General features: G+C 36.9%; 49 protein-coding genes, 1 tRNA gene and 1 other RNA gene (2 of these 51 cut by a window edge). 22 read left to right on the top strand and 29 right to left on the bottom strand.

What is annotated here, in order from left to right:
* The 5 genes from GWK10_RS09655 to GWK10_RS09675 all read right to left on the bottom strand — a co-directional run.
* On the bottom strand, positions 1 to 1,846 hold the start of the coding sequence (locus GWK10_RS09655; RefSeq protein ID WP_164032036.1) for a PKD domain-containing protein. 8,225 nt of this gene lie to the left of the window's left edge; 1,846 of the gene's 10,071 nt are visible here — the first part of the coding sequence; it begins with the start codon at positions 1,844 to 1,846; the stop codon falls past the left edge of the window.
* A gap of 683 nt (positions 1,847 to 2,529) precedes the next feature.
* Positions 2,530 to 3,417 carry a PorP/SprF family type IX secretion system membrane protein gene (locus GWK10_RS09660; RefSeq protein WP_164032038.1) on the bottom strand — a complete coding sequence of 296 codons (888 nt, stop codon included), beginning with the start codon at positions 3,415 to 3,417 and terminating at the stop codon, positions 2,530 to 2,532.
* 37 nt (positions 3,418 to 3,454) lie between these two features.
* A complete protein-coding gene (locus GWK10_RS09665) occupies positions 3,455 to 5,497 on the bottom strand; it encodes a T9SS type B sorting domain-containing protein (protein WP_164032041.1) in 2,043 nt (680 codons plus the stop codon).
* A complete protein-coding gene (locus tag GWK10_RS09670; protein WP_164032043.1) occupies positions 5,463 to 7,487 on the bottom strand; it encodes a hypothetical protein in 2,025 nt (674 codons plus the stop codon). The genes GWK10_RS09665 and GWK10_RS09670 overlap by 35 nt, the downstream gene beginning before the upstream one ends.
* A gap of 480 nt (positions 7,488 to 7,967) precedes the next feature.
* A tRNA-Met gene (locus GWK10_RS09675) sits at positions 7,968 to 8,041 on the bottom strand.
* 241 nt (positions 8,042 to 8,282) lie between these two features.
* Between GWK10_RS09675 and GWK10_RS09680 the strand changes: the two genes are divergently transcribed.
* The 3 genes from GWK10_RS09680 (at position 8,283) to GWK10_RS09685 (ending at position 9,064) form a co-directional block, all read left to right on the top strand.
* Positions 8,283 to 8,450 carry a DUF6747 family protein gene (locus GWK10_RS09680; RefSeq protein ID WP_164032045.1) on the top strand — a complete coding sequence of 56 codons (168 nt, stop codon included), beginning with the start codon at positions 8,283 to 8,285 and terminating at the stop codon, positions 8,448 to 8,450.
* Between the two features lie 103 nt (positions 8,451 to 8,553).
* Positions 8,554 to 8,721: a DUF6747 family protein gene (locus GWK10_RS18685; RefSeq protein WP_394351660.1), complete on the top strand. Its 168-nt coding sequence runs from the start codon at positions 8,554 to 8,556 to the stop codon at positions 8,719 to 8,721.
* Between the two features lie 181 nt (positions 8,722 to 8,902).
* Positions 8,903 to 9,064 (top strand): DUF6747 family protein, encoded by a 162-nt coding sequence (locus tag GWK10_RS09685; protein WP_164032047.1) that lies wholly within the window; start codon positions 8,903 to 8,905, stop codon positions 9,062 to 9,064.
* A 4-nt stretch (positions 9,065 to 9,068) separates the two neighbouring features.
* Here GWK10_RS09685 and hisS read toward each other — a convergent pair whose 3' ends face one another.
* From hisS to rpsF, 6 genes are all read right to left on the bottom strand, one after another.
* Positions 9,069 to 10,442, bottom strand: coding sequence for a histidine--tRNA ligase (gene hisS, locus GWK10_RS09690; protein WP_164032049.1), 1,374 nt, complete (start codon positions 10,440 to 10,442; stop codon positions 9,069 to 9,071).
* Between the two features lie 162 nt (positions 10,443 to 10,604).
* Positions 10,605 to 11,081 (bottom strand): DUF6495 family protein, encoded by a 477-nt coding sequence (locus tag GWK10_RS09695; RefSeq protein ID WP_164032050.1) that lies wholly within the window; start codon positions 11,079 to 11,081, stop codon positions 10,605 to 10,607.
* Positions 11,082 to 11,223: 142 nt separating this feature from the next.
* Positions 11,224 to 14,388: a TonB-dependent receptor gene (locus GWK10_RS09700; protein WP_164032052.1), complete on the bottom strand. Its 3,165-nt coding sequence runs from the start codon at positions 14,386 to 14,388 to the stop codon at positions 11,224 to 11,226.
* Between the two features lie 95 nt (positions 14,389 to 14,483).
* Positions 14,484 to 14,936 carry a 50S ribosomal protein L9 gene (gene rplI, locus GWK10_RS09705; protein ID WP_164032055.1) on the bottom strand — a complete coding sequence of 151 codons (453 nt, stop codon included), beginning with the start codon at positions 14,934 to 14,936 and terminating at the stop codon, positions 14,484 to 14,486.
* Between the two features lie 14 nt (positions 14,937 to 14,950).
* A complete protein-coding gene (rpsR, locus tag GWK10_RS09710; RefSeq protein ID WP_164032057.1) occupies positions 14,951 to 15,247 on the bottom strand; it encodes a 30S ribosomal protein S18 in 297 nt (98 codons plus the stop codon).
* A 5-nt stretch (positions 15,248 to 15,252) separates the two neighbouring features.
* Entirely contained in the window at positions 15,253 to 15,597 is a 345-nt protein-coding gene (gene rpsF, locus GWK10_RS09715; protein WP_164032060.1) for a 30S ribosomal protein S6, read from the bottom strand.
* A 319-nt stretch (positions 15,598 to 15,916) separates the two neighbouring features.
* Here rpsF and GWK10_RS09720 point away from each other — a divergent pair, with 319 nt between their 5' ends.
* Positions 15,917 to 16,612, top strand: a complete 696-nt coding sequence (locus GWK10_RS09720; protein WP_164032063.1) for a LytR/AlgR family response regulator transcription factor — start codon at positions 15,917 to 15,919, stop codon at positions 16,610 to 16,612.
* On the opposite strand, the gene priA is transcribed toward GWK10_RS09720, so the two are convergent.
* The 6 genes from priA to GWK10_RS09750 form a co-directional block, all read right to left on the bottom strand.
* Positions 16,609 to 19,059, bottom strand: coding sequence for a replication restart helicase PriA (priA, locus tag GWK10_RS09725; protein ID WP_164032616.1), 2,451 nt, complete (start codon positions 19,057 to 19,059; stop codon positions 16,609 to 16,611). The two genes, GWK10_RS09720 and priA, sit on opposite strands and share 4 nt — an antisense overlap.
* Before the next feature lie 101 nt (positions 19,060 to 19,160).
* Positions 19,161 to 19,661, bottom strand: coding sequence for a hypothetical protein (locus GWK10_RS09730; RefSeq protein WP_164032065.1), 501 nt, complete (start codon positions 19,659 to 19,661; stop codon positions 19,161 to 19,163).
* A gap of 82 nt (positions 19,662 to 19,743) precedes the next feature.
* Complete coding sequence (locus tag GWK10_RS09735; RefSeq protein ID WP_164032067.1) at positions 19,744 to 20,295, bottom strand: hypothetical protein; 552 nt, start codon at positions 20,293 to 20,295, stop codon at positions 19,744 to 19,746.
* 29 nt (positions 20,296 to 20,324) lie between these two features.
* On the bottom strand, positions 20,325 to 22,232 hold the full coding sequence (acs, locus tag GWK10_RS09740) for an acetate--CoA ligase (RefSeq protein ID WP_164032069.1): 1,908 nt from the start codon (positions 22,230 to 22,232) through the stop codon (positions 20,325 to 20,327).
* Positions 22,233 to 22,240: 8 nt separating this feature from the next.
* Entirely contained in the window at positions 22,241 to 23,932 is a 1,692-nt protein-coding gene (locus GWK10_RS09745; RefSeq protein ID WP_164032071.1) for a sodium:solute symporter family protein, read from the bottom strand.
* A gap of 29 nt (positions 23,933 to 23,961) precedes the next feature.
* Positions 23,962 to 24,219: a DUF4212 domain-containing protein gene (locus GWK10_RS09750; RefSeq protein ID WP_164032073.1), complete on the bottom strand. Its 258-nt coding sequence runs from the start codon at positions 24,217 to 24,219 to the stop codon at positions 23,962 to 23,964.
* A 60-nt stretch (positions 24,220 to 24,279) separates the two neighbouring features.
* Between GWK10_RS09750 and GWK10_RS09755 the strand changes: the two genes are divergently transcribed.
* The gene (locus GWK10_RS09755; RefSeq protein WP_164032076.1) at positions 24,280 to 24,810 is read left to right on the top strand and encodes a hypothetical protein; all 531 of its coding nucleotides are present in this window, start codon (positions 24,280 to 24,282) and stop codon (positions 24,808 to 24,810) included.
* A gap of 63 nt (positions 24,811 to 24,873) precedes the next feature.
* Here GWK10_RS09755 and GWK10_RS09760 read toward each other — a convergent pair whose 3' ends face one another.
* The 3 genes from GWK10_RS09760 to GWK10_RS09770 form a co-directional block, all read right to left on the bottom strand.
* Positions 24,874 to 26,349 (bottom strand): carboxypeptidase-like regulatory domain-containing protein, encoded by a 1,476-nt coding sequence (locus tag GWK10_RS09760; protein ID WP_164032078.1) that lies wholly within the window; start codon positions 26,347 to 26,349, stop codon positions 24,874 to 24,876.
* Positions 26,350 to 26,534: 185 nt separating this feature from the next.
* Positions 26,535 to 27,482 (bottom strand): phosphoribosylaminoimidazolesuccinocarboxamide synthase, encoded by a 948-nt coding sequence (locus GWK10_RS09765; RefSeq protein WP_164032080.1) that lies wholly within the window; start codon positions 27,480 to 27,482, stop codon positions 26,535 to 26,537.
* Between the two features lie 245 nt (positions 27,483 to 27,727).
* Positions 27,728 to 28,681, bottom strand: a complete 954-nt coding sequence (locus GWK10_RS09770; protein WP_164032082.1) for a PhoH family protein — start codon at positions 28,679 to 28,681, stop codon at positions 27,728 to 27,730.
* A gap of 170 nt (positions 28,682 to 28,851) precedes the next feature.
* Between GWK10_RS09770 and GWK10_RS09775 the strand changes: the two genes are divergently transcribed.
* The 4 genes from GWK10_RS09775 (at position 28,852) to dnaN (ending at position 33,578) form a co-directional block, all read left to right on the top strand.
* Positions 28,852 to 29,688 carry an SAM hydrolase/SAM-dependent halogenase family protein gene (locus tag GWK10_RS09775; RefSeq protein ID WP_164032084.1) on the top strand — a complete coding sequence of 279 codons (837 nt, stop codon included), beginning with the start codon at positions 28,852 to 28,854 and terminating at the stop codon, positions 29,686 to 29,688.
* Positions 29,689 to 30,000 (top strand): putative quinol monooxygenase, encoded by a 312-nt coding sequence (locus GWK10_RS09780; protein ID WP_164032086.1) that lies wholly within the window; start codon positions 29,689 to 29,691, stop codon positions 29,998 to 30,000. It begins immediately after the preceding gene.
* A 6-nt stretch (positions 30,001 to 30,006) separates the two neighbouring features.
* A complete protein-coding gene (gene gldG, locus GWK10_RS09785; RefSeq protein ID WP_164032089.1) occupies positions 30,007 to 32,382 on the top strand; it encodes a gliding motility-associated ABC transporter substrate-binding protein GldG in 2,376 nt (791 codons plus the stop codon).
* A gap of 77 nt (positions 32,383 to 32,459) precedes the next feature.
* Positions 32,460 to 33,578, top strand: a complete 1,119-nt coding sequence (gene dnaN / locus GWK10_RS09790) for a DNA polymerase III subunit beta (RefSeq protein WP_164032092.1) — start codon at positions 32,460 to 32,462, stop codon at positions 33,576 to 33,578.
* Positions 33,579 to 33,844: 266 nt separating this feature from the next.
* Here the strand turns inward: dnaN and GWK10_RS09795 are convergent, their stop codons facing one another.
* The 3 genes from GWK10_RS09795 to GWK10_RS09805 all read right to left on the bottom strand — a co-directional run bounded on the left by GWK10_RS09795 (position 33,845) and on the right by GWK10_RS09805 (position 36,065).
* Positions 33,845 to 35,068 (bottom strand): peroxiredoxin family protein, encoded by a 1,224-nt coding sequence (locus GWK10_RS09795; RefSeq protein WP_164032095.1) that lies wholly within the window; start codon positions 35,066 to 35,068, stop codon positions 33,845 to 33,847.
* A gap of 95 nt (positions 35,069 to 35,163) precedes the next feature.
* Positions 35,164 to 35,841, bottom strand: coding sequence for a hypothetical protein (locus GWK10_RS09800; RefSeq protein ID WP_164032097.1), 678 nt, complete (start codon positions 35,839 to 35,841; stop codon positions 35,164 to 35,166).
* Between the two features lie 20 nt (positions 35,842 to 35,861).
* Positions 35,862 to 36,065 carry a DUF4348 domain-containing protein gene (locus tag GWK10_RS09805; protein ID WP_164032099.1) on the bottom strand — a complete coding sequence of 68 codons (204 nt, stop codon included), beginning with the start codon at positions 36,063 to 36,065 and terminating at the stop codon, positions 35,862 to 35,864.
* 124 nt (positions 36,066 to 36,189) lie between these two features.
* On the opposite strand from GWK10_RS09805, the gene pheT reads away from it, so the two are divergent.
* The 3 genes from pheT (at position 36,190) to GWK10_RS09820 (ending at position 39,699) form a co-directional block, all read left to right on the top strand.
* A complete protein-coding gene (gene pheT / locus GWK10_RS09810; protein WP_164032101.1) occupies positions 36,190 to 38,616 on the top strand; it encodes a phenylalanine--tRNA ligase subunit beta in 2,427 nt (808 codons plus the stop codon).
* Positions 38,617 to 38,732: 116 nt separating this feature from the next.
* Positions 38,733 to 39,461 (top strand): hypothetical protein, encoded by a 729-nt coding sequence (locus tag GWK10_RS09815; RefSeq protein ID WP_164032103.1) that lies wholly within the window; start codon positions 38,733 to 38,735, stop codon positions 39,459 to 39,461.
* Positions 39,462 to 39,471: 10 nt separating this feature from the next.
* Positions 39,472 to 39,699, top strand: coding sequence for a putative signal transducing protein (locus tag GWK10_RS09820; protein WP_164032106.1), 228 nt, complete (start codon positions 39,472 to 39,474; stop codon positions 39,697 to 39,699).
* A 122-nt stretch (positions 39,700 to 39,821) separates the two neighbouring features.
* On the opposite strand, the gene GWK10_RS09825 is transcribed toward GWK10_RS09820, so the two are convergent.
* The gene (locus tag GWK10_RS09825) at positions 39,822 to 41,336 is read right to left on the bottom strand and encodes a S8 family peptidase (RefSeq protein ID WP_164032108.1); all 1,515 of its coding nucleotides are present in this window, start codon (positions 41,334 to 41,336) and stop codon (positions 39,822 to 39,824) included.
* Positions 41,337 to 41,532: 196 nt separating this feature from the next.
* The gene (locus tag GWK10_RS09830) at positions 41,533 to 43,158 is read right to left on the bottom strand and encodes an ABC-F family ATP-binding cassette domain-containing protein (protein WP_164032110.1); all 1,626 of its coding nucleotides are present in this window, start codon (positions 43,156 to 43,158) and stop codon (positions 41,533 to 41,535) included.
* 181 nt (positions 43,159 to 43,339) lie between these two features.
* Between GWK10_RS09830 and GWK10_RS09835 the strand changes: the two genes are divergently transcribed.
* The 5 genes from GWK10_RS09835 to GWK10_RS09855 all read left to right on the top strand — a co-directional run bounded on the left by GWK10_RS09835 (position 43,340) and on the right by GWK10_RS09855 (position 49,635).
* Positions 43,340 to 44,776 carry a TlpA family protein disulfide reductase gene (locus tag GWK10_RS09835; protein ID WP_164032112.1) on the top strand — a complete coding sequence of 479 codons (1,437 nt, stop codon included), beginning with the start codon at positions 43,340 to 43,342 and terminating at the stop codon, positions 44,774 to 44,776.
* Between the two features lie 152 nt (positions 44,777 to 44,928).
* The gene (locus GWK10_RS09840; RefSeq protein ID WP_164032114.1) at positions 44,929 to 45,735 is read left to right on the top strand and encodes a hypothetical protein; all 807 of its coding nucleotides are present in this window, start codon (positions 44,929 to 44,931) and stop codon (positions 45,733 to 45,735) included.
* Between the two features lie 13 nt (positions 45,736 to 45,748).
* The gene (locus tag GWK10_RS09845; RefSeq protein WP_164032116.1) at positions 45,749 to 47,767 is read left to right on the top strand and encodes a M57 family metalloprotease; all 2,019 of its coding nucleotides are present in this window, start codon (positions 45,749 to 45,751) and stop codon (positions 47,765 to 47,767) included.
* 150 nt (positions 47,768 to 47,917) lie between these two features.
* Entirely contained in the window at positions 47,918 to 48,883 is a 966-nt protein-coding gene (locus tag GWK10_RS09850) for a hypothetical protein (RefSeq protein WP_164032118.1), read from the top strand.
* Positions 48,884 to 48,894: 11 nt separating this feature from the next.
* The gene (locus tag GWK10_RS09855) at positions 48,895 to 49,635 is read left to right on the top strand and encodes a hypothetical protein (RefSeq protein ID WP_164032120.1); all 741 of its coding nucleotides are present in this window, start codon (positions 48,895 to 48,897) and stop codon (positions 49,633 to 49,635) included.
* 89 nt (positions 49,636 to 49,724) lie between these two features.
* On the opposite strand, the gene fsa is transcribed toward GWK10_RS09855, so the two are convergent.
* From fsa to ffs, 3 genes are all read right to left on the bottom strand, one after another.
* Positions 49,725 to 50,381: a fructose-6-phosphate aldolase gene (gene fsa, locus GWK10_RS09860; protein ID WP_164032122.1), complete on the bottom strand. Its 657-nt coding sequence runs from the start codon at positions 50,379 to 50,381 to the stop codon at positions 49,725 to 49,727.
* 90 nt (positions 50,382 to 50,471) lie between these two features.
* Positions 50,472 to 51,278, bottom strand: a complete 807-nt coding sequence (locus GWK10_RS09865) for an SDR family oxidoreductase (protein WP_164032124.1) — start codon at positions 51,276 to 51,278, stop codon at positions 50,472 to 50,474.
* Positions 51,279 to 51,351: 73 nt separating this feature from the next.
* Positions 51,352 to 51,450: signal recognition particle sRNA small type (ffs, locus tag GWK10_RS09870), an RNA gene on the bottom strand.
* 208 nt (positions 51,451 to 51,658) lie between these two features.
* Here ffs and GWK10_RS09875 point away from each other — a divergent pair.
* The 4 genes from GWK10_RS09875 to GWK10_RS09890 all read left to right on the top strand — a co-directional run bounded on the left by GWK10_RS09875 (position 51,659) and on the right by GWK10_RS09890 (position 55,931).
* Entirely contained in the window at positions 51,659 to 52,720 is a 1,062-nt protein-coding gene (locus GWK10_RS09875) for a glutaminyl-peptide cyclotransferase (protein WP_164032126.1), read from the top strand.
* Positions 52,721 to 52,723: 3 nt separating this feature from the next.
* Complete coding sequence (locus tag GWK10_RS09880) at positions 52,724 to 53,113, top strand: acyl-CoA thioesterase (RefSeq protein ID WP_164032129.1); 390 nt, start codon at positions 52,724 to 52,726, stop codon at positions 53,111 to 53,113.
* Between the two features lie 30 nt (positions 53,114 to 53,143).
* Positions 53,144 to 54,727, top strand: a complete 1,584-nt coding sequence (locus GWK10_RS09885; protein ID WP_239540739.1) for a hypothetical protein — start codon at positions 53,144 to 53,146, stop codon at positions 54,725 to 54,727.
* Between the two features lie 85 nt (positions 54,728 to 54,812).
* Positions 54,813 to 55,931 (top strand): serine hydrolase domain-containing protein, encoded by a 1,119-nt coding sequence (locus tag GWK10_RS09890; RefSeq protein ID WP_164032131.1) that lies wholly within the window; start codon positions 54,813 to 54,815, stop codon positions 55,929 to 55,931.
* Positions 55,932 to 55,993: 62 nt separating this feature from the next.
* On the opposite strand, the gene glyA is transcribed toward GWK10_RS09890, so the two are convergent.
* The gene (glyA, locus tag GWK10_RS09895; RefSeq protein ID WP_164032133.1) at positions 55,994 to 57,283 is read right to left on the bottom strand and encodes a serine hydroxymethyltransferase; all 1,290 of its coding nucleotides are present in this window, start codon (positions 57,281 to 57,283) and stop codon (positions 55,994 to 55,996) included.
* 291 nt (positions 57,284 to 57,574) lie between these two features.
* Between glyA and fahA the strand changes: the two genes are divergently transcribed.
* Positions 57,575 to 57,671: the 5' end (the start) of a fumarylacetoacetase gene (fahA, locus tag GWK10_RS09900; RefSeq protein WP_164032135.1), read on the top strand. Its footprint extends 1,181 nt past the window's final position; the window shows 97 of its 1,278 coding nt (coding positions 1-97); the start codon lies at positions 57,575 to 57,577; its stop codon lies beyond the right edge, outside the window.

The raw sequence follows: 57,671 nt of genomic DNA on the forward strand, positions 1-57,671 counted from the left end.
GAACCGGAGCATCAATACAAATGGTTTGATCTGAACCAGCAAGAGACGGCCCATTAATATTTGAAGATACTAAAACAGTAGTATCGGGATCAGAAAAATTAACTGGACACCCGGGACCACCGCTTACACTATACCTAAAAGTATATAGACCTGCTACTAAACCTGATATTGTTGGACTCTGTTCATAAATATCTGAAAATACCGCAGTATTTGGACCGCTTACTTGAGACCAAACCGCAATTCCTGATGCTACAGGGCTACCAGCAAGCGTCGCCGTAGTCTCACCACAATTTAATACTTGATCCGATCCGGCACTAGCTCCAGATGGTGATAATGATACCGATACGTTAATGGCATCTGTAGCTTCATCGCAAGAAGTTAAAATTTGCCCTACCCTTCTTCTTCTAAAACTAACAGTATAGTTACCTTCTACATCAAATGCATTAATTGTAGTTGGACTATCTCCAGCATTTTGATAAGCGGTAGGAAAGGATATGGAAGAGTCACTCGGACCACTTATTATACTATACTCTGTTCTGTTTCCGCTACTGAACACAAAAGGAATGCTAAAAGATGTTTGATCACAAACCCCTACTATGTCATTTCCTGAATTAACCACAATACTGATAGAGCCATTATTAAAACGGACTCTTCCGGTATCAGATGAGGTACAACCAGTAATATTATTGGTGATTGTATATCTAAAACGATATGAATTTGGTGAATTCAAACCCGTTACCTGCGTTGTAGGACTAAAAGGATTAACAATGGTTACTGGAGGGTTACCATCTATTTGTTCCCATTCAACAGTTTCATTAGTAAAGTCCGGTGTAGACCCAATAAGGGTTGCTGACGTAATTGAAGGATCGCAAAACCTTTGATTATCATTTTGCACAACTGCAGTAGTTACATCTTGGGTGGCACCAGGTACTATTATATCCACTGTATCATTACCATTTACGCAAGGCCCAGAAACATCCCACCTGAAAGTATAGGTACCCTCAATTAAATTTGAAACTGATGTACTGGGACTATTAATATTAGCGATTGTAGGTGTGCTTGGACCTGTGACAAAAATCCATGTACCTTGCTGCCCATTTATGTTATTACCACCAAAACTTCCACTTAAAGAAGTAGACTGAGTAGCAGTATAACATTGTGATAGGTTTTGGTCAGGTCCGGCATCAACAGTACTTTCTCCTCCAAAATTTGTTACAAGAATATCTGAAAAAGAGCTACAAGATGTACCAGAATTTGTAAGTGTCCAACGCAAGGTAGTTGTTCCCGCGTTTGTCTCAGAAAGGTTTAAAGTCGTAGTAGTTGAACCAGGAAAATTAATTGTCACACCAGCATCGTTGCTCCCTACAATGGACCATATTCCAGTTTCGCCCGATCCGGGACTATTACCTGTAACTGTTATTGCCCCAGTATTATCTGGGCATGAATTTACATTTCCACTAGTACTTGCTGTTGTTATAGAATTTACAACTACAGTAACAAAGTCTTCGGGCTCAGTGGCATTCTGACATACAGCCGAATACTTAAAAACATAGGTATTACCCCCACTATATCCTGTAATAACGGGATTGTTAATTCCTGTATCACTTATAATAACCGATGGCCCACTTACCTGAGTCCATATAGGATTACTGGAAAAACTACCAGAACTATTTCCATCAAGCTGAAGAGTTTGATTCCCACAAATTGTCTGATCAACACCAGCATTCACTACACAACTTTGAGCATGACCTATCATTGTTCCAAGGAACAAGAATAAGAGTAATATATAAAAAACACGAATATTTTTAAATGCGCTAAAAGATGTAAATCGAGTAATAACATTCATAAGAACGGGTAAAATTAATGGGGTAAACAAAATAGGTACAAAACAACTATTTTTTTTTAAGAAACCATTAACATTTTGAAATAAAAACGTGTAGTTTCAGGTTTAAAGGTTAAATTTATCGTCAAATAACATTAAAATAAACTTAAATTACCCTAAGCAACAATTAGTGAAACAACATATATTTAGCATTTAACGAATACCAATATGATTAGGGTTCGTAGATAGGATGCTAACTTAAAAAGTATCAAATTCCTTATGTTACTAATTGTCCAGAATGACACTAATAAAACCTCTGATTTTTAAACCGTCGAAAATTAAAAAATAAACCCATAATCATATTATGGTTTAACCGCATTTTTAGCTTTTAACTTAGCTAGTTTTGGAGTCATCCCAGATAAAAATGAATAATTAAAAAAGACTATTAACATTGTCTGAATACTATCTAGACATGTCATAAGTTTAAAAAATATATAGATACAATATTAGAGATGAGTGTATCAAGAACTCCAGTTCTAACATTTACTTTTCTTGTCTATAGGTGGCATTATGCATCTAACTTCGCAATAATGAACTCAGACTTACGATTTAAATCTTGTTAATTAAGATCTAGAGCAAACAAATTGAGATACTAATTTAAAGGTTGAAACTTTCCTTATTAGCCTTTTTTGAAATTCTAATTTTTATTAATATTTATTATCAAGGTTAAAGCGAAGCAGAACTTCATGTGTTCCACTATTATAAGTTGCGATATCCGTAATGGTATATTCGTATGAATATCCAATTTTTAACCACTTTGCGGCTCTAAAAAAAGTTGCTGCACTGATGCTTTCTTCATTACGATATGAAGCTCCTATTTCAAACTTTTTATAAAAACTAAATAACCCTGTTAGATCATAGGAAATAGGTGAACCCGCGACAGTCTTTATCATAAAGGAAGGATTGAAATCAATGTTTTCAGTCAATGTAAAAGTATAACCTGCTCCCGTAAATATGTGTAGCCTATCACTTGCAGAAACCGGAAAAAAGCCCTCTCTTTCGTATCTATCATTACTCAATAAACCAGGAGCTGAGATCGTCACAAAATATTTTTCACCCAAAAGATAAGCACCAATCCCAATATTTGGATTAAACCTACTTACGTTTTGATTGAAAAGTGGGTCGTCATTAATACCGATTTTTACTAAATCAATATTTAGAAAGGATCCTCCAGCCTTCAAACCTAAGAACAAATTACTAGACTCCGATAGTTTTAATTTGTAAGAAAAATCAGCATATAAATGGGTCTCGTCTAATACAAATACATTGTCATGAACAACAGATAAGCCTAACCCTACATCATTACTTATTGGGGTACTTAATGAAAAACTTTGAGTTTCAGGTCCTCCAATAACACCAACCCACTGACTTCTAAAACCTGTATTTAACTCAGTATAACCTGTTGATCCAACATAAGCCGGGTTTACTATATTCATATTGTATTTGTACAGGGTAAAATGAGGGTCTTGCTGTCCTGAAAGTTTGCAGGAACATAAAACAAGAAAAAGCAAATATATTCTAGTGATTCTATTCATTATCTTAAATTTTGTACGTGAAATCAACTATTAATGTTTAATAATTAATATAGATCCACCCATTAAATGGCATTGAATTAGGTTGTCCAGTACTAATGATATAGTAATAGTTTCCAACAGGCAGTTTATCACCAGATGAAATCACTCCTTTTACGTTAGAAACTCCATCCCAATTATTTGCATAACTAAGTGCGGTAAATACTTTGTGGCCCCACCTGTTATAAAGTTCTACCTTATTATTAGGAAACAGTTCAATGTTTTGTATTATCCAAAGATCATTGATTCCATCACCATTTGGAGAAAACCCTGGTTTTACCACTATATCACAAGAATCGCTATCTATGTAGTCTGGAATTCCATCATTATCACAGTCAGATGTATTGACATTACCGTTTTCATCTAAGATTTCTTCTCCGTCTGAAATACCGTCCCCATCACTATCGCTATTTGTTGGATTAGATCCTAGTGTTGATTCGTCACCATCGGAGATACCGTCACCATCGCTATCAGCATTGTTCGGATCTGTACCAATCATAACTTCTTCTCCATCAGACAGACCATCACCATCAGTATCAGCATTGTTTGGATCAGTGCCCGAATTGAGTTCATCTTGATCAGAAATACCATCACCATCACTATCTTCGTTATTAGGATCAGTACCTGCTGCTGCTTCTTCATCGTTGGTCAAGCCATCTCCGTCTGCATCGCAAGTACCTGCAGTGTTATCAGGTGAGCAAGGATCAGTGTTGGTCGCATCACCTTGATCTACCACGCCATCACCATCAGTATCTGTAGTTGTACTTTCTAGAGCATCGATAATTCCATCGCCATCGGTATCGGTCGGATTATTTACATCCCCACCTACTTCTGCTCCGTCATTAATACCATCTCCATCGCTATCTGCATTATTAGGATCAGTACCCAATGTAGCTTCTTCGGCATCGGTTAAACCATCACCGTCACTATCCGTAGCACAACTACTATCAGTTGTAAATGGATCACAGATATTATTAGGATCACTAACGCCCGACGCTACAGCTGTAGTTGCAGGGTCATCTACTCCGTTTATTTCCTCTCCATCGTTTAATCCATCACCATCAGTGTCCGCTACATTAGGATCAGTACCTGCTGCTGCTTCTTCATCGTTGGTCAAGCCATCTCCGTCTGCATCGCAAGTACCTGCAGTGTTATCAGGTGAGCAAGGATCAGTGTTGGTCGCATCACCTTGATCTGCCACGCCATCACCATCAGTATCTGTAGTTGTACTTTCTAGAGCATCGATAATTCCATCGCCATCGGTATCGGTCGGATTATTTACATCCCCAACTACTTCTGCTCCGTCATTAATACCATCTCCATCGCTATCTGCATTATTAGGATCAGTACCCAATGTAGCTTCTTCGGTATTGGTCAGCCCGTCATTATCTGCATCACAATTCCCTACGGTGTTATCAGGAGAACATGCATCTAAGGCATCACTGGTGCCTGTGGCTACTATGGGCGTTGCAGGATCGTCTACTCCATTGATCTCTTCTCCATCGTTAAGTCCGTCGCCATCACTATCGGCCACATTGGGATCAGTGCCTGCAGTAGCTTCTTCGGTATTGGTCAGCCCGTCATTATCTGCATCACAATTCCCTACGGTGTTATCAGGAGAACATGCATCTAAGGCATCACTGGTGCCTGTCGCTACTATGGGCGTTGCAGGATCGTCTACTCCATTGATCTCTTCTCCATCGTTAAGTCCGTCGCCATCACTATCGGCCACATTGGGATCAGTGCCTGCAGTAGCTTCTTCGGTATTGGTCAGCCCGTCATTATCTGCATCACAATTCCCTACGGTGTTATCAGGAGAACATGCATCTAAGGCATCACTGGTGCCTGTCGCTACTATGGGCGTTGCAGGATCGTCTACTCCATTGATCTCTTCACCATCATTAAGTCCGTCGCCATCACTATCGGCCACATTGGGATCAGTGCCTGCAGTAGCTTCTTCGGTATTGGTCAGCCCGTCATTATCTGCATCACAATTCCCTACGGTGTTATCAGGAGAACATGCATCTATTAAGTCCGTCGCCATCACTATCGGCCACATTGGGATCAGTGCCTGCAGTAGCTTCTTCGGTATTGGTCAGCCCGTCATTATCTGCATCACAATTCCCTACGGTGTTATCAGGAGAACATGCATCTAAGGCATCACTGGTGCCTGTCGCTACTATGGGCGTTGCAGGATCGTCTACTCCATTGATCTCTTCACCATCGTTAAGTCCGTCGCCATCACTATCGGCCACATTGGGATCAGTGCCTGCAGTAGCTTCTTCGGTATTGGTCAGCCCGTCATTATCTGCATCACAATTCCCTACGGTGTTATCAGGAGAACATGCATCTAAGGCATCACTGGTGCCTGTCGCTACTATGGGCGTTGCAGGATCGTCTACTCCATTGATCTCTTCACCATCGTTAAGTCCGTCGCCATCACTATCGGCCACATTGGGATCAGTGCCTGCAGTAGCTTCTTCGGTATTGGTCAGCCCGTCATTATCTGCATCACAATTCCCTACGGTGTTATTAGGAATACAAGCATTTAATGGATCGGTATCCGTATTATCATTAACTCCATCTCCATCTGTGTCTACACTATAGGAATCTGTACCATTTGTTACTTCTGTACTATTAATAATTGTATCTCCATCACAATCTGCTGCCTGCCAGATAGCATTCGCCGAATCATAACCGGTATATCCTGCAGACTGTACAGGTAAACAAGGATCATTTATTGCAGTATCAGTACTATCACCTACACCATCTCCATCGGTATCGGTATCACAAGCATTAAAAAGAAGCGGATCTGTTACTTCTGCATTTGTTCCGGTATATCCATCTGTTCCTCCTGTTACCTGACCGTTTGCATCATACCCCGTTCCAGCCAATTCTCCGGTTATGCTACTACTTTCCGTAAAACCAGCTTCGAGCACATCATTACAACCATCTCCATCACTATCAATATCTAAATGATCGGCGGTTCCATCACCTCCAGCGTCAAATCCCGTTTGCACTAAACCATCTGCATCACCAATAGATGCATTAGCGTCATCATCATCGAGATATAAAGGCACACCATCAAAATCTGCATCTGTAGTTGGGTTTGGCCCACCTGTTTCTATTGTATCTAAAATACCATCATTGTCATCATCCAAATCATTTACATCATTAACACCATCTCCATCGGTATCAATGAAAGCATTCACAGCGGCATTAAATTGGTCATCAACCGTTGCGTAGTTTCCACCATTAACACCACCAATATCTGCCGCGGAATTTGCAAGAGCTGTTGCTCCAGAATTAGAAGTAGCTGCTATTAGTCTAAAATTAGAACTACTTGTTATACCGATGTCGGCCTGAGGCACAAAAAAGTCAATAAAAACAGGATCTCCAGAGCAGTTTGGATCATTATAAAGCGCATACGATTTTTGACGGTTAGAATTTACCGAATACGGCCCTCCATTTGCTGTAATTTGTGTTCCACTTGTTGTGCCATCAGTATCCAAGACGACTACATCTCCATTATTTTGATTGGAACAGATAACTTCCCTTTCAAAACCTGGATTACCAGAAATAGCATTTGGATCTTGATCCCCAAATAAATTATCGGTATCTATCAATACACTAAAACCAAAATTACCACTACCATCGGCAGCAATACGAAGCCTAAAAATCATATATCCATTCACATCATCGAAATAATAATATGAAGAATCAGAGTTGGTATTTGGGTCATCAACTAAATCGGTAAGATTGCACCCAGCCCCACCAGCATCACCATCGGGTTCTCCCTCCAATTGTGGAATTGGAATAAAGGGAATCTCAAAATCCTCGGAAGTAACAAATGCGCCTCCTGAAGCTGAAATAAAATCATCATTATTGGGATCCATAGGATTGGATACACCAAGATTGGAAGTGTCAAAAATTTGCCCAGGAGTTTGCCCGATACTTACTGAGCTTATACCTAAACATAGTAAAAGAAATAGTGCTTTCTTTGATAAAAATGCAATAAAAGTAAACTTGTTCATAGCTATTTAGTACAAGTAAGATTTTGGAATTAAACTAATAAAGACCGAACTGAAAATAATCTACAATAATGATCCCAGGGGGAAAATAAATAAGTTTTTTGGCCTACACAAAGTTGTACGAAAAAAGATAGTCAAATCGATTAAATGTACGGTTTTAACGTCAAATATTATATTTAAGCCGTAAATTTTAAAAAGATTAATTATTCCTATTCATTTCCAAGAAATACGCAATGAATAAAATCAAATCAAAACATCAAGAATATTTTTTATGGCTAATTAATAAAATTGCTAGATACCATATTCATTTGATATATAGTTACCAGAGGCCTTTATAGCATATCATTTTACTTCAATTAATGATTTAATTTATATTCATTTTATATGCCTAGATAAGGTCTGATAAACGTACAGCAAAAAAAGTGAATAATCGAACAAAGATGTTTGAAGAAGAAAAACCCGATGTTTTCACATCGGGTTTTGTAGCGAGAGGGGGGCACGATCCCCCGACCTCCGGGTTATGAATCCGACGCTCTAACCAGCTGAGCTACCTCGCCAAAACGCTAATTCAATATACATACTGATTTAGCGGGTGCAAATATAAAAACATTATTATCTCAATCAAAAAAACACCACTCTGTTTTTTTATTATTTAATCTTCCAAAATTGTATTGTAATTGTCTTCATAAAATAAGTAATTTAAGTTTTGGCATGCAAATTGAACATACCATGTAATTAAACCATATGAGATTGAAAATGTCTTATAGTATATGACAAACCCATTTAAAACAAATAATTATGGAAACGATTACAATTTTCAAGCAAGTATATGTTAAAGCATTTGAACAACTTAAACAATATCAACTGTATGTCTTAAAAGGGCTATCTTATATAGTCCTAGCTGGTATTACCCTAGGAATTGCCGCATTTATATACCGAGTAAGTACTGGCTTTTTCGTAATCTAGGCTATTCTCAAACGTCTTCACTGGGTGGCTATTTCGCTAAGATTTGCATTTTATCGATAAAATATGTACTTTAGCGAAACCTTAATCTTAAAACCCATTTGTTATGGAGACATTTTTACACCTAAGAAACCTGTATAATCAGGCGTTTGAGAACTTAAAAAATTACCAGCGGGTAGTTTTTAAAATTACTAGCAGTTTTTTATTGCTGGTGATAGCAGCAAGTATTGTTGCAATATTTTATCAACTCTTTACTGGTTATTTTACCATGTAATACCAGAACCTATGTAAACCGAAAGTCGGCTATAAGTTGTTAACAAACTATAGCCGATTTTTAATTTTATACAAAATCTTAGCATCCAAAATGTTATATTAGCCGTAGATATACTAAAATCGATGATTTTGTGTTATTAAAATAGACACTATTGGTTTATTGTATTATTTAATTTGGGGCTATGCAAACATTAACTTATTTCAAGAATCTTTACAAGAATGCTTTTAGCGATTTAAAACCGTTACAAGCCATTATCTTCAAACTTGCAACAGCGTTTATTTTTATAGTATTAATCGCTGGGGTAATTGCTGTTTTTAAAAGACTACTTACGGGCTATTTATAGACCTTTAGCTTTTCAAGATAGATTCCATGGTACTATAGTCAACTGACTCTTGTTCGCCAGAAATCATATTCTTTAACGTATACTTATTATTGTTCATTTCTTGCTCGCCTACGAGCACGGTAAATGACACCTCGCTTTTGTTAGCGTAATTTAACTGCTTTTTCATTTTAGAAGCATCAGGGTATAATGCTGCACTTATCCCATTTTCGCGAAGCTGTTTAATCGCTTTAGTAGCATACAACGCTTCCTTTTCTCCAAAATTGATGAATAATGCCTTAATTCCTTTGTTAACAGATTCTGGAAATAGCCCTAGCTCTTCCAACACTAGATAAATTCTATCCAAGCCAAATGAAATCCCTACACCACTAATACCTTTAAGTCCAAAAATACCGGTAAGGTCGTCATATCGGCCACCACCACCAATAGATCCCATGGCCACACCTTCTGGAGCCGCTACTTCAAAAATTGCTCCGGTATAGTAGTTTAGACCACGAGCTAGGGTAACATCAATATCAAGTTTTGATGATTTTAATCCTATTGATTCAATTGCATTAAAAATAAACTGCAACTCTTTTACTCCTTGCGTTCCTTCTTCACTACCCGAAAGTAATCCTCCTAGCTTTTCTAACTTTTCCTGATTGGTTCCCGTTAACTCAAATAAAGGTTGCATTTTACTTATTGAAGCTTCAGAAATACCTTTGGAAAGCATCTCCGTCTTAACCTTCTCCTCTCCTATCTTATCTAACTTATCTAAAGCAACTGTAAAATCGATTAGCTTGTCCTTCGCCCCCATCACTTCAGCAAAACCAGATAAGATCTTACGGTTATTCATTTTGATGATCACACCGTTTAATTTCAAATCAGAAAAAACAGCATCATACAATTGTACAAAATCGATTTCTTGCCACAAAGACGCACTCCCAACAACATCGGCATCACATTGATAAAACTCTCTAAATCGACCTTTTTGTGGCCTATCTGCTCGCCAAACTGGCTGTATTTGATAGCGTTTAAATGGAAAATCAATCTCATTTTGGTGTTGGACCACATAGCGTGCAAATGGAACAGTCAAATCGTAGCGCAAGGCCTTTTCTGATATTTGACTAGTAATTCCTTGGGAATCTTTATGCTGCAGTACTTTCTCATCCACCTTTTTTAGAAAATCACCAGAGTTCAAAATTTTAAATATCAAGCGATCCCCTTCTTCACCATATTTTCCCATGAGTGTCGAAGAATTTTCAAACGAAGGTGTCTCAATTGGCTGAAACCCAAACAAACCAAACTGATGTTTGATTGTTTGTATGATATAGTTTCTTTTTGCCACCTCCTCTGGTGAAAAATCTCGTGTTCCTTTCGGTACTGATGGTTTTTGAGCCATTTTTTAATAGTTACTTGTGTACTGCTTTCTCAAACGTTCTCGATACATTTTCCTTCGTCCCTCGGAAAACACTCGAACTGACATCGAACTTGAAAAACTTATCTATTTCTATATTCTCTGTTCTCTTTTCTTGCTTCTTGCTTCTTGCTTCTTGCTTCAAAGTTAATCCACATTAATCAACTGATCGAACCAGTTGAATAAATCTCCCTTCGTAATTACAGCGCCTTTTTTGATCAAGTCAAAACTGTCTTTATTCTTATCAGCTGAATACCCTTTCGAGGCGGTCATCATTTCTACCTGATCAGTCAAAAAATTCTCTTTAAACCAAGCAAAACCTTCCGTGGTTGTCAAATCCTTACTTGGGTTTAATACTTTCACGGCTATCAGTCGCATTTCATTATCATCTAAAAAGAATAAATGCATCTGACTTGCTGATATGTTTTCAAGATACTCCACTCTATTTAAAACACCTTCCCAAATAAGATCGCTAAATACGTCTAGCTCTTGTTCTGCAACTTCAGGTTTATTCTTCTTAATATCATTCCATTCATCAACTGTAATGGATTGTGTAGCCAAGAAATTAATAAACTCTTGGTGTAATTCTTCAAACTGTTCTTTTGTTAATCGCTCGTACTTCATGCCTTCATTTATAATCGCTGCAAAAGTAAAAAGGCTATGCGATTATGCACAGCCTTTTTAATTATTTATTTGATACGAACATCAATCTCATTAAACCTAAAAACGTCCCTCTTGCGCTAGGAATACTTGCCAGCTTAATTTCTTACTGAAAGATGTAACGAACTCCAACTTGTGCTCTCCATCTCGACAATAATGCCGTGTTTGCAGAGAAGGTGTCTGTTTGACCTGGATCGAATGTAAAGGTCGGTTCGTTAGTTGCAGCATCAACTGTTACCCCAAGTACTTGATCAAAAACTGGCTGATCGATAACACCCCATTCTGAATTCAACAGGTTTCCAAAATTTAAGACATCTAAGCTTATTTGAAACTTATTTCCTTCGCTTACTTTAATATCTTGAAGTACTTTAATATCCCAACTACTTCTCCAAGGCGCTAAAGCTCCGTAGCGCTCAGCATAGTTACCACGATTATCACTTAAATAATCATCTTGTTGAATAAAACGCTCAAAGGCTTCTGCTTGACCAGCTCCTGAGAAGTTCATTTGACCTACTTCTCCGGCAGTCGGTATGTATAAAAGATCATTAATTGAAGATCCGTCACCGTTAATATCACCACCATATATGTAGTTAAAACGACCACCTTGTGCATACTCAAAGAAGGTAGAAATGGTAGTTCCTGTCTTAAATTCTTTAGAAATCACACCAATTAAACGATGGGTGTCACCATATCTTGAAAAGGAAAGTTGATCATTATTGGCGTTTCCAACAATGGCATTACCCGCAAACGCATCACCAGTAATCTCAGCATCCACTGAATTCACTTCTTTTGCATTTAAATACGAATATGCCATCATCGCATACAATCCGCTGTCCCAAGTTTTCTGAGCTTTTACCGATGCATTAATGATACGACCTTGATCAGAATTTGTAAATACGAATGCATTTGTCGGTCCGCCAAATATTTGAGAACGGTCACTTGGTACATAAACGGCTCTATTATCTCCTGGAGCATTTAATGTCTGACTTGGTAATCCTAATCCCCAGTTTTGAACATGAGCTGCATTTAAGTCTTTTGTATATGAAGCATCAGCCGTAAGGATTAATCCGTTATCGAATGCTTTATCAACGCCAATATTTGTTCTCCAAACTTGTGGCCACTGAAATTCAGGATCTACTACTTGATAAAAGAAGAAATCGACACCTTGTACCTGGTTCCCTAACCATACAAATGGGAATCGACCTGTAAATAATCCAGAACCACCGCGCAATTGCAAAGTGTTGTCTCCTTTTACATCCCAGTTAAAACCAACTCTTGGCGATGCCAAAAATTTATTATTTGGTAATTGCTCTGAATCAATGAAACGTGGCTCACCATTATCAGGATTGAAGTATTGAATTGAAGGAATATAAGTCCCGTTAGAACCGCCTTTTCTATCAATATTCTCACGAATTTTTTCAGCTGTATCAAAATACAATGGCTTGTCAAAACGAACACCATATGTCAATTTAAAATCTTCTGTAACATCCCATTGATCTTGAGCGTAGAAAGATAATTGTCCAACATTAGTTTCAGCCAACGACCAGCCTCCAGGATTTCCTGTTCCAATAGCATTATTGTTATTGTTTGTCGCAATAGCAGCATTAAATGCAGCCTGTAGGGCACCAGAATCGGCAAAATTCTGAAAATCGGTTATCATGGTGGTCGGGAAGAATACTCCTTGTGCACCGTAAGCCCCTAAATTAAAAGAGTTGTCAAATTGGAACTTTTCAAAAGAAAAACCGACCGTAAAAGTATGGTTCCCTTGAAAGAAGTTCATATTATCAGTAATTTGAAATACCTTTTGATCAAGCCTATTGTTGATTGAAAATGGTTCATGACCAGCAATAATATAGTTAGAGCTACCAGTTGCATCAAGAATTGTAATACTTGGCGCTGGCGATGAAAACGGATTTCTAAAATCATCAAAGTGTGTGTAACCAACTTGTAGTTTATTGGTAGTCGTTTCTGACAAGGTCGAGTTTAATTCCAATTGAACTGACTGGATGTTGTTGTTGATTTCATATCCTGCATTTTCGAACTGAAGCGTTGCCTGGCTAGGCCCTCTAAATGTAATTGCATTTCGGTTTGCAGGCAATCCTCTTGATGCATTTAAGAAGTTATAAATTAATGCCAATCTATTATTGTCATTAATATTCCAATCTAGCTTAAAAATACCTTTAGTTGATTCTGAATCAAAATTGAAGTTTTCAAAAGCGCCTGGATTGTAAAAAATATCGTTTCCTTGAGCATCTTGCCCAACTACTACTTGACGCAAAATATTATCTACTAATTGCAAATCTGATAAGGTAACACGAGATTCATTAATCGCTCCTGTGCCTCTATTTGGTGTAAAACCTGTACCTAATTCAGTGCGCTCATCCCTTTCAAAATTTGCGAAGAAGAACAATTTGTCCTTAATAATCGGTCCGCCAATGCTAACACCATACTGTGTCTGTTCTAAACCAGTCTTAGTAACATCATCCCCATTAATTTTACCTCCGGTAAGGTCGTCATTTCTAAAAAAGCCATAAACAGTACCTTTAAATTGGTTGGTACCACTCTTGGTTACCGCATTTACGGATGCACCAGTAAACCCAGATTGTGTAACATCGTATGGTGCAGTCGTTACTTGAATTTGCTCAATTGCTTCAATAGAAATTGGAGTCGCATTGGTTTGTCCTCCTGGTTGTGCAGCATCTAGTCCAAAAGGGTTATTAAAAATCGCTCCATCTAGCGAGAAATTGTTGTATTGATCATTTCGACCACCGAAAGAACCCGCACTTGCAGTAGGTTCTAGACGAGTAAAATCGTTAGTCGATCGTGAAATAGTTGGTAAACGGGTTAGCTCTCTTCTTCCAACACTTGTTTCTGCACCGGTGCGGTCATTCCCAAAAGTTCCTGTTTGATCTCCTGTCAATACAACCTCATCAAGTTGTGCAGCATCTGAAGTCATCGTTGCATCAACATTATAAGTCTTACCTAACGTTAAATAGACATCGGTATATTCTTGTGTTTTAAAACCTACATAACTAATAGTTATTGTATACGGCCCACCAACACGAAGGTTTAATAAATTGAAACGCCCATCAAAGTTAGTTGCTGCTCCATATTTTGTTCCCGTCGGATTGTGAATGGCCAGAACATTGGCACTAGGAAGTGGCACATTTTGGTCATCTAGGACCAAACCTTTTATGTTAGAAGTAGTTACTTGCGCAAAAGATATTGCAGTAAATACTAACATAAAAGCTAAGAGTAATCTTGATTTCATGATTGTTGTTATTGAGTTAATTGCCTAATAAAATTAAATGAAAAAAGCCACCGTAATGGTGGCTTTCCTTGATATTTATACAGAAAAATTGTTAATTACTTTGCTTCTGCAACTACGTCAAAAGGTAAATCAACAATTACTTCTCTATGCAAACGTACTTTGGCGTTATAAGTACCTGTACGCTTTACATTTCCACCAGCAACGGTGATGAATTTCTTATCAACAGCATGTCCTGCTTTCTCAAGTGCCTCTGAAACATTGATATTGTTTACAGAACCAAAAAGCTTATCGCCAGCACCTGTTTTTGCTGTGATTTTAATTGTAAGATCAGTAATAGCATTTGCCACTTTCTTAGCATCTTCAATTAATTTAGCTTCTTTAAAAGCGCGCTGCTTTAAATTCTCGGCTAATACTTTTTTAGCCGATACAGTAGCTAAAACAGCATATCCTTGAGGAATCAAATAGTTACGACCGTAACCATTCTTTACATTCACAACATCGTCTTTAAAACCTAGTTGCTCTACGTCTTGTCTTAATATAACTTCCATCTTCTACCCTCCTATTATTTTAAAAGATCTGCTACATATGGCATAAGAGCTAAATGACGTGCTCTTTTTACTGCAACAGAAACTTTACGTTGATATTTAAGTGAAGTACCAGTTAAACGACGTGGTAAAATTTTACCTTGTTCGTTCACAAACTTTAATAAAAAGTCTGGGTCTTTATAATCGATGTATTTAATACCTGATTTCTTAAAGCGACAGTACTTCTTGGCTTTATTGGTATCGATATTAAGAGGAGTAAGATATCTGATCTCTCCTTCTTTTTTTCCTTTTGCTTGTTGTTCTATTGAAGACATACCTGTTACGCTAATGCTTTAATGTTTAACTTTTCTCTTCTTCTTTCCGCCCAGCTAATAGCATGCTTATCTAAACTTACGGTTAGATAACGCATAATGCGCTCGTCTCTACGGAATTCTAACTCCAAAGGAGTGATCGCCTCACCGTCAACGGTGAATTCAAATAAGTGGTAAAATCCACTTTTTTTGTTCTGGATTGGGTAAGCAAGCTTCTTCAGCCCCCAATCTTCTTTCGATACCATCTTAGCTCCTTTAGAAACAAGAAAATCTTCAAATTTCTTTACTGTTTCCTTTATCTGAGTATCAGATAAAACGGGATTCAAGATGAAAACAGTTTCGTAATGATTCATAATAAATAAAATATGTTTAAGTGCTTTTTTATCTAAAAGCGGGTGCAAAATTAGCTAATATTAATGATTAAAACAACTGTAAAAATCTATTTTTAACACCTTTCTGTAGGCCTACATAATTAGTAATATTATTCCTTGATCAGTAGAAAGGCATAAAATCCTGAAAAGTGGCAATTTACAAGGAATATACGGTAATCTTACATTCCAAATTCCTACGTCAAACAACAAGCATTTGTTTAAAACAACTAAATAGTCGTATTTTATTGCTTATTATCGATTTTTTCATAAATTGCGGCACACTTAAACAGCAACTTAGCACATGAAAATTAATTGTATTGTTGTAGACGACTCCTCCACGCAGCGACTTGCCATTACAAGGCTTATTATGAATCACCCTGCATTAAATTTGGTAGCCGAATACAGCAACGCTATTGAAGCTAAAAACGGCTTAAAAACGCAGAATGTAGATCTTATTCTCTTAGATATTGAGATGCCTGTATTGACTGGTTTTGACCTTTTAGAGTCACTACAAGAACCTCCACAGGTAATTTTAGTAACCGGAAAAGTAGATTATGCCTTTAAGGCATTTAACTACGATGTTACTGATTACCTTCACAAACCACTTGAGAAAGATCGTTTCGAAAAAGCGATCGAAAGAGTGATTGAACGTTATAAAGCAAAACATGCTGTAAATCCTGAAGACCAAGAGTACATTTTTGTAAAGAGCAATCTCAAAAAGAAAAAAGTGTTCCTAAACGAGATCAAATGGATCGAAGCTTTGGGTGATTATATCAAATTAATCACAAATGATCAAGGCATTATCGTTTTGTCTACCATGAAATCTTTTGAAAAAACACTTCCAGCGGATAAGTTTTTACGTATACACAAATCGTATATCATTAACTTGACGAAAGTGGAGCGTTTTAATAGCAAAACAGTTGAAGTTGAAGGAAAACAAATTCCCTTAAGTAGAAATAAGAAAACACAGTTATCAGATGCACTAGAGAATCTCTAGTAATTATCCACATCGATAATTAATCGAATACTTCTAAAATCAGGAACGGCCTCAAAACTGTTCCTGATTTTTTTTATGTATGTTTTTGTATTTCCTAGTGATTGCTCCTTAGGTATCTTAATCAATATATTCTTATGATATTGATTTCTAATCCTAGATACAGGCGGAAATTCTGGACCCAAAACATACTTTCCAAATCCATTTTTTAAATATTGCGCCAACCAATCCGCTCCGCGATTTACTTTGTTATAATCTTTATGCTTTAAAGTGACCTTTATCAGTCTAAAAAACGGAGGGTATTCATATTGTCTTCGTTCGTTCACTTGATCTGTGAACATGCCGTCATAATCATTAACAGACACTTGTTGTAATATTTGATGATATGGATTAAAACTCTGTATCAGTACTTTTCCTCGCTTTTGAGTCCTTCCGGCCCTACCTGCAACCTGCACCATTAAATGAAAGCTTCGTTCATGGGCTCTAAAATCAGGGAAATTAAGCATCGCATCAGCACTCATAATACCGACTAAACCTACATTTCGAAAATCTAAGCCCTTAGTGAGCATTTGTGTGCCAACTAAAATTTGAATCTCCTCACTTTCAAACGCGTTAATAATTTTTTCATAGCCATGTTTACCTCGAGTAGTATCTAAATCCATCCTCCCGACTTTCACTTTGGGAAATAGTTCTTTCAACTCGGCTTCTACCTGTTGCGTCCCAAAACCTTTACTGTCTAAATTTGCTACTCCACATGCCTGGCAATTAGTCTGCATAGCCATGCGATAACCGCAATAGTGACATCGCAATTCATTTTTATACTGATGGTAGGTTAGGCTCACATCACAATTTGAACATTGAGGAGAGTGACCACAAGTACCGCATTCTACTATTGGTGAAAAACCGCGTCGGTTTTTAAATAAAATAACCTGCTCATTGTTGTCGAGTGCTTCAGCGATAGCTTCTAAAAGGCGATCAGAAAAATGTCCTGTCATTCGCTTCTTCTTGTGCTTGTCTTTTAGATCGATTAACTCAATTTCGGGCATAAGCACATTACCAAAACGCCTATCTAAATTGACAAGTCCGTATTTGCCAGCTTTAGCATTAAAGTAACTTTCAACTGCAGGAGTTGCGGTTCCCATTAATACTTTGGCTTTAAAAATATTTGCTAGCACTATTGCAGTGTCTCTAGCATGATATCGTGGTGCAGGATCAAATTGTTTGTAGGATGTTTCATGTTCTTCATCTACAATGACTAAACCGAGATTATTAAATGGTAAGAAAATAGAAGAACGTGCTCCCACCACTAATTTAGTTTTCGGACTATTATTCAATGTATTATTCCATACCTCTACCCGTTCGTTAACTGAATACTTGGAATGATAAATACTAACCGCTTCACCAAAATAATGTCGCAAGCGATGAATAAGCTGTGTGGTTAAGGCTATTTCCGGGACCAAATACAACACTTGTTTCCCTTTTGCTATTTCATTCTCAATAAGCTGTACATAAATTTCTGTTTTCCCCGAAGATGTAACACCATGAAGTAAGGTAACCTCTTTGCTTTTAAAAGATTCTTCTATCTCCTTAAAAGCTGTTTGCTGATATTCATTTAGTTCTTTTACCTCATTTGTTTCTCCTTCAAAAGACACCCGATCGATCTGCTTTTTATAGGTCTTTAATATATCCTTGTCTATTAGGGATTTTATTACCGCTGCACTTACCTGACTCTCTTTTTGAAGTTCGCTTTTCTTAACGGGCTTTTTTGTACTCGCAGATAGTGAAAAGAGTCGCATTACAACCTCTCGTTGTTTCGGAGCCCTGGACAGATCATCCAGCAACGTATGCATTTTTTCTTCGGATGAAAATTGCTCATGGAGCAAAACATATACCTCTTCTTTTGGTTTGTATTGCTCGTAAATTTCTTCCTGAACTGTTACTAGTTCCTTTTCTATCAATCTATTAATAACTGGCAGCACCTTTTTTGTGTCCAAAATCGCCCATAAATCTTCGATCTTTAAAGAAGATTGATGTCCCAAAGCCTCTATTACCAAAAATTCATGATCATCCAACTCATTTTCATCTACCTCTTTCTCTCCATTTAAATAAACTACAGTTTCACTTTCTAATAGAAAAGCACTTGGCATCGCAGCCCGAAAAATGTCGCCTAAACTGCACATATAATAGCTTGAGATCCATTTCCAAAGTGCTAATTGTTGTGAAGTAACAACAGCTTTTTCATCTAATATTTGCTGAATTGATTTTGCTTCGTAAACTTCCGGTGGATTTTGATGAACGTTCACCACCAAGGCTGTGTATACCTTTCTTTTACCAAAGGGCACAGCTACACGAAACCCTGGTTTTAAAAAATGAAATTCTGCCTCTGTAATCGAGTAGGTAAATAGCTTTTGAAGCGGTATGGGCAATATGACGTCTATAAAGTACTTCAGAGTAGTTGATTGCGAATTATAAATACAGTTGCTTTTTCAAATATCGAAATTACTAAATAGAAGATGCTTTACTATGTAATTTTATCAACATAAGCCGATGCTTAGGTTGCTTCAATTGTTTCCGAGCAAAATTTACGATCTAACTGAAGCTCATTGCAGAGTTTAATTCGTCTAGGAAATGACTTTTCTGGCTTTGTTTTCAAAAATTTAATCGGTATATCATCTCCTACTAAAAGTTTATCGTAGCACTCCTGATGATACACATAGAAGAATCCTTTTTGTAGTCGTCCTTGATATTCAAACTCATAGTGAATACCATAATGCAACATTTGGAGAAGAGTTTCATTTTCTGTGTATGAGTGATCTTCGATTTCTCTTTTCACAATTACTGCTTTAGTGTAAGCACCATACTTATTGGTTAGGGCTTTCTCATAATAGTGCATGATACTCGAAGGCATTGTATAGATTATAAAAAACAATACAAATATGATCACAAACCCTCCAAAACTATAAAGAAACCATCGGGTAGAGGTTTCACTTGCTCGACTACCGACATAAAGAAGGATGATCCCAAGTCCAATGAATACTAAAAATATTAACATCAAAACATAGTGCGGTTTTAATGCGGCCTTTATAAGCGAAATTTTATCAGAAAAAGAAAGTCTCAAATTGTTCCTAAAAGAATTATTCTAAAAGCTCTACTTTAAAGTGAATGTAAGAATATTGCGCTCTTTCGATAGTCATTTTTTTTGCTTTTAACCAATCAGGATTCTCTTCCTGATTAAAAAAAACATGCTTTACCGGGGTGCCATCTTTTCTTTTAAAATGAAGAATGGCGTCATCACCATCGAGCATACTCGCATAATTTTGGCTTATTAATTGAATTCTAGCGACCTCATAAGTACCTCTTGTTTTCAATTTAAGCTTCATATCTTTTTTAAATGAACGCAAAAACAGTCGGTAACTAATTAATAAGATGATACCGATAATTCCTAAAATAATAAGTATCGCAGGCACCGTTCCCCAAACTTCTAACAAGTTAGATTTAGGCGGAATATCAGGTATTTCTTCAGGCTGATACCAACCAAAACGAAACCAAGCATCGGTTTTTACAAATAAAGCAGCCAAACCAACAATAGAAGAAATTACTAAGTTTCGTTTAAATTTTTCAAGGTTATACTTGTATCTTTTTTTAATGCTAATAAGTTCATCTTCAGAAAGAGGGATTCTCTCCATAATCCTGTTAAGAGTTTGGTTGTTACTAATTAAAGGGCTCCATCTTGAATCTTTTGAACCACATCTGGATTCAAAAGAGTAGAGATATCACCAAAGTTAGAAAAATCTTTTGAAGCAATTTTTCTTAATATACGTCTCATTATTTTACCACTGCGTGTCTTAGGCAATCCAACTACAAATTGAATTTTATCTAGCTTCGCAATCGGTCCAATATGCTCTGTAATCGTCTGATTTATTTCATTACTCAAATTATCTCGATCACGCCCCTCGCCCACTTCTTTAAGAATTACAAAGCCGTATAGTGCATTCCCTTTTATATCATGAGGAAAGCCGACAATTGCAGATTCGGCAACCGCGGGGTGCTCATTAATAGCATCTTCTATCGGCGCTGTCCCAAGATTATGTCCCGATACTATAACCACATCATCCACTCTACCTGTAATTCTGTAATAGCCTACCTCATCCCGTAAGGCCCCATCACCAGTGAAATACTTATTATCGAAAGCTGAGAAATAAGTGTCCTTATACCGCTGATGATTCCCCCAGATAGTTCTTGCCATACTCGGCCATGGGAATTTTATACAAAGCCTACCATCTACTTGATTTCCTTTTATTTCATTCCCATTTTCATCCATTAAAGCCGGTTGAATTCCCGGCATGGGCAAGGTTGCATAGGTCGGCTTTGTCGGTGTTACATACGGTATTGGGGATATCAAAATACCTCCTGTCTCTGTTTGCCACCAAGTGTCTATAATTGGACTTTTCTTTTTACCTATATTATCATTGTACCAATGCCAAGCCTCTTCATTAATAGGCTCGCCAACAGATCCTAGCACTTTCAAAGACGAAAGGTCATGCTTTTCAACATAATCCAATTTTTCTTTTGCCAATGCGCGTATTGCCGTTGGCGCCGTATAGAACTGATTGACTTGATGTTTTTCGATCACTTCCCAGAATCGACTCCAATCGGGATAGTTTGGCACACCTTCAAACATTAATGTAGTTGCTCCATTTGCTAATGGTCCATAAACAATATAACTATGTCCGGTAATCCAGCCTATGTCGGCACTACACCAATACACCTCATCTTCGCGATATTGAAATGCATTTTTAAAGGTGAATGCTGTATAAACCATATAACCAGCCGTTGTATGTAACATTCCCTTAGGACTTCCGGTAGAACCCGAAGTATATAAAATGAATAGTGGGTCTTCTGCATTCATTACCTCTGCCTCACAATCGGCTGATGCCACATCTAATAAAGGTTGCAACCATTCGTCGCGCCCTTCTTTCATATTTATGGCAGCATTAATGCGTTTTACTACTAGAACACTCTCTACACATGGGCATTGGTCAACGCCTTCATCTACAATTTCTTTTAAATTGATAGTTTTATTTCCTCTGTAAGAACCATCTGAAGTAATGACCATTTTACACTCGCTATCATTAATTCGAGTTGCGATAGCAGTCGACGAGAAACCGGCAAAAACTACCGAGTGGATCGCTCCTATTCGAGCGCAAGCCAACAATGAAATTGCCAATTCAGGAATCATAGGCAAGTAAATGCAAACACGATCTCCTTTTTTAATGCCTTTAGCCTTTAAAACATTGGCTAATTTATTAACTCGATTGCTTAATTCACTATAGCTAATATACTCAGCAGGATCTTTTGGATCATTCGGCTCGAAAATGATAGCCGTTTTATCACCTCTTGTAGCTAAGTGACGGTCGATACAGTTTTCTGTTATATTCAACTCCGCACCTTCAAACCATTTTACTTCAGGTTTTGAAAAATCCCAACTTAGAACCTTATCCCATTTTTTTCGCCATAAAAAATGCTCTTCGGCAATTTCTTCCCAGAAACTTTCAGGATTTCTAACTGATTTTCGGTAGACCTGAAAATACTCTTCAAAATCTTTTATATGGTAGTTACTCATATTTTTTATTAATGTGAAACGGCATCTTTAGCACCACTAGGTATTCTTATTTCTTCTACCAACTCCTGTATATCTTGTGGAGGTGCTTTATAAAAAGAAGATACCAGTATTGCTACAATAAAGTTAGCCAACATCGCAACAGTTCCAAAACCTTCGGGAGAAATTCCTAAGAAATAATCATTTTCAGTCCCTCCGCCAAACCAACCAAACTTAAACTTGGTCATGTAGAATAGCATTAAAAGAATACCTACTAACATACCGGAGATAGCGCCTTGTTTATTCATTCTTTTAGAAAAGATCCCCAAAACAATGGCCGGAAAAAAAGATGCAGCAGCTAAACCAAATGCCAAAGCAACCGTAGCAGCTACAAAGTCTGGCGGATTAATACCAAAGTAACCAGCAATACAAACTGCACCCACTGCTGAAAGTCTTGCGATTACCAACTCTCCTTTATCTGATATATTAGGACGCAATTGTTTTTTGACCAAATCATGTGAAATAGAGGTAGATATTACCAACAACAAACCGGCTGCCGTTGACAAGGCAGCTGCCAACCCACCGGCCGCAACCAAAGCGATGACCCAATTAGGTAAATTGGCGATTTCAGGATTAGCCAATACCATTATATCTCGATCGACAGTCAACTCATTGGTTTCTTTATCCGCTACATATTGAATTTTGCCGTCTTCATTTTTATCCTCAAATTCAATCAATCCAGTTTTTTCCCATTTAGAAAACCAGTCTGGCATTTCTTTATAAGGGTGTTCACTTACTGTCTCGATTAAATTAGTTCTTGCAAAAACAGCAACTGCGGGAGCCGTTGTGTAAAGAATTGCAATAAAAAGTAGCGCATAACCTGCAGATTTACGGGCATCTTTCACCTTTGGCACTGTAAAGAATCGAACAATAACATGAGGCAATCCAGCGGTACCAACCATTAAGGCTGCAGTAATAAAAAACACATCTATTTTCGGTTTCGAGCCATTAGTATATTGACTAAAACCCAGATCTTTAGATAGTCCGTCTAACTTGTCCAATAACGATATTTCCTCTCCTACTAGATCAGCACCAAAACCCAATTGCGGTATTGGGTTTCCGGTCATTTGTATTGAAATAAAAATAGCGGGAACCATAAAGGCAAATATCAATACGCAATACTGAGCTACTTGTGTATAGGTAATTCCTTTCATTCCACCTAAAACGGCATAAAACAATACGATAACCATTCCGATTAATACTCCTGCATTTACTTCTACTTCTAAAAAACGGGAGAACACCAGGCCAACTCCACGCATCTGTCCTGCGACATACGTAAACGAAACAATAACAGCGCAAATTACTGCTACCGTTCTAGCAAGATTCGAATAATAGCGGTCGCCGATAAAATCAGGTACGGTGAATTTGCCAAATTTCCTAAGATAAGGTGCCAAAAGCAATGCCAATAGCACATAACCTCCGGTCCAGCCCATTAAATACACTGAGCCATCATATCCGGTAAATGAGATAATCCCAGCCATTCCCAAAAATGAAGCTGCCGACATCCAGTCTGCTGCAGTTGCAAGACCGTTCGCAAGTGGAGAAACACCACCTCCGGCAACATAAAAATCTTTGGTTGAGCCTGCTCGACTCCAAATAGCAATACCGATATATAAGGCGAATGTGATGCCTACAATTATGTAGGTCCAAGTTTGTACATTCATTTATAAAGTTTGATTAGTTAGTGGAATCATTACTCGTTGAATCCGTATTTTTTATCAAGACGATTCATTAGGTAGACATAGATAAAAATGAGCAACACAAATACTATAATTGATCCTTGTTGGGCGAACCAAAAGCCTAATTTAAAACCACCTAATTTAATCGTATCTAGTTGTTCTTTTAATAGTATTCCGAAACCATAAGAAACAAGAAACCAAATAGCTAAAAGAATTGATAAATAGCGAAGATTAGTCTTCCAGTATTTTTTAGCCTTATCTGATACAGCCATGAATTATTTTTTCTTAAAAATAGGAAAAGTAATTATCTATCTTTGGGTAAATCTCTAATTATGAAAAACACAATCTTAATAGTACTGTTCACCTTTGGTATCGCATTTCACGCCTCGTCACAGTCCTTAGACGAAAAATATGGAGAGAACGTCAATTCACTAGGCAACACACTTGAAACACTTTATGGAGTTATTTCCGGACCAAAGGGCGAAAAACGAAATTGGGAATTATTCAATTATCTATTTTTAGAAGATGCGAAACTAATACCCTCGGGACAAAACAGACAGGGAGCCAATGCACCGAGATATTTAAGTACTGAAGATTATATTAAATTGTCAGGAAAGTGGCTTGAGGAAAATGGATTTTTTGAAAAGGAACTCCACCGAAAAACAGAAATTTTCGGCAGTTTAGTGCACGTTTGGAGTACTTATGAATCGTTTAAAAATGCGACAGACAAAGAACCCTTTGCACGAGGCATTAACAGCATTCAATTGTATTTTGATGGCAGCCGTTATTGGGTTACGAATATTTATTGGACGGGTGAACGACCAGATTTGCCAATTCCTGGAGAGTATTTGCCTAAGAATTAAAAAGAGCACCAAACCAATCAACTGATTGATAATGGTGCTCTTCGCCTCCAACCAAATGTATTATTATCTGCTGGCTACCTGAACATCGGTTTTAACGCCAGCATATTTTTGTATTAATCGAACCAATAAGTCATTTAACTTTTCTACCTTAAAATCGTTAGTAGTTGGTTTTAAATGAGGGTTTCCTATTCCGCTATCATCCGTTAAGAACACATAGGTTCCGTTTGTTGCGATACTGAAGAATCTTGTAAGGAATTCTACATTTTTATCCGCTCCGCTTGCGACTACAGGAATAATCTTAATTCCCTTATTGGCTGCCAAAGCAATTTGTTGCTTAATCGTTGCTACATTCTCTGCATTTAAATGAGGAGGTGCGTCTAGTAACAAAAACAGCATACGTGCCTTTGCATTCTTATTCCACGACTGTTGCATGCTGTTTTTAAGTGCTACCTCAACGGCCTCCTCATAATCTCCACCTCCTCCTGCATATTGCTTTGCTAAATTTTGTTGTACTACATCGATATTGGTATCAAAATCGAAATCTCTTACTACATATTCGTCATTCACATCTCTATAAAAAGTAAGTGCCACTCTTTTTTCATCAATACTCCTATCAATTCGGTTCATGATGTTCTTTAACTCCGATTTTAAGTATGCAATCTCATCGCCCATCGATCCTGTTGCATCTATTGTAAACATAATGTCGATGCTATTATCTTGTTTTCCTGCAACCAGTTGAAAATTTAAATCAGTATGACGCTTGGTAATCTTCTTTCCTTTAATCTGATTGTTATGAGTTACTTGCACTCTATAAAAATCGGTATCTGCTTTACTGTTGATATCCTTAAACACTTGTGCCTTTCCAAACACATCGGTTCTAGCACTCATGATGAATTTATTTTGTTCATTATATATGGCCACCTGCGCATTCGGTAGCGGATTGTCGTTTTCATCGGTAACATATACCGCTACTTTTTCCTGTAATGAGAATTCCCAATTATCCTTTACCGTTTTTGCAACATCTTTCTCAGAAATCTTAAGCCATTCCTCCCATTTTTCAAGATCATTTATTTCACCGGCAGTAAGTTGTCCTGATTGTGGCGCATAACGTCCTTTAGATTTTGTGATGCTAACACCTGCGGCTTTTCCTTCTAGACCGTCTGAACTTACTGTTGATACTGCTGAGCTGGTCCTTGAAACTTCTTTTCTCGTTGCATATCCTACGACGACAACCTCTTCTAAACTTGCATCATCACTTTCTAATGCAATATTGATTGTTTCTTTATCTCCAACCTCAACTTCTTGAGTGACCATTCCAATGTATGAGAATACGATTGTTTGGCCAACAGAAGCTTTAATTGAATACAATCCGTCAAAATCTGTAGACGTTCCAACAGTTGTTCCTTTTATCATAACATTGACACCAGGTAATGCCAAGCCATCATTAGCATCAGTAACGGTTCCAGTAATTGCTTTTTCTTGCGCCCAAGCTCCAATTGAGAAGAAGCTGATAAGTACTATTGTAAAGACATTTTTCATGGTAGCGTGTTTTATAATTTGACACTAAACTACCTACAACATATAATCGATACAACGCAGAATGAGGGAACTATAATTTTGAGTGGGTGAAGTGGAGTTTTGGGTGAGGAAGCGAAGTTCTCTGTAATGAAAAAACCCTAAAGATTTAGAAAACCTTTAGGGCTGATTTCATATATAAAATGAGATTATGCGTTTAAAAACCCAAGCACATTTTTTTCTATTCGCTCATGAATATTGCTTACGTCTGCCTTAACAAAAGACTCGCCCATGATGTTTTCGTACAATTCAATATACCGGTCAGATACAGTTTTGATATAGTCATCACTCATTTCAGGTACAGTCTGCCCATCTAAACCCTGAAAATCATTACTTATTAGCCATTGACGTACAAATTCTTTCGATAGTTGCTTTTGTGGTTCAGCTTTGGCTTGCCTTTCTTGATAACCGTCAGCATAAAAGTAACGCGAAGAATCGGGTGTGTGAATCTCATCGATCAGTACGATCTTTCCGTCTTTGGTTTTTCCAAATTCATATTTGGTGTCTACCAAAATAAGTCCGCGTTGTGCTGCTATCTCCGTTCCTCGTTGGAATAATTTTCTTGTATAATCTTCTAAAATGAGATAATCTTCTTCTGAAACGATACCTCTTGCCAAAATATCTTCTCTTGAAATATCTTCGTCATGATCACCCTGTTCTGCCTTGGTCGCTGGTGTTATGATCGGTGAAGGAAATTTATCATTCTCAATCATTCCTTCCGGCATTTCAACACCACATAACATTCGTTTTCCGGCCTTATATTCACGAGCGGCATGTCCACTTAAATAGCCACGAATTACCATTTCAACCATAAAAGGCTCACATCGATGTCCTACCGCAACATTAGGATCCGGAGTATCGATTAACCAGTTAGGAACCAAATCCTCTGTTTGCTTCATGAACTTGGTTGCAATCTGATTTAAAATTTGGCCTTTAAACGGAATTCCTTTAGGCATAACCACATCAAAAGCCGAAAGGCGATCGGTAGCAATCATAACCAATAAATCTTCATTGATGCTGTATACTTCTCTTACTTTTCCTTTGTAAACGGATTGTTGACCGGGGAAATTAAAGTTGGTATCGGTAATAGTGTTCATTTTTGCTCAGTATAAAAGTGTAAAATTCGAAAGTCCCAGAATGTTTTTGGCTTTCAAAAGTCATTATAAAATTTAATATGTTCCAAATGTCACATCGAGTGATTTTAACTCGAACGGCAGTGAGCGTTAAAATTGTATCGAGATGCATCAGAGTCCAAGATATCTAATTCTAGAAATAAGGTTCTCGATACAATTTTTCTTTCGTGCCTCAGAAAAATCACTCGAACTGACATTTGGTCTAATTATTAATCTCGGTTTTCAATCGATTTATAGGCAGCAATAATCTTTTTAACCAGTTTATGTCTAATCACATCCTTATCATCTAAAAATATCATGCCTACGCCTTCGGTATTTTTTAGTACCAATAGTGCTTCTTTTAATCCGGAAATAACTCTTCTTGGTAAATCAATCTGACCAGGATCACCAGTAATCATGAACTTGGCATTTTTACCCATTCTGGTTAAAAACATTTTCATTTGCGCATGAGTTGTATTCTGTGCTTCATCCAAAATAACAAATGCATTATCCAATGTACGCCCTCGCATAAATGCTAAGGGTGCTATTTGAATAATTCCTTTTTCTATATGAGCTTCTAATTTTTCCGCTGGAATCATGTCACGCAGTGCGTCATATAATGGTTGCATATACGGATCGAGCTTTTCCTTTAAGTCACCTGGTAAGAAACCAAGATTTTCTCCAGCCTCTACCGCAGGGCGCGTTAAAATAATTCTTTTAACCTCCTTGTTTTTCAATGCTTGGACCGCTAGCGCTACACCAGTATATGTTTTACCAGTACCTGCTGGACCAATTGCGAATACAAGGTCATTTTTATGCGTCAGTTCAACTAACTTCCGTTGGTTAGCAGTTTGTGGCTTGATTAAACGACCGCTTACTCCGTGTACAAGTACAGCTCCACTTTCTTTAGACGTTTGATAGTCGGCACTGCTCGCACTAGTCAAAACACGTTCGATCACATTTTCGTCCAGCTTGTTGTACTTTCCGAAATGCGCTAACAGCATTTCAAGACGCTTATCAAACTCTTCTAGCATTTCTTCATCACCATAGGCTTTTATCTTGTTACCACGTGCAACAATTTTAAGCTTGGGAAAGTACTTTTTTAGTAATTGAATGTTTACATTTTGTTGTCCGAAGAAATCTCTTGGGGTAATCTCAGAAAGTTCGATAGTCAGTTCGTTCAAATGCGATCTATTTTAAATTATGACATTCTTATTAATATGACGATATACACCGTGGTTTGTGGGTAACTTTTTTGATAACGCTTTTTATCTTCAAGCTAAAAAAATTACTTTCGTCAAGTACACAAACTTACGTTTTTTTACATCCGTCTAATTAAAAAAATATCAACAATTTGCCAACGCCTATAATTACCCTAACCACGGATTTTGGTAAAAAAGATCACTTCGCCGCTGCGGTTAAAGGTGCTATTTATAGCGAACTCGAAAATGCAATGGTTGTTGATGTTTCTCATGATGTTTCTCCTTTTAATATTCAAGAAGCTGCATACATCATTCAAAATGCTTACAAAAGCTTTCCTGCTGGTAGTATTCATATTATTGGTATTGATGCCGAGTTGACACCAGAGAATAGGCATATTGCCTTAAAAATGGACGGTCATTATTTTGTTTGTGCTAATAATGGAATTATTTCCATGATCAGTTCGGCATTTGTGGCTGAAAAAATGGTAGAGATCAATATTCATAACACCATGCAAACCAGTTTTACCGTGCTCGATGTATTTGTAAAAGTTGCCTGCCATATCGCGCGTGGTGGTACATTAGATGTTATTGGCAAACCCGCTGGAACAATTAAAGAACTTACAACCATACAACCTGCTGTGAGTAATGATGGAAGTCAGATAATTGGAAATGTAATTTATATTGACAATTATGGAAACGTCGTAACCAATATTACCAAAAAATTATTTGAAGATATCGGTAAAACTCGGGCGTTTGAAATTTCTGTAAGAAACCATCGTTTTACCAAGATATATAACAACTACAGTGACTTTGTAAATTTTGATATTCCTGCAAACGAACGACAAGTGGATGGTAGTGGATTGATTGTATTTAATTCAGCTTCATTTTTAGAAGTCGCCATTTACAAAAGTAATCCGCAAACCGTAGGCGGTGCTTCGTCTTTATATGCGCTAGACTATCGAGATACAATAACAATAAATTTCAACTAGATGTTGGTACGAATTGTAAAAATGAGCTTTGATCCAGAAAAAACGGATGACTTTATTGAGATTTTCAATAACAGCAAATCAAAAATTCGAGGGTTTAAAGGTTGTGAACATTTGGAGTTATATCGAGATAAGAAAACACCCTACATATTCTTCACCTATAGCTATTGGCAAAGTGAAGATCATTTGAATGCGTATCGTAATTCTGATTATTTTGGTATCGTGTGGAAAGCGACCAAAGCACTTTTTAATAATAAACCAGAAGCTTGGTCTGTAGATAGACTTTACAAAGTAGATAACCCCCAAGCTGAATAAAACAATATGATTAGCATCTTAAAAAAAGAAATAAGTAGTTTTTTCTCCTCACCAATTGGTTATTTGGTTATTGCCATTTTTCTTTTGGTTACAGGCCTTTTCTTGTGGATATTTAATGGCGAATTCAATATACTTAATTCAGGCTTTGCAGACCTTTCTGGCTTTTTCCGATTAGCCCCATGGGTCTTATTATTTCTTATTCCTGCGATTTGCATGCGAAGTTTTTCAGAAGAAAAAAAGCAGGGTACACTCGACTTATTGTTGATAAAACCCATAGGTCGATTTAAAATTGTACTAGCAAAATATTTGGCTGCGTTCTTTCTTACACTACTCGCTTTAATACCCTCATTGTTATATGTATTGACCATTTCAAAATTGGGCAATCCCGAAGGATCGTTTGATAGCGGTAGCGTTTTAGGCTCCTATATTGGGCTTATACTGGTGGCATCTGTTTACACAGCAATCGGCTCGTTTGCTTCGGCAATTACCCAAAATCAAATTATTGCCTTTGTAAGTGGCGTCTTTATTTGTTTCCTTTTTTACTTAGGGTTTGAAGGCATTGCTGGCTTCGAATTATTCGGATCTGCCGATTTACTAGTTGAAAATTTTGGGATTAACTCCCATTACGAAAGTATGGGACGTGGTGTTGTAAGTATTGCAGATATCTGCTACTTCATAGGTCTGACGCTACTCTTTCTAATTGCTACTCAGCTATTGCTGGATCAAAAAATAGATGCTAAAAAATATGCCTTACCAATTGTCGTTCTGGGCTTTTTAGTTGGACTGGGGTTTACGGCCAATAAACGTTTTGATCTTACTGAAGATGATCGTTATACCTTGTCAGAAGCTTCGATCGCCACCATAGATAATGCCAGTTCGCCTGTTTTTATCGATGTCTTCTTAAAAGGCGATTTTCCTTCAGAATTTAAGCGACTTCAACAAGAGACAAAGCAGCTCCTCACTGAGTTTAAGAATAACAACAGCAATATTCAATTCAACTTTATAAATCCTTTTGAGGAGGAAGAAAATACTGATGCTGTTACTCAACAATTGGTGCAACTGGGACTAACGCCCGCCAATGTAACTGTTACTGAAAATGGGAAAACTTCGCAAGAACTAATAGTGCCATGGGCAATGGCCAACTATCAAAATAGAACAGTTCGCATCCCATTAATGAAAAACAAACTTGGTGCAGATCAGGAACAGCGCGTTGCTAATTCTATTCAACAATTGGAATATGCCTTTGCCGATGGTTTCAGCCGACTAGTTAATCCTAAAAAGCGAAAAATTGCAATTTTAAAAGGCAATGGTGAGCTAGAGGATAAATATTTAATTGACTTTCTTTCCACCTTAAAAGAATCGTATTTTATAGCACCTTTCGATCTCGATTCATTATATGACCAACCTGGAAGAATTCTAAAAAACCTAGATCGTTTTGACCTTGCCATCGTTGCAAAACCAACAGATGCCTTTTCTGATAAAGAAAAATTGATTCTGGATCAGTTTATTATGAAAGGAAAAAGTAGCCTATGGCTATTAGATGCCGTAAATATGGAAACAGATAGTTTACGTCAAAATGGTGAAGCCCTAGCATTTAATCGTGATTTGAATTTAAACGATATGCTATTTAAATACGGTGTACGCATAAATCCAGTTTTGGTGAATGATCTATATTCAGCTCCTATTACCTTAGCGCAAGGTCAGGGTAACAATGCCCGTTTTGTTCCTGTAAAGTGGTTTTACTCGCCGCTCGCAGATGCTGCCAATAACCATCCTATTTCTAATAATATCAACTTAGTGAAATTCGATTTTGCAAACCAAATCGATACGCTTAAAAATAACATCACTAAGACGATCTTATTGCAAAGTTCTGCCGCTACCAAAACGGTGGGGACTCCACAACTGATTTCATTGGATATTGTTCAGCAAGAACCGAACTTAAAAAGTTATACCGCTGGACATATTCCATTAGCGGTCCTACTAGAAGGGAAGTTTACCTCCGTATATAAAAATAGGATTAAGCCATTCAAAATGGATTCTATAGTTGAAGACGGTAAAGCGGGTAAAATGATTGTTGTTGCCGATGGTGACGTTATAAAAAACCAGTTTCAACAAGGAAGACCTTTAGAACTTGGTTTTGATAGATGGACAGGTCAACAATACGGAAATAAGGAGTTTTTGTTGAATTCCGTCAACTATCTTTTAAATGATGATGGCTTAATCAACATTCGATCAAAAGAAATTAAGATCGCATTTTTAGATCAACAAAAGGTGGTTGAAGAACGAACAAAATGGCAAGCAATTAATCTTGTTGTTCCATTGATTGTTTTAGGGCTGTTTGGATTTGTATTCAACCTTTTCAGAAGGAAAAAGTATCGGTAGAAATGTTAATAAGTTTGTTTTAGCTAACAAAGGGATTAGCTATATTTGTCAGTAATTAAAATTAGAGTTCGCTTCACATGAAATTCATCGTATCAAGTACATACTTACTAAAGCACTTACAGGTATTAGGTGGTGTTATTAATAACAGTAATACCCTTCCTATTTTAGATAACTTTTTGTTCGAATTGGACAATTCATCTTTAAAGGTTTCTGCTTCAGACCTAGAAACTACAATGTCATCGGTTTTAGAAGTAGAGTCGGATGCTACTGGTAATATTGCAGTACCGGCGCGTTTATTACTTGATACCCTAAAAACGTTTCCTGAACAGCCACTTACTTTTGTGGTACAGGACAATAATACGATAGAAATTAGCTCGAATCACGGTAAATATGCGGTTGCATACGCCGATGGTGCTGAATTTCCAAAGACAGTAACTCTTGATAATCCGAGTTCTACGACTATTGTGGGTGATGTACTAGCAACAGCTATTAGCAAGACAATTTTTGCAGCTGGAAATGATGATTTACGCCCGGTGATGTCGGGTGTATTCTTTCAGTTTTCACCACAGAACTTGACATTTGTTGCTACTGATGCTCATAAGTTGGTAAAATATACACGAGATGATATCGCTGCTTCAGAGGTTGCTGAATTCATTATGCCTAAAAAGCCACTTAACTTGTTGAAAAGTATTTTAGCAGGTAATGATGTTGAAGTTAAAGTAGAGTACAACGATAGCAACTGTAAATTCTCATTTGAGAATACAGAATTGGTAAGCCGATTGATTGATGGAAAATATCCAAACTACGAAGCTGTAATACCAAAAGAGAATCCGAATAAACTGACTGTGGAACGTAACCAGTTCTTAAACTCGTCAAGACGTGTTTCTATTTTCTCTAATAAAACTACGCACCAACTTCGACTAAAAATAGCAGGTGCTGAGTTAAATATCTCTGCCGAAGATATTGACTACAGCAACAAGGCTGAAGAGCGCTTGAATTGCGATTACCAAGGTGACGATATTCAAATCGGATTCAACTCCCGTTTCTTAATTGAAATGCTGAATAATCTAAATGCTAATGACGTTCAATTAGAAATGTCATTGCCAAACCGAGCAGGAATCTTAACCCCTATTGACGGTTTAGATGAAGGTGAGCAGATTACCATGCTGGTAATGCCTGTTATGCTGAATAATTAGAGATTAGACCGCTATCGCTTCTAGATATTAGATCGTTTCGCTGTTAGACATATATAACCTGTAAGGCTTTTGAAACCTTGCAGGTTTTCTTTTTAGTAGTGAGTTTATACAATCTCGAACCCAACTCTTTGTGAGTCTTAGTGATTCTTTGTGACACTTCGTATTACAAATCCGTAAAGATTGGCTCGCAAAAGCTTCTTGATACATTTTTTCTTTCGTTCCTCTGAAAAAACGCTCGAAGTGACATTGGATACTATTCTATTGTTTTATTCGGCTAGAAGAACATCAATAAACTCCGTAAACTCCTTCTTGAACTCAAGATGCTTTTCACCAGTTGCAGGCCCATTGTATCCAGTATGAATTTTACGAACATTCCCCTTTTTATCGATGTAGATTGTTGTGGGATATGATATAATATGATTTAACATCGGTAATTTCTCTGCTGCTGTTTTTTTATCCGACGTACCATATTGTGCCAACAGCAACGGATATGTAACATCGATTTTTTCAGCTAAACGATTCATGCTTTTGTATGCTTTTTCCTCTGTTTTCGCATACTCAAAATTCAAACCTACAATTTCAAGGCCTCTGTTTTTATTGGCTTTATAAAAAGGAGCGTAAAACTTGGTTTCATCTAAACAATTAGGGCACCAAGAGCCCAAAATTTGAACTAAAATAACTTTATCTTTAAATCTATCATCAGACAATGAAATCATATTTCCGTCTATATCTGGAAAACTAAACTCAAATTTATCATAACCTTCTTTTAAATAGGTTAATGAATAATCGCTAGGCAACTCGTAATTCTCATTTCTCTTAGCTACAAAAGGCTCTTTAAAATGATTTCCGGAGTAGAAAACCCCATTCATGGTACTATCAGTTACTGTGGCTTTAAATAAAAATGCATGTCCACCATCAAAGGCCGATAGACTCAATTCACTTCCATCTAAAACCCCTTCTAAATAACGATAGTCGCCGGTGGTGGTTCTAAATGTTCCTGTAACTATCCCATTTTCATTTTGCCTAAACATGCCTTTAGCAATGTATCGGTCTTCTTCAATATTCGGACTAAAAACGGTTTCCCAATTCCCGCTAATACTATTACTAGTCTTCTCCGCTATTTTAAAACGCTCGTTATTTCCATGGGTTAGCGTAAAAGGAACAATGCGATCAAGGCTTTCTTTGATAAAATCACCTTTAATTGTCTTGTTATCAACAAATTTTCCAGCTAGGTATCCTTCAAAAACTGGTGCTTTTATAATAATAGAGTCGCCATCGATCTCTATTTCGTCAACTTCTATGTGTTCTTCTGCATTAAATATGGTAAGTGTTCCGTTGTCATTTACTTCAAAAATAAATGGCAAAATTTCATCATCTTGAACTTCTAAAGCAGCCCGCCATGTCCCTTTTTCAAGGGAGTATTCAGTTTTTGTTTCCTTGCAAGAAACAGCTAAAAAGAAGATAAAAAATGCTAATAAAGATCGAACCATGTTAAAGATTTTCAGTTAAATCGAAAAAACAACAAAAAACTTACAAAAAAAAGCATTCCAAAGAATGCTTTTTATAATTAATCATGAGGTACTAATTATTCTTTTTTTGGTAAGACCCCTTCCAAAACTTCTTTCTGTTTTTTCAAGCGCTCTTTTCCCTTTTTAATAATGGCATCCAACTCATTCATTTTTTCTTCAGCCTTGGTTATTTTTTCTTCTTTTTTAGTGATTTCTTCTACATCCTCAGATTTTTCTGTTTTTATTTTTTCAAGCCTTTCTTTTGCTTTCTGAATCTTTTCTCTTCCGTTTCTGACTGTTTCTTCACTACGCATGATTTCTTCCTCCTGCTCTTTTATTTTCTGTTTTGCTTCAGCAGCTCTGGCCTGACCAAACTCCCGACCACTTAATCCATTTTTGTTTTTTCCGTAGGCATTTCCGTCACTAATTTTATCCTCTTTTACTTTTTCAACTTTTTCCTTGACATCATCAACTGCATCTTCTCCTTCCTTTTTAATTTTTTTGACTTTATCTTTGCCTTTTTCCTTCATTTCCTTCCCTTTCTCCTGCATCTCTTTACCCTTTTCCTTGATCTCCTTGGACTTGTTTTTAGCGTCAGAAGCCTTGCCTTTGCCTTCCTTCTTGGCCTTTTTAATCTTATCCTGAGCCATTTCCTTCTTTTCTTTGCCTTTAGCTTTTCCTTGGGCCATGGTCACGCTTGTTCCTAAAAAAGCAAATAGCGCACACAAAATCATTACATATCTGAATTTTTTCATCTTGATTTTTGTTTTTAAAATTAAATACTATCAAGCTCTTGAAGACTATCTTCTAGCTCTTTGGTTTTAGTGTCAATTTCTTTTCCAAGCTTCTGAACTTCTGACTCTAAAGAATCAACCTTTTCAACTGCAGCTTTCACTTCTGCTTCCTCTTTTTTCTTGTCGACACATGAAGTCAAGGAAAAAACAAGAAGAATTACTAACAATTTTGAAATAATCTTCATCGCATTTTGGTTTATAATTATTAATAAATTATTCTAAATCAAAGATATTAAATGATTGTCAAATCAGGTTTGACAGCAATTAGCATTATAGTATCTTTGGCATCTTTAAAATTATCATACATCAATGAAAATCTCATATAACTGGCTCAGTCAATTTATAAAAATCGGATGGAATGCTGAAAAAACCGGTGAATTGCTTACTGATCTTGGTCTCGAAATAGAGGGTATTGAAGAGTTTGAGTCAGTAAAAGGTGGGTTAAAAGGTATTGTAGTAGGTCATGTTCTTAGCTGCGAACAGCACCCAAATGCCGATAGACTTAAATTGACTACCGTTGATATAGGAACTGAACAGCCCTTGCAAATAGTTTGTGGGGCTCCCAATGTTGCCCAAGGCCAAAAGGTCCCTGTAGCCACTATTGGAACCACGCTTTATGATGATAAAGGAGAAGCATGGACCATTAAAAAAGGTAAGATACGGGGAGAAGAGAGCCAAGGTATGATATGTGCTGAAGACGAACTAGGGCTTGGTAAGGGTCACGATGGCATCATGGTGTTAGACGAAGGTTTAATACCTGGGACTCCTGCGATTGAGGTTTTTGATGTTGAAAACGATGTTGTTTTTGAAATTGGTCTTACACCAAACCGTGCTGATGCAATGAGTCATTGGGGTGTTGCTAGAGACTTAAAAGCAGGGTTGCAGCAGCACGATGTCATGGCTCAGATTATCACTCCATCTGTAAGCAGTTTTCATGTTGAGAATAGAAGCCTAAAGATGGACGTTGTAGTTGAGGATAAAGAGTTAGCACCTCGTTATTGTGGGGTTACAATTTCTGGAATTGAAGTAAAAGAATCACCCGATTGGCTTAAAAATCGATTGAAATCAATAGGTTTGAGTCCAATAAATAATGTTGTAGACGTTACAAATTATGTGCTTCATGATTTAGGACAACCACTACATGCTTTTGATGCTGTTAAAATAAAAGGCAATAAAGTTATTGTCAAAACTGTTCCAGCAGGAACAAAATTTACTACACTAGATGAAGTAGAGCGCACACTCGATAAAGACGACTTAATGATTTGTGATGCTGAAAAGCCAATGTGTATCGCCGGTGTTTTTGGCGGAATAAAATCAGGAGTTACTGAGAATACTACTAGTATTTTCCTTGAAAGTGCCTATTTTAATCCAGTTTCTATAAGAAAAAGTGCAAAAAGACATGGTCTTAGTACGGATGCTTCGTTCCGATTCGAGCGTGGTATTGATCCTAATATAACGGACTACGCTCTTAAACGCGCAGCCAACTTGATTATGGAATTAGCTGGTGGTGAAATTACCAGTGATTTAGTGGATATCTATCCGAATAAGATAGAAGATCATCAGGTATTTTTGTCTTTTGAGAATACAGCGAAGCTTATCGGTGAGGAGATTCCTAAAGAAAAGATCAAGAATATTTTAATGTCTTTAGATATTAAGGTAAACAACGTTACCGAAAGTGGAATCGGACTTACCATTCCGGCTTATCGTGTTGATGTTGTTCGCGAAGCAGATGTAATTGAAGAGATTTTACGTGTTTACGGTTACAACAATATTTCATTTGGCACTAAGATCAACGCGTCGGTAGCCCATGTTGATAAATTAGATGATCATAGAGTTCAAAATGTTGCAGGTAATCAACTTGCAGGACAAGGATTTTATGAGATTCTTTCTAATTCACTTACATCACCGAGCTACGTTAATCTTTCTAATGATTTGAAGGAAGAAGAAAATATTAGTATGCTGAACCCGTTAAGTAATGATCTATCGGTATTAAGGCAATCGTTATTGTTTTCCGGACTTGAAACCGTAATTCATAATATTAACCGAAGACGGTCAGATCTTAAGTTATTCGAATTTGGAAAGACCTATCATTATAGTAATGAAAAACGGGTTGAGAAAAAGTGTCTTTCCATTTTCATTTCTGGAAATAAAAATGCCGAAAGTTGGACAACTTCAACTAAAAAAGGTGATTTCTTTCAATTAAAAGGTACTGTTATCGCTCTTTTACATAGGCTAGGAGTTCAGAATATTGACGAAAATCCAGCGACCTCTGACGTTTTTAGCGAAGGGATTTCACTAATTGTTAATAATAAAGAAGTTGCCTCGTTGGGAGTAGTTAAAAAATCAATTCTGAGTCATTTTGGGATTGAGCAGGAAGTCTTTTATGCAAATATTGACTGGCAATCGGTTATAAAAATGCTTAAGAACAACAAAATTATGTTCACCGATATCCCTAAATATCCTGAAGTGCGACGTGATTTTGCTTTGCTACTCGATCAGCAAGTGAGCTTTAAGGAAGTATACGACATCGCATTAAAAACGGAACGCAAGCTTCTTAAAAAAGTTGGTTTATTCGATGTATATGAAGGAAAAAAGCTTCCTAAAGGTAAAAAGTCGTACGCAGTAAGTTTCACATTACAAGACGAGAACAAGACTTTGACCGATAAGCAGATCGATAAGATCATGGGCAAACTGCAGCAGAATTTTGAAAAACAACTGGAAGCGCAATTGCGATAACTATTCTATCACACTAATAATATTAAAAAATCGCTATAACAATAATAGCTCTGGCGATTTTTAGTTTGGTTGACATTTCGTAAAGCACTATCTTAGAGGAGCTAAAGAAAAAGAAAATGCTCCTTAAAAAAACGAATATCGAAAATGCCCTTTCTAGGGCTCGCAAACGTGATTTAAAAGACGTTGATATTCTTTCTCAGGTATATGCCGTTTTGGAGAAAGAAGCATCGAAGGAAGAACGAATTGAAAAAGCGATCAAAGGCGCCCCTTCAATGCCCTACAACAATTTTGATTTTGAACTACTCGACAGCAATCGCATTTATCATATCGCTCAGATAAAGAAAATTTGTATTGATTATCGTCTTCGGTTTTTAGATTCAAAATATTTCAAGTCAAAAATTCCTCAAAGAGCCATTAGCGAAATTAAAGCGCTTGAAAAATCTCATAATATTGAGATTGATTCTTTTAAGATTATCGCACCGTCGAAATTATTTAAGTTGGAAAAGGCGGATGATCCTTTGTTATTTACCCCAATAGGTAACGGTTATTTCTATCTTATTCATAAATGGGGTAATGATTTGCATCCACTCAGGAAGTTATTGATGATGCCTTTTAAATCATTTCCTAACCTAATGTTTGTAATGATTTTGGTTAGTTACCTACTAACAAGTATAATTCCTACTGGGATTTTCTCTAAAAATGGTGCGTCAAATACCGAATTTCTGATGCTATTTTTATTCATGTTAAAATCGGTAGTAGGTGTAGTACTTTTTTACGGTTTTGCGTTAGGAAAGAGTTTTAATACACTAATTTGGAACAGTAAGTACGATAGAGCTAATTTTTAATATATTATTTATGACAGATTCTAATTATACCCGTGTTTATACTGGGAATTTTGCCCAAGTACAATCAATTTTAAGCCGATTAGAAGAAATTGGTATTTCTGCGGTTGTAAAAGATGAAGGAGAATCTGCAAGACTTGCCGCATTTGCTGCTCCAGCTGCAATGCAACAAATTTTTGTGCATAAAGATGAGTTGGATAAGGCGGTGCCTGTTGTACAGGAGATTAGCTCAGAGTTTTAGAAATTTCATTACAAATTGATATAGAAAAGTCCGACTAATTTTCAATCAGTCGGACTTTTTATTTTAGTTATTAATAACCTATTTGATGAGGTCCTGAAATGAATTCAGGGTGATAAGTGTTATTAAAATCCTCTAACAGCTTTTAAAGCATCAATATTACCATAACCATAACGACTGCTTCTATTCGGATAGAAATCTCCTGATTCCTTTAAACGCTGAAGCACCTGTCCTCTATTCCACGATGGGTTTTTGGCCCACACCAATGCCGCAATTCCAGCTGTTGTAGCGGTTGCAGTTGATGATCCGCCGAAACTACTTGATTCACCATTATTAAACCCGACTACTGGTTGGTGATTGTTGTTACTGCGTTCCATTATGATGGTAAAGTCGATTTTACTACCATCATGACAAATATCACATCGGTCGTATTGCGCTCTTTCTTCCACTCCAGTTACAGCTACCGTTTCACTCATTGTGGCTGGAAAAATAACGCCATACCAGTTCGTGAAATTTGTTGATGTTCCTCCGGCAGCAAAGATCATTTTTCCTCGAGAATGCGCATAACGCAAGGCATCCTTAATTCTGCCAATTGACCATGGATAACCAATAGACATTGAAATAATCTTAACATCTGATCTGTTACCCAATGCTTTAAGTGCATTCGCTACTCCTTTGCGTTCGTGATATCCTTCTAATACTACATCACTTGTACCTCTATATGATATTAGGTTGCTCTCATAAGCAACACCAAGGAAATCACCAGTATTGTTATTTGGTGCTGCAATAGCTGCACTAGCACTTGTACCATGACCGCAGCGATCATTCGGGCCATCAGTCTTTGTAGACCACCACCAAAATGAGTCGACATAAGTCCCATATTTTTGGACATAACGACCACTATAAAAGTCATCAAAACGAGATCCTAACAATGGCTGATTTGGTGATAAACCAGTATCAATAACACCAACTCCGATGCCACGTCCAGTACTATAAGCCCAAGCTTGATCTATCTTATGGTCATAGTAGTTCCATGGTATTTTTGCTCCATTGGCATTGGTTCCATAGTCTGCAGAAGGTATATTGACATTACTTTGGCTACAGCCAGCCGAAGAGCGCCCTGTTTCAGGATTCTGTGCAAGCGTAAAAAAGCGATATCCTTCTGGCTCTAAATATCGGATTTGCTCATTTTGTCTTAAGGCTGTAATACTTTCTAATGTAGTAACGGTAACATCGATATAATTTAAAATCTCATCGTCATAAATTAAAATATCTTCAGTTGATTTTGAAGTCGATGTTCTTAAAATGGTATTCAATATTTCCGACTTAATATTTTCTAAAGCCTGTCCTTTAGCAGTACTAAAACTTTCTCCATTTTCACCATAGCCTACAGTCAGTAAATTATTACTGTGCTGTGTAGCACTCCATAATAAATGATCACTTGCTTCGGTCCAGTCAAAACTGCCTTTACTATCTAACTTTTCTTGAATCGCACTATTAATCTGGTCGATGCTTAACGGCTTATCCTGATCTACAACATCAATGGCTTCGGGGGAAGTTTGATCGTTCACCTCTTCATAGGTACATGAGGCAAATAACAACAATACAGCGGTCAATACCGACAGGGTAGTTTTTTTCATTTGGTTTAGTTTTAGTTTGTTAAAATTCAATTCGGAATTTAGTTAAATTTTCTTAAAAAAATTCACTTTTCTTATTTTATGAGCTAAAAATTATGAATAACATTAATTTTCAACTATCATACCAATAAATATCCAAACCAGATTCAATAAAAAACCCCGCTTTAGCGGGGTTTTTAACCTATTTTATTTGAGGGTTTTATGCTGTCACTGCATACATCTTATCTCTCAATTCCTTAATCTTTTTATCACTCATATACTCATCAAAAGTAGTGTAACGATCAATTACACCATTTGGAGTTAATTCGATAACTCGACTTGCTACCGTTTGTGCAAACTCATGATCATGTGTCGTAAACAAAACCGTTCCTTTGAAATTCTTTAAAGAGTTATTGAAGGCGGTAATTGACTCAAGATCCAAATGATTCGTAGGTTCATCTAACATTAATACGTTAGCTCGTACCATCATCATTTTAGATAACATACAACGTACTTTTTCTCCACCCGATAATACATTACTGGTTTTAAACGCCTCTTCACCACTAAAGATCATCTTTCCTAAAAATCCACGAATATGAACTTCCTCACGTTCTTCTTCCGTCGTTGCCCACTGACGTAGCCAATCGATCAAGGTTAAATTGTTGTCAAAGTACTCAGAATTGTCAAGCGGCAAATACGATTGGGTAGTGGTCACTCCCCATTTGTATTCGCCAGCATCAGCTTTTTGTTTTCCATTAATTATCTGATAAAAGGCCGTCGTTGCTCGACTATCTTTAGAGAATACAACAACCTTATCCCCTTTTGATAGATTGATATCTACATTATTAAATAATGTATCTCCATCAAGCGATGCGCTTAATCCTTCAATATTTAAAATTTGATCCCCTGCTTCTCTATCTCTTTCAAAAATAATTGCGGGATAACGGCGACTCGACGGTTTGATCTCAGAAACATTTAGTTTTTCGATCATTTTCTTTCTACTAGTCGCTTGCTTTGATTTGGCAACATTCGCAGAAAATCGACGGATAAATTCTTCTAATTCCTTCTTCTTATCCTCCGCCTTTTTGTTTTGTTGTGCTCGTTGTCTAGCTGCAAGCTGAGAAGACTCATACCAGAAAGTGTAATTTCCTGAAAAGTGATTGATCTTTCCAAAATCGATATCAGATATGTGCGTACAAACCGCATCTAAAAAGTGACGGTCGTGACTTACTACAATTACGCAGTTGTTGTAATTCGCTAAGAAATTTTCTAACCAAGCAATCGTTTCATAATCTAAATCGTTGGTAGGCTCATCCATGATTAATACATCTGGATTACCGAATAACGCTTGGGCAATTAAAACACGAACACGCTGTTTACCATCAAGATCAGCCATAGATGTATAATGTAGCTCTTCTTTAATACCCAAATTTGATAACATAGCTGCTGCATCACTATCGGCATTCCAACCGTTCATTTCTTCAAACTGAACTTGTAACTCTCCTATCTTCTCGGCATTCTCATCAGAATAATCGGCATATAAAGCATCGATCTCTTTTTTGATTTTATACAGGGGCTTGTTACCCATGATCACCGTTTCCAAAACATTAAACTCGTCATAAGCATAATGGTTTTGTTCAAGAACAGACATTCGTTTTCCAGGTTCTAAGTGCACATGCCCAGAAGTAGGATCTTGCTTACCAGAAAGGATTTTTAAGAATGTTGATTTCCCTGCACCATTCGCTCCGATAATTCCGTAGCAATTTCCTTGATTAAAGGTTGTATTCACCTCATCGAATAATACACGCTTGCCAAATTGGACTGATAAATTTGAAACTGATAACATAGTTTTTCTTTCGTACTTTTTTCAGAATGCAAAAGTATTTAAAATCAAGTTTAAAGCCATGTTTATCTTAACTTTTCCGAAAGAAGTTTAACAGCCTATTAACAGCGGTGTTTAAAGTGGTTAATTAGATTTGTTTGAAACATTACAGTATATCGCCATGCTTTCAGCTAAGCAATTGCATATGAAGCACTTATACTTTTTTATTCTTATTCCTTTACTAATCTCTTGCGGTAACTCTACCGACCAGAAAAACGATGTCGCCTATTTTGGTGGGCAAATTGTTAACCCTAACGAGGACTTTTTATTACTTTTTAAAGAGAATGTATTAATCGACACTATCCAATTGGATAAGAACAATCGGTTTTTAGTTGAAATTGATTCAGTCGTACCTGGTATATATCATTTCTATCACAGTCCGGAGTATCAATATGTTCATGTTGAACCAAATGATAGTATTCTTATTCGCTTGAATACTTTTGAGTTCGATGAATCGCTTGTTTTTTCAGGAAAAGGGGGCGAAAAAAACAACTTTTTGGTTGATATGTACCTGACTCATGAAAGCGAAGAAGATTTTACTTACAGCCTATATAAAAGAGCTCCAGAAGATTTTACCACGGCAGTGGACTCTATGCAAGAATTAAAGCTTACGAAATTTGAAAAATTCTCACTTGAAAATGAAATTTCAGATAACGCCAAAGAGCTATTGTTAGCGACTATTAATTACCCACATTACGAAACAAAAGAATTATATCCATTCACACACAAGAACCGCTTTGGAAAAGGTAAAGTGGCTCAAATTCCCGCTAGTTTTTATTCTTTTAGAAACAATGTCAATTTCAATAGTGAGGTCTTAGGACACTACAGAGAGTATATTAATTATTTAAAATCCTATGTAAATAATTCAACCTATTCAACCTGTAAGAAAGTATGCGATCAAGGCGCTTTGCGAAAGTCATTGCACTACAATACGCATAAAATGCAATTAATTGATAGTGTTGTAAAGGAAGATAAGGTTAAGAATATACTTTTAAGACATACAGCTACCTCCTATCTCTTCGATAATCATGAGCATGTTAATGACGAGAAGTTTTTAACTATGTTCTTTAAGTATTCAACTAATCCGCAGTACGATCGGGAAATAGACGATTTATACCACAATATTCAAAACGTACAAAAAGGGAAGCCATTACCCCCAGTAGCCTTAGTAGACGCAAATGGCAAAGACCTTGCCATTTTTGATGTTGGCCCAAATGATGATGGTACCATTTATTACTTCTGGTCTATATATAGCAAACGACATTTACGTAGTTTAAATAGAAAGATTAATAAATATCAAAATAGATTTCCACATCTTCAATTTGTGGGAATTAATATAAACAGTGATCACGAAAAATGGTTGCAAACACTAGCTACAACTTCATTTGACAAGAAGACACAATTCAGATCCAAGAACTACAGTGAAATGCGCGAAAAATTAATAATTCCTCGTATTCATAAAACGATTATTGTTGATGGTAAAGGGCAGATTGTAAATGCTTTTGCTAATCTGTTTGATGCCAATTTTGAACGACAATTATTCGAACTTACTGCCGATCGTGCTATTGTAAGTCGGAAATAATATTTTAATAGTATCAGTGATATTTTACAAGAGCCTTTTCGGGCTCTTTTTTATTTCCTAAACTCTCTAGATTTTCCATGGTATGTTAACCTTTTAGACTTTTCTTCTCACTAAGGATTGAACAACATGTTTAATTAAAATCCTTAGAAATTATGAAAACGATAGTGACATTTATAAGCGTCCTTTGCTTTGTAGTAAGCAGTCATGCGCAACAGATATCAAAGGGGCGGCTAATTTCAATACCAACCAAGGTAGATTTACAAACAAACCTTGCAACGGGTAAGGTACAATTACAAAAGTTTTTCAAAGCTGATGATGGTTCTATAGTAAGTATCAGACAAATTGGAAATCAAGTATATGCCTTAGCCGATCGTTATGATCGCAGATTCAGTTCCGTATGGATCGGTCAGGTATCTGGAAATAGACTAGAAGTTAAATACCACTACATTCCAAAGGGTAAAGCAAAAGGAAGTGGAGACCTTACCTTTAAAATTAGCGGTAGTGGCAGCACACAAATGTTAACACTTGAGACTTCCGCCAGTAATCAGTTTAACTTCAAAAGCCTACGACGTATCGCTACACTCCCAGCGAAATTACCTATAGACAACAGAGCTTGGTATCGAGGTAATACATTAAATAACCTAACAGGACGGTGGAAAATTCAAAATGTTGGTCAGGAATATATTTTAGATTCTGGCAAACAACTAATTACATATACTGTTGGTGGTAGGAAAACATCACATTCCAGACCACAATTCGCCACTTTATTTATTGGAGAACGAAACGGACTTAACATTACAGGCAACTATGTTGACTTACCGTATGGTCATACATCTGATATTGGATCTACTTCCTTTAAAGTAATTGGTCCTCATTTTATCCGAGCTAATTACAAGCACTTTTATCATGGTGTTAACCGAGAACGAATCAAAGAAGATATACACGAAATACTAAATTAAAAATCTAGAAACTATGAAAACACAAAAACTATTAATTTGGGGCTGTCTTATGTTATTTCCATTCTTAAGTAAAGCACAAGAGGGCGAGACAGTTACCATTCAACAACAACTAGTAACGCAAGAATCAAAAATTTGGTCTAGTAGGGTGATCAAAGTTTGTTGGGAGAATGCAACAGCAAGTAATAAGAAGGAACGAGATTGGGTAAAAGCCGCTGTAAAAGATACTTGGGAAAAACAAAGCAATGTAAAATTTGTAGGTTGGGGAAACTGTTCTAGCTCAGGAGAAGGAATACGTATTATTATTCAGGATAGCAAAAATAGTCCTCATGTCAAGGGACTTGGTACATCATTAAGAAACAAAAAAAATGGAATGAGCTTAAATTTCTCATTCAATAATTGGGGTAAAGATTGTAAAACAAGTCGCGAATACTGCATCAAAGCGATTGCAGTTCATGAATTTGGTCATGCTCTAAGTTTTGCGCATGAGCAAAATAGAAATGATGTCCCTGACAAACTTTGCAGTGATCAAAAACAAGGTACTTCTGGAGATTGGAAAGTCACAACTTATGATGCCGAATCCGTTATGAATTACTGCAGTACAGACTGGAATAACAAAGGCAAATTGACAAAAGATGATATCGTAGGTGTACGTTATTTATATGGTCCGCCAAAAAGAGAAATTTCAAATTTCGGAAGTAGTTTTGCAGTAGGTGATTTCAATAATGATGGCTTAGATGATCTGGCTGTTGGTTCTTCAACTAGCGAAGGAAGTAAGGGGCGAGTATTCCTATATAAAGGTGACCGAAGTGGTAAGCTAAAATATTGGCATACCATTGATCAAACTTTCCTAGGCGCAAACGAAAATGGCGATCGTTTTGGTTATTCGCTAGCAGCAGGAGATTTTAATAAAGATGGTTTTGATGATTTGGCGGTGGGCATTCCATTTGAACGGCCAGGAAGAAATCCTAAGGCTGGCTATGTCATGATATTTAAAGGAACAGAAAGTAAAATGGTTGCTTGGAAAGGGCTCGGTCAAAAAGACTATGGCAAACATGAAGAGGGCGATAAATTTGGCTTTGCACTTGCTGCAGGAGACTTTAACGGTGATGGAAGAGATGACCTTGCAATAGGCGTTCCAGGAGAAGCTCCAGGAAATAATCCCAGATCTGGAGATGTTGCTACCTATAAAGGTACTTCAAGAGGATTGGTCTTTTGGAAAGCATTCGGAGGACAAAAGGGACTAGGTAAAAATGAAAATGGTGACTTATTCGGACATGCATTAGCTGCAGGAGACTTTAATGGAGACGGAAAAGATGATCTTGCGGTTAGCAGTTTAGGAGAAGCTCCCGGTTCCAGCCCAAAATCTGGTGACGTGCTTATCTATAAAGGAAGTGGCGCTGGCTTAAACCCTTGGAAAGGGCTAGATGGTCAAAAAGGACTAGGAAAAAATGAAGCAGGTGACTTGGTAGGCTACTCCTTATCTACAGGCGATTATAATGGTGATGGTAAAGAAGATCTAGCAGTAGGCGCGCCAGGTGAAGCACCAGGAAGAAGTCCGAAATCAGGAGATGTTCTAATCTATAAAGGAACCAACTCAGGACCAATTCCTTGGAGAGGTTTTGGAGGTCAGAAAGGGCTAGACAGTAATCAACTAAATGATCGAGCTGGTCATGCTTTAGCAAGTGGCGACTTTAATGGCGATGGTAAAGATGATATCGCCGTTGGAGTACCTGGTAAAACAATTGCAAATGCCAAAGCCAGTGGTAATGTTCTTTTATACAAAGGCGGATCATCGGTTAATGCATGGAAAAACATGAAGGGGCAAGTAGGCATTGGTAAAGATGAGGCCGGAGATCGTTTTGGAGATACGCTTATTTCCGGAGACTTTAACGGTGATGGCAAAATGGATCTTGCCGTAGGAATTCCAAAAGAAAAGCCAGGTAGCAGCCGATATCGTACGGGAGTGATCTTTATTTACTTAGGCTCGTCCTCTAGCAAAGTATTGACTCCTAAACAAGGTATTAATCCATAATTAATATAATCTGCACAATAAAAAAGAGCCTTTTATCAAGGCTCTTTTTTATTGAACGAACCCCAAATTAATAGAACAAAATGTTAACCTTTTAAACCTTTAAACCTACTAAGGATTAAACAACATCTTTAATTAAAATCCTTAGAAATTATGAAGGCTAAAATATTAGTAATAGCGATCTTTTTTTTGTTTACGGGTCAAGTGCATTCGCAAACCCAAGAACAACAGGAGCAAATAGAAAAGGCAAAGCGTATGCTTGATAGTATTAAGAATTTACCACAATATAAAGAAGCTATGGAACGCGCAAAAAATGCAATGGATATGATTCCAAAATCCGTTCTAGAAAAAGGTAGAGAAGAGAATCTTAGAAGAAAACAGCAAAAAGAAGAAGAAAAAAAGGCTTTAGCTGCTAAAAACAAAATTTCTCGAGAAAAGGGTATGAACGAATATTACTGGCGTAATAGAATTGCTAGTGATACGGCAGGAAAATTTGAAAACTGGTCGTTTGGTAATGTTGAAATAAGATCACGATATCGCAATAAAGAAATGAAATGGGAAGAATTAAAAATGGGTACTATCTCCAGTGACGGTACTGTGAATATTAAGCTTCCAGCAATAGATACTTTTACTTTAAGAACAATGAACCAACATCAACATGAAACCGAAATGGTATTGACCAAAGATGAATGGTTGACATATTCAAATCCTAATACAGGATATTTTTCAACCCGATTTACTATGGATATTTTTCAAGGAGAAAAAAGGCTTGGCACATTAAGTCTGGGCAATGATGTAGTACCGGTGGTAAATCTAAATTCCCCATTTGGCTATGGAAAACCAGGTGATGGTTATACAGCCTTTTGGGTATATGTTAGTGAAACAAACAGTATTACGGGTACAAAAAGTATGGAGACTGCTAATCCCAATGATGCAGGAAAAATAACCCATAATTTACATTTCAAACAAGGATGGAATATTATTAAGGTTAAAGTTTCGGGTAAGATAAATACTTTACGTACGGGTAAGGAGCAATGGAAAAATAAGGAACATACCGCTATGACTTCTTTACCATCAGATTGTAAATTCTTTTTTTTATCACCAGAAATTAAGCACTAATTCGGGTTAAAATGAAAAGTATAGAACGTATTCTTACATTGCTTATGTTGATGATTTTTTCAATAGCCTATGCACAAAAGGCAGAGTTAGCAGCAATACACTTATATGCAAATACTGCCAAGGAAATGAGAACTCAGCCTAAAATAAACCTTGTTTTTTTAGTGAACGACAGTGTACAAATTGTTGGAATCGATGAAAGTTTAAGCCATGTTAGTGTCTTTAAAGACAATAGAAGAACTGATCTAAAAAAAGTATCTAACGAGTATCCAAATACAATTGATTTTAAAGATTCTCAAGTTACGAAGTATGGGTTTGCTGTATCACTGATTAGTAATACCCTACCACATAAAAAAGCAAACCGAATTCATATAAAAGCCACTATCGTTTACAAGGTACTTACTCAAGAACCAATAAAAAGTAAGATTTTAAAGAATATCCTATTTGAAGACATAGACGCTATAGAATGGCTTGGCAAATCAACTAAACTTACAAAACGTAAACGTAGGGATAGTGTCAAAGGGGAATTGATCGATATTTCCTTCTCTAACCAAGATCTCAATGCCGATCTTAATAAGATAGAAGTCCTTGATGACAATGATAAAGTTATTCGCGAAATTAAACTTGGCAAATACACCAATTTCACGCAGTTTTCACTTCGTCACGTTGATCAACCTCTTCATTTAAAAATCACCTATCAGGCACTAAAAAATAAAATAGTCCAAATTGACAGGAAAATAGGGCTTGGGTTGTAAGTACAGAACTTCTTTTTGCGAAAGAGATCCTACCAAAAAAAAACCTTGACTATATAGTCAAGGTTTTGAGTTTTATCTTAGAAGAAAACCTAAGCGTTTCCTTTCTTGTAATCAGCTAAAAACTTTTCTAAACCAATATCAGTAAGCGGGTGTTTTAATAAACCTTCGATTGATGAAAGTGGACCAGTCATCACATCGGCACCAATTTTAGCACAGTCAATTACATGCATGGTGTGACGTACAGATGCCGCTAAAATCTCAGTTTCGAAAGCGTAGTTATCAAAGATTAAACGTATCTCCGCGATCAGGTTTAAACCATCTGTCGATATATCATCTAGTCGACCAATAAATGGTGAAACATAGGTTGCTCCGGCTTTCGCAGCTAACAAAGCCTGCCCAGCTGAAAAAATGAGCGTACAATTGGTTCTAATCCCTTTATCGCTAAAATATTTTATCGCCTTTACACCTTCCTTAATCATAGGAACTTTGACCACAATTTGTGAATGCAAAGCAGCAAGTGCTTCACCTTCTTTTATAATCCCATCGTAATCTGTAGAAATTACTTCAGCAGAAACATCACCATCAACAATTTCGCAAATCGCTTTATAGTGATTAATAATGTTGTCTTGTCCCGTAATGCCTTCTTTCGCCATTAGCGACGGATTGGTAGTTACCCCATCTAAAATACCTAGTGCTTGAGCCTCTTTTATTTGATCAAGATTAGCGGTATCGATAAAAAATTTCATAGTTGTTGTGCTTATTGTTAGAGTTATGTTCTAATCCTGCAAAAGTAATCAGATACAACCAATTTCAATCACCTAAAAACAGCTTTTTATTTACAGTTTGTAATGGTTTACCAACAATTTCTCATACATCTTGTCTGGCAAAACTCTTTTTAGTACGATGGAGAATTTCTGCATAAAAGCCCCTACTTTATAATGTATCTTCGGTTTCTTGGTGTTGATTATTTTGAAAATCTGTTTTGCCACTTCATCCGGATCTCCACCTTCATCAACGTGAGCATCCATTTCCTTTAAAGACATTCCATAAGTTTCTTTATACGGAGAGTCATCATACACTGGAGTATGATAGCGTCCCGATGCGATATTGGTCGCAAAATCTCCTGGTGCCAAATTTGTAATTTGAATTCCGAAAGCTTTGGTTTCCATACGCATTGCTTCTGTCACTAATTCCAAAGCGCCTTTGGTTGCTGAATAAACTCCGCGGAACGGTAACCCCATATATCCCGCTATCGAAGTAATATTAATAATGAGTCCACTACCCTGTTTTCGCATTTGGGGTAAAACCGCTTTCATAACGTTTATTGGGCCATAGAAATTGGTATTAAAGGCATTTTGCATTTCCTCAGTTGGTGTTTCTTCAATGGGTCCTGTTATACCTACTCCCGCATTATTTACTAAAACGTCTAGTTTACCTTGCTCAGTAATTACAGTAGCAACCACTTTTACTATACTATCTTCATTCGTTACATCTAGTGTAAGTAGTTTAAGCCCACCTGAATCCGTTACCTTATCAGGATTTCGGCTAGTACCGTAAATGATAAAACCTTTTTCCTTTAAAAACAAGCCAATACTTTTACCAATTCCCGATGATGCTCCGGTTATTAATACAACTTTAGACATAAAACTGAAATGTATTTAGGTTGCAAAGAAAAGTAAAAATAAGGCAACCATAACCTAAAAATAGGGCACAAAAAAAAGGCAAGCGACCTACATCACACCGCTACGACCGTCTACCCTTGCTGTGTTCCCACCCTGGGGGATTCAACAGGAGCTGGTTGTGTAGGACTTGCCCGGCGCAAAGATACTATATTTTAATACCTGACCAATGTTTCATACCTCTAAAATGATTTTTTTAATAGTCCGATAGCAATTCATTTTAATATGTGTGATTTGACTAATAAAAATTCAAAAAAAGTATCGATACTTCAATTTAAAAAAGCCTTTGCAATTACATTTTTAACACTTAAAATGAATAAATTGCTCAAAATTAAAATCAGGGAATGAAATTTTTCAAAATAGGTAGCGTACTGTTGTTTATTGGTTTGTTTTTGTCGTGTAATGGCGGTAAAAATGCGAATGCATCTAACTTCAACATTCAACTACTCACCAAAAAGAAACGTCTTAATTCTAGCGATGTTTTGAACTTTAAACTCCTTAATAAAAATGCTATTGAAGTAGATTCTATCAGCTATAAAATTGAAGGCGATACTAATGAGCAACAAACAACCGCTGGCGAATTCGAGCTTTCACTAGCAAATGCCTCTTTAGGAAAACACACTATTGTATTTTCTGTTCATCATGATGATACTGTGGAATTGGTAAGACTACCAATTAGTATTTTTTCTGATATAAAACCGAAAGTATATGGATATAAGATCATTAATGAATATCCTCATGACATTAAAGCCTTTACTCAGGGCTTGGAATTTAAAGGGGACACCTTATATGAAAGCACAGGAAAACGCGGAGAATCTTCTATTAGAAAAGTTGAAGTGAAAAGCGGAGCTGTAACGAATAAGGTTGATTTAGCTGCAAATCATTTTGGTGAAGGCATTACTATTATGAATAATCAACTATATGCATTAACCTGGCAAGCGGGAATTGGTTTTGTTTATGATCCCGAAACCTTAGAGAAAAAAAGCAGTTTTCAATACGGTCAGAGTAAAGAAGGTTGGGGATTTTGTAATGATGGTACTACCCTATATAAATCAGATGGGACAGCACATATTTGGCGTTTGAATCCAGATACCTTAATAGAAGAAGGTTCTATTCAAGTATGCACCAATACCAAAATCTTAAAAGATATTAACGAGTTAGAATGGGTCGATGGTAAAATTTATGCGAATACCTGGCAATCCAATCGCGAGGTTGCTGTAATTATTAATCCTAAGAATGGAGCGGTTGAAGGTGTAATCAATTTTGGTGGTTTAAAGGAGAAAGTATCGCAGCATCCAGAGCTTGATGTGTTAAACGGAATCGCATATCATCCCGAAAAAAAGACACTATTTGTTACGGGTAAATACTGGGACAAACTATTTGAGGTTGAGCTAGTCGAGAAATAGTAAATGAAAAAACACAGTAAACATATTGTTGTTTCAGAGGATGATCTCGATGATAACCAGCACGTAAATAATGTTCGGTATTTGCATTGGGTACAGGATATCGCTAAAGAACATTGGGAACTAGCTGCTTCAGAAAAGGATAAAAAAGAGGTCGTCTGGTTTGCGATGGATCATCATATTGCATACAAAAATCCCGCTTTCTTGGGTGAACAGTTAGTAATTAACACCTATGTTGAAAAAATGCGAGGTGCTATTTCAACCCGTGTCGTGGAAATCACAAACCCAGAAAAAGAACTTCTTATTTGCAAAACCGTCACAAATTGGTGTATGATGAATAAAGAAACGCAAAAACCAGCCCGAATGTCAAACGAAATGATCGCATTATTCGTTTAAACTAAATCTAATCACCTAAAAAATTAGAATTTGAAAATAGAATCGAGGAATTTTGTGACACTAAGAAAAACGGCCCTCTATGTTGGAGTCCTGCTTTTCTTATTATTCTTAAGTTCCTGTCGTAAGGATTTTGAAACCATTCCAAGTTCGGGCCAGCTAACATTTTCAAAAGACACTGTATATCTCGACACCGTATTTACCAATATTGGTTCTAGTACCTTCAATCTAAAAGTCTTTAACCGATCGGATGATGATATCTCAATTCCGAGTATCTCCTTAAAGGAAGGAGCAAATTCAAAAATTCGTTTAAATGTTGATGGTGTTGCAGGAACCAACTTTCAGGATATTACAGTTCTTGCAAAAGATAGCATTTTCGTTTTCGTTGAGACTACTATTGACATCGAAGAAGTTGCAACCGGAAATACGGAGTTTTTATATACCGATGCCATTCAATTTGATCAAGGAGCAAATCAACAAGAGGTTACACTAGTTTCCCTGGTGAAAGATGCGATCTTTTTATTTCCTGAACGCTTTGATGATGGAACCACAGAAAGTCTTACACTAGGTGAAGGAACACCAAGTGAAACCGAAATTGAAGGTTTTATTTTGGATGATTCTGAATTGACTTTTACTAATGAAAAGCCTTATGTAATCTACGGATATGCGGCCGTTGGTGCCGGAAAAATATTGACGATAGAAGCAGGAAGTCGCATTCATTTTCATCGAGACTCGGGTATTATTGTTGGAAATAATGGGAGTCTTCAAGTCAACGGAATGCTGAGTACCGATCAAGAACTGCTAGAAAATGAAGTCATCTTCGAAGGGGATCGATTAGAAACTAGTTTTAGCAGTACAGCCGGTCAATGGGGTGCTATTTGGTTAACTGATGGTAGTACAAATAACCAGATAAATTATGCCACCATAAAAAATGGTGCTATCGGTTTGTTAGTTGACAATAATGATGGAGAAGGAAATCCTACACTTGTTATAAATAACAGTCAACTTTATAATCATGCAAGTTTTAGCCTTTTGGCGCGAACAGCAACAATTGAGGCCGAAAACACCGTTTTTGGTAGTGCAGGACAATCCTCAGCATTTTTAAATATTGGAGGGAATTATAGCTTCAAACATTGCACATTTGCAAACTACTTTGAAGGCACTAGATCATTTCCTACAGTGCTGCTCAATAACTTTGTGGAGTTACAAGATGGTAATTTTTTCACTAGAGACCTTGTCCAAGCTAATTTTGCCAATTGTATAATCGAGGGTGATAATAACTTAGAGCTATTCTTGCAACAGAACGAAGCAGCTACTCTAAATTACAACTTTTCAAACTGTATCTTACAATTTAATGATGTCAACAATCAGTTTGCTGACAACCCTTTATACGATTTTGGTGATACTAGCTTATTCGAAAACTTGTTGCGAAACGTGAATCCCGATTTTCTAGATCCCAATACCAATCAATTTCAAATCGGACTTAGTTCGGAAGGAATCGGACAAGGGAGTTTGACAACTGCATCTGAAGTTCCATTAGATATTTTGGGTGTTGATCGTACTTCTAGTCCAGATATAGGTGCTTATCAGGCCGTAATGTTTGAAGAAGAAAATTAAAATATATACTGAATCTGGTAAATCAGACGTTTTAAACCTTTGTAAGATTATCAAGTCAAACAAACTGGAATAAAATTGAATACCTATGCGCCCTTTTAATTTTCTGAACCAAATTCTTATTGTTGTTTTATGTGTAATTGTATCTATTGGATGTGAATCTGAGGATGATACAGTAACCAATCCAGTTTCGGAGTCAATGTATTTTCCAGAAATAGATTCTGATCAATGGGAAACCACAAGCCCTGAATCACTATCCTGGAATACTGATGAATTGTCATCGCTGTACTCCTACCTCGAAGACAACAAAACAAGAGGCTTTATTCTTTTAAAAAATGGAAGAATTGTTTTAGAACAATACTGGGGCAATGATATTTTAAATACTAGAGCTTTTGATGTAAATACTAACTGGTATTGGGCATCAGCCGGAAAAAGTTTAACTGCAACGCTAGTCGGCATTGCGCAACAAGAAGGATTGCTTAGTATTAATGATAAAACATCAGATTATCTTGGTAATGGATGGACCAATTTAGCCATTGAAAAAGAAAATCTCATTAGTATTAAAAACCAATTAACCATGACTACAGGTCTAGATTATGTAATTGATAATCTAAACTGTACAGATCCTTCTTGCTTGCTATATAAACAAGATGCCGGCAACCAGTGGTTTTATCACAATGCGCCCTATACCTTACTAAAAGATGTCGTTGAAAACGCCTCAGGAGAATCATATAATGTTTTCACTTCTAATCGCTTAGGTTCGACCATAGGTCTTTCAGGTAGCTGGAGACAAACGGGAGACAATAACGTATATTGGAGTACAGCACGCGATATGGCACGTTTTGGACTTCTTATTTTGAATGAAGGAAATTGGAGTGGTAACTCCATTTTAAATGATGCTAATTATTTTACCGAAATGACCACTACATCTCAAGACCTAAATCTATCTTATGGTTATTTATGGTGGTTAAATGGTAAAAGCCAAATTATTTTCCCCGGTATAGAAACTGCCTTCAATACTAGTTTATCCGCTGAGGCACCTACCGATTTGATTTCAGCTATGGGAAAGAATGGACAGTTTATAAGTATCGTACCTAGTGAGAATTTAGTAATGATCCGAATTGGTGAAGCGCCAGATGATTCTTTAGTTCCTACAATTTTTCATAACGAACTTTGGGCTAAGATCAATACTATCATGATGAGATAGTAAGAAAAAAAGCCCCATATCTTGGAGACATGAGGCTTTTCTTATATTTCATTCTATCTTCACTACACTAGAGCTGGAGACGAAGCAAACAAAGGTCTATCGGCCATCATGGCATTCACTTTTTCAGCGACAGCCTCTAGTCTATCTTCATCCTCAAAGTTGTTAATTACCTCATCTACTAATTCTACAATCGCCTCCATATCAGTTTCCATCAAGCCTCTTGTAGTAATTGCTGCAGTACCTACGCGAATACCACTAGTTACAAATGGGCTCTTATCATCAAAAGGGACCATGTTTTTGTTTACAGTAATATCAGCTTTCACTAACGCCTGCTCGGCTTCTTTACCGCTTATATTTTTATTTCTAAGGTCGATTAGCATCATATGATTATCGGTTCCTCCAGAAATTAAATCGTAACCTCTATCCACAAATGCTTTTGCCATAGCCGCAGCATTTTTCTTTACTTGTAAGATATAAGTCATATACTCATCAGACAATGCCTCTTGAAAAGCAATTGCTTTTGCTGCAATAATATGCTCCAAAGGTCCACCTTGATTTCCTGGAAAAACTGCACCGTTCAATAAAGCCGACATCATGCGTTTCTTTCCACTTTTTAAAGTAAGTCCAAATGGGTTTTCATAGTCTTTGCCCATCATGATTAGTCCACCTCTAGGTCCTCTTAAGGTTTTATGCGTAGTAGTGGTAACGACATGGCAATGTGGTAACGGATCGTTTAAAACCCCTTTCGCTATCAAACCAGAAGGATGTGAAATATCAGCTAATAAAAAGGCACCTACAGCATCAGCAATTTCACGAAAACGCTTAAAGTCAATATCGCGTGAATAAGCAGAAGCACCTGCAATAATCATTTTTGGTTGCTCTTTTTTAGCAATTGCTTCTATCTTATCATAATCTAACACTCCTGTCTCCTGCTCTACTCCATAAAAAACAGGGTTGTATAACTTACCAGAAAAATTTACAGGAGAACCATGAGTTAAGTGACCACCATGTGAAAGATCAAAACCTAATATTTTATCGCCTGGTTTCAAAAATGCATGATATACTGCCGTATTGGCCTGTGATCCGGAATGCGGCTGTACATTTACATACTCCGCACCAAATAGTGCTTTAGCACGATCGATCGCTATTTGCTCTACCTCATCTACAACTTCACAACCACCATAATAGCGTTTTCCAGGGTAGCCTTCTGCATACTTATTGGTCAATACAGAGCCGGCAGCCTCCATTACTTGATCACTAACAAAATTTTCTGAAGCAATAAGTTCAATCCCGTTAAGTTGTCTTTCTTTTTCCGCTTGAATAAGCTCAAATATCTGTTCGTCGCGTTCCATAAAATAAGGTCGTATATAAATAAATGTTGTGCAAGGCAAAATTAGCAAAAACCAAGAAAAACTATTCCCTATAATTCGTAATTATACTAACCTTTTATACACAATTATGCAATGCTAATTCAAAATAAATGAGTTGTCATCAAGACAGCACTAAAAACTAGCAAATTAGACCAATGGTGTTGCTATTTTTTCATAATATTGTTTAACGATTGATTAAAGAATCAATCTTTTAAAAAACACTTTAACCAACTAAATATCAGTATTTTAAACTGATATATTTATAATATAACTATGCCAGATACCACAAATAATCCGAACAGAAGGTCTTGGTTAGACGTTCACCCCACTTCCGATTTCCCAATTCAGAATATCCCATTTGGAGTGTTTT

The organism is Spongiivirga citrea (assembly GCF_010671565.1).
Classification (GTDB): Bacteria; Bacteroidota; Bacteroidia; order Flavobacteriales; family Flavobacteriaceae; genus Spongiivirga; species Spongiivirga citrea.

Coding starts and splice junctions, on each gene's coding strand:
- GWK10_RS09765 (WP_164032080.1), bottom strand. CDS start 27,482: ATGAACACTATTACCGATACCAACTTTAATTTCCCCGGTCAACAATCC.
- GWK10_RS09855 (WP_164032120.1), top strand. CDS start 48,895: ATGAAAAGTATAGAACGTATTCTTACATTGCTTATGTTGATGATTTTT.
- GWK10_RS09850 (WP_164032118.1), top strand. CDS start 47,918: ATGAAGGCTAAAATATTAGTAATAGCGATCTTTTTTTTGTTTACGGGT.
- GWK10_RS09845 (WP_164032116.1), top strand. CDS start 45,749: ATGAAAACACAAAAACTATTAATTTGGGGCTGTCTTATGTTATTTCCA.
- rplI (WP_164032055.1), bottom strand. CDS start 14,936: ATGGAAGTTATATTAAGACAAGACGTAGAGCAACTAGGTTTTAAAGAC.
- GWK10_RS09890 (WP_164032131.1), top strand. CDS start 54,813: ATGCGCCCTTTTAATTTTCTGAACCAAATTCTTATTGTTGTTTTATGT.
- GWK10_RS09865 (WP_164032124.1), bottom strand. CDS start 51,278: ATGTCTAAAGTTGTATTAATAACCGGAGCATCATCGGGAATTGGTAAA.
- GWK10_RS09665 (WP_164032041.1), bottom strand. CDS start 5,497: ATGGCGACGGACTTAATAGATGCATGTTCTCCTGATAACACCGTAGGG.
- GWK10_RS09825 (WP_164032108.1), bottom strand. CDS start 41,336: ATGAAAAAAACTACCCTGTCGGTATTGACCGCTGTATTGTTGTTATTT.
- GWK10_RS09730 (WP_164032065.1), bottom strand. CDS start 19,661: ATGTTAATATTTTTAGTATTCATTGGACTTGGGATCATCCTTCTTTAT.
- GWK10_RS09695 (WP_164032050.1), bottom strand. CDS start 11,081: ATGAAGTACGAGCGATTAACAAAAGAACAGTTTGAAGAATTACACCAA.
- hisS (WP_164032049.1), bottom strand. CDS start 10,442: ATGGCTCAAAAACCATCAGTACCGAAAGGAACACGAGATTTTTCACCA.
- GWK10_RS09745 (WP_164032071.1), bottom strand. CDS start 23,932: ATGAATGTACAAACTTGGACCTACATAATTGTAGGCATCACATTCGCC.
- GWK10_RS09660 (WP_164032038.1), bottom strand. CDS start 3,417: ATGAATAGAATCACTAGAATATATTTGCTTTTTCTTGTTTTATGTTCC.
- GWK10_RS09670 (WP_164032043.1), bottom strand. CDS start 7,487: ATGAACAAGTTTACTTTTATTGCATTTTTATCAAAGAAAGCACTATTT.
- GWK10_RS09685 (WP_164032047.1), top strand. CDS start 8,903: ATGCAAACATTAACTTATTTCAAGAATCTTTACAAGAATGCTTTTAGC.
- GWK10_RS09815 (WP_164032103.1), top strand. CDS start 38,733: ATGCTCCTTAAAAAAACGAATATCGAAAATGCCCTTTCTAGGGCTCGC.
- GWK10_RS09780 (WP_164032086.1), top strand. CDS start 29,689: ATGTTGGTACGAATTGTAAAAATGAGCTTTGATCCAGAAAAAACGGAT.
- GWK10_RS09880 (WP_164032129.1), top strand. CDS start 52,724: ATGAAAAAACACAGTAAACATATTGTTGTTTCAGAGGATGATCTCGAT.
- GWK10_RS09755 (WP_164032076.1), top strand. CDS start 24,280: ATGAAAAACACAATCTTAATAGTACTGTTCACCTTTGGTATCGCATTT.
- acs (WP_164032069.1), bottom strand. CDS start 22,232: ATGAGTAACTACCATATAAAAGATTTTGAAGAGTATTTTCAGGTCTAC.
- pheT (WP_164032101.1), top strand. CDS start 36,190: ATGAAAATCTCATATAACTGGCTCAGTCAATTTATAAAAATCGGATGG.
- GWK10_RS09835 (WP_164032112.1), top strand. CDS start 43,340: ATGAAGCACTTATACTTTTTTATTCTTATTCCTTTACTAATCTCTTGC.
- GWK10_RS09800 (WP_164032097.1), bottom strand. CDS start 35,841: ATGAAAAAATTCAGATATGTAATGATTTTGTGTGCGCTATTTGCTTTT.
- GWK10_RS09680 (WP_164032045.1), top strand. CDS start 8,283: ATGGAAACGATTACAATTTTCAAGCAAGTATATGTTAAAGCATTTGAA.
- GWK10_RS09795 (WP_164032095.1), bottom strand. CDS start 35,068: ATGGTTCGATCTTTATTAGCATTTTTTATCTTCTTTTTAGCTGTTTCT.
- GWK10_RS09735 (WP_164032067.1), bottom strand. CDS start 20,295: ATGGAGAGAATCCCTCTTTCTGAAGATGAACTTATTAGCATTAAAAAA.
- GWK10_RS09805 (WP_164032099.1), bottom strand. CDS start 36,065: ATGAAGATTATTTCAAAATTGTTAGTAATTCTTCTTGTTTTTTCCTTG.
- glyA (WP_164032133.1), bottom strand. CDS start 57,283: ATGGAACGCGACGAACAGATATTTGAGCTTATTCAAGCGGAAAAAGAA.
- rpsR (WP_164032057.1), bottom strand. CDS start 15,247: ATGTCTTCAATAGAACAACAAGCAAAAGGAAAAAAAGAAGGAGAGATC.
- GWK10_RS09720 (WP_164032063.1), top strand. CDS start 15,917: ATGAAAATTAATTGTATTGTTGTAGACGACTCCTCCACGCAGCGACTT.
- rpsF (WP_164032060.1), bottom strand. CDS start 15,597: ATGAATCATTACGAAACTGTTTTCATCTTGAATCCCGTTTTATCTGAT.
- GWK10_RS09700 (WP_164032052.1), bottom strand. CDS start 14,388: ATGAAATCAAGATTACTCTTAGCTTTTATGTTAGTATTTACTGCAATA.
- fsa (WP_164032122.1), bottom strand. CDS start 50,381: ATGAAATTTTTTATCGATACCGCTAATCTTGATCAAATAAAAGAGGCT.
- GWK10_RS09760 (WP_164032078.1), bottom strand. CDS start 26,349: ATGAAAAATGTCTTTACAATAGTACTTATCAGCTTCTTCTCAATTGGA.
- GWK10_RS09875 (WP_164032126.1), top strand. CDS start 51,659: ATGAAATTTTTCAAAATAGGTAGCGTACTGTTGTTTATTGGTTTGTTT.
- gldG (WP_164032089.1), top strand. CDS start 30,007: ATGATTAGCATCTTAAAAAAAGAAATAAGTAGTTTTTTCTCCTCACCA.
- GWK10_RS09830 (WP_164032110.1), bottom strand. CDS start 43,158: ATGTTATCAGTTTCAAATTTATCAGTCCAATTTGGCAAGCGTGTATTA.
- GWK10_RS09750 (WP_164032073.1), bottom strand. CDS start 24,219: ATGGCTGTATCAGATAAGGCTAAAAAATACTGGAAGACTAATCTTCGC.
- GWK10_RS09840 (WP_164032114.1), top strand. CDS start 44,929: ATGAAAACGATAGTGACATTTATAAGCGTCCTTTGCTTTGTAGTAAGC.
- GWK10_RS18685 (WP_394351660.1), top strand. CDS start 8,554: ATGGAGACATTTTTACACCTAAGAAACCTGTATAATCAGGCGTTTGAG.
- dnaN (WP_164032092.1), top strand. CDS start 32,460: ATGAAATTCATCGTATCAAGTACATACTTACTAAAGCACTTACAGGTA.
- GWK10_RS09820 (WP_164032106.1), top strand. CDS start 39,472: ATGACAGATTCTAATTATACCCGTGTTTATACTGGGAATTTTGCCCAA.